The following is a 57,671-nucleotide window of genomic DNA, read 5'->3' as shown; positions in this document are numbered from 1 at the left end:
TCAATAACTAAATGCTCGTTTGATCCATTATTGTTTTGAAACGCTTCCCATGCCATTTTCCACGACGTATCAGTATATCCATATACAATACTTGCACCTATTAAATAGAGAAATAATAAAACGACAAAAATAAGTCCGACAATTCTTTGAGAATTATTTTTTAACAGCATCCTTCTTATCCTTTACTATATATTGTTTCTGCTTACAAGATTCAGTCTATTGGATGCCATACACACTGTCAATGATTTTGAGAATCATTTTCAGTAAGTAATACCCTGAATTTTATTATCTAAATGAAAATAAATCTCAATTATCTATTGACACCCTTTTCAATTCATTTTATGATAATACCCGTAAGTGAAAATGATTATCATTAACAATTACATACATTCATTGTAGGAGGAACTTATGAAACTTATTAAATTTTCTTTCACTATGTTAACCATTTTAATTCTTAGTCTTCTAGCAGCATGCGGAAGCAACGAAGAATCGTCCACAGGTAGCGATAATGAAGATGCAAAGACGGAAAATACAAGCTATACCGTTGAGCACGCAATGGGGACAACCACTATTCCTGATACACCTAAAAAGGTTGTTATTTTAACAAATGAAGGAACAGAAGCATTATTGGCATTAGGAGTCACACCTGCTGGAGCGGTTCAATCTTGGACAGCAAATGGAGATCCTTGGTATGAGCATATTGCTGATGACATGAAGGATGTTCAAGTGGTTGGATTTGAAACAGATACACAAGTAAATCTTGAAGCGATTGCTGCTTTACAACCGGATTTAATTATTGGAAACAAAATGCGTCAAGAATCGATTTACGATCAATTAAGTGCAATTGCTCCTACTGTATTCTCTGAAACATTACGCGGAGACTGGAAGGAAAACTTTGAGCTTTACGCAAAGGCGTTAAATAAAGTTGAAGAAGGAAACAAAGTGATTTCTGATTACGATACTCGTGTTGCTGACTTGAAAACAGAGCTCGGTGACCAACTTCAGAAAAAAGTATCCATCGTCCGTTTCCTAGCAGCTGATGTGCGTATTTATCAAAAGGACTCTTTCTCTGGTGTGGTACTAGATCAATTAGGTTTTGCTCGTCCTGAAAGTCAAGATGTGAATGAATTCGCGATCAAAGGTGCAACAAAAGAACAGATTCCATTGATGGATGGCGACACTCTATTCTATTTCACTTATGAAACAGGTGACGGAGCAGCAACTCAAGTAGAGAAGGAATGGATTGAAGATCCACTATTTAAAAACCTTGAGGTTGCCAAGCAAGGAAATGTTTATAAAATCGATGATGCCATCTGGAATACAGCTGGCGGAGTTATCGCAGCAAACCTGATGCTTGATGACATCGAAAAGTATTTCTTACAATAAGTTAACTTCTTAAATTTGATATAAATGACTAGCTCTGATTTCTTACCCCCCTCAACGGAAATCGAGCACTCCCCTAACTAAAAAGCGTAAGCAGCTTGATCAGTCCCGACAGGCATAAGACGAGCTCTGAAGGAAAGGCCCCCCTTTCCGTAGGGGCTTGGCTTATGACCCCGAGGGACTAGCTGCTGAAGCTAGATTAAAACCCTCGCCACTATGGCGAGGGTTTTAATCATCACTTGAAAACATATACTTTTTATGGTGATATCGAATCGAAAAGATCAAGCTGATTGCTAGGAAATTCCCCATTATTGAGCTTCCCCCATAACTAATGAATGGAAGCGGAATTCCCGTGATTGGTAAAAGACCAATCGTCATTCCGATGTTTTGAAACACGTGGAAGGTAATCATACTAATAATTCCGACACAAATATACGTATAAAACTCATTTTTCGTTTCCATACCAACCTTTGTAATATGGTAGATCAGTAAGAAAAACAAACTAATAATGACGCTAGCACCGACAAAACCAAATTCTTCTCCCACAATACTAAAGATAAAATCGGTATGACTTTCTGGCAAGTATACTTCTCTCGTACCGTAGCCCTTCCCTGTCGTTTCTCCTGAACCAATGGCTAGCAAGGAACGAGTCAGCTGGAAGCCGGTAGAACTTTGATAATTGTAAGGGTCGATCCAGGAATAAATTCTCCCAAATTGATACTCCTTAACTCCGAGATACTTTTCTAGTATTTCAGGTTTCCATAGTACTAAGTAGAAAATGACTCCGATCAAAGAGATTCCTGACGAAAAGATCGGCAGAAGAATCTTCCATGATACCCCAGAAATAAAGATCATCCCTATCATAATCGCTATCATTACAAGAGATGTTCCTAAATCCGGTTGTTGCATGACGAGCAGTAACGGTACCATCGTAATAAGAACAATTTTTCCTAATAAAATAAAATCCGTTTGAATGGTTTTGATTCGGTATTTCTCATGATGATCTCCTATTGCTCTTGCAAGTGCGAGGATGATAAATACCTTCATAAGCTCAGCTGGCTGAAGCGATCCGATAAACGGCGCCTTATACCAACTCTTCGCCCCATTAATCACAGGTGCAATACTAGATGGAGCAATGATGAGGAAGGCCAATAGAAATACTCCAAATCCATAGGCATACCATGAGAGCTTTTTAAGCTGGTCCGAATCAAGTGTGATGACTGCAACAATAATCCCCATTCCAATTCCATACCAAATGATCTGTTTTAATAAAAAGTTTGAATCATACTGTCCTGTCGATTGCGCGCTATAAATAGCAATACAGCTCGATAGAAACAGAAGCATTAAGATAAATATTAAATGAAAGTCTATTTTAGACGAAGGCTGTTGATTTGAAGACATAAAAATACTCCCATCTGAAAACATGGTATTCAATTCTCCATTATATTTTTAATTCTTATAAAGCACAACTCTTCTTTCTATTTTGGGAATGATTACATATCAGTCCTATAACTAATGTACCGTACAAATGTGAAAAAACTGAGAAATTGATATTTCCAATAGTGAAAATCTTGGTTTTCCTCCTTTTCGAACGATGCTTGTTTCCTTTTTCTCTTCTGAAAAAGTGGATTGGCTCATATAGTAGCTAAGGAGGTGTTGACATGAAGTCTTCAAAGCTATCATTATGGACCTTTTTACAAGGCTGGTTGGCTATCATGCTAGCTACGTTCTTACTTGCAGGAATTGCAACAACCTACACAAATGCCTTTACTTCTGAAACCGTCAAAAAATGGATTTCGAATATTGACACACATGAATGGCTTGTTTATTTTGTAAAATCGGAGAACCACCATATATATAACGTAAAAGCGAGCTTAACGGTTTCTTCCTTATCAAAGCTCGCTCTAAAACTGGCAACAAATATTCAACCAGAGGATACACGAACGTTTTTGGGAAGAGAACTGCCTGGATTTTCCGTATTTGATACAAATATCGTAGTTGCCGGTACTGGTACGAATTTCACTAACCTTCCGATCGAATCCGCTCCACCGGTAGAAATTTTATTACAAGAAAGAGAAATCGCAAAGGAAATGCTTAAAGAGTCTGAAGGTGACAACACCCCAGTCGTGGCAGGGAAAAAAAGTGTATTTATCTACCATACACATAGCTGGGAATCATTTCTACCATTATTAAAAAACGCTAAGGAACCTGAAGAGGCGACTAGTAACAATAAATCAGCAAACATAATTGCTGTTGGGAAAAAGCTTACTGAAGAACTAAATACGAATGGCATTAGTGTTCTTCAAGATACAACAAGCATGCCTAACCTATTAAAGGAGAATAATCTTACAGCCGATCATTCCTACGATCTTTCCCGTAAACTTGTCCAAGAGGCACTTGGAGGAAATGATGCTATTGATTACGTCATCGATATTCACCGTGACTCGCTTCGAAAAGAAAAAACAACACAGGTGATTAATGGAAAATCTTACGCCAGACTATTCTTTGTTGTCGGAAAAGCAAATAAAAATTACGAACAGAATCTAAAAGTGGCAACTGAACTAAATGAAATGATTGATGAAAAATATCCGAACCTGAGCCGCGGTGTTCTAGCAAAAGGACTAACGGAAGGAAACGGAGTCTACAATCAAGATTTATCGACAGGGTCGATTCTCGTAGAGTTTGGCGGAGTGGATAATGACTTAACCGAGCTGTACAACACAATTGAGGCCTTTGCGGAGATCTTTAGTGAATACTATTGGAAGGCAGAGAAGGTAAATGGATAAATTACATGTTCTCCCTCACCACTATTTATTTTTCACTTTTATTTCATCCTTTTTATTGTATCTATTTAGGCTACCACCTAATCACGATCGCTTGGCTTGCAGCAGGCATTATTACCTCGATTTACATTCTGATTGAGGATCAGCTCCTCAAATTTCAGCAATCGGAAAAAGACTTATGATTCGTTGATATTTTATCTCGCATGGTAAAATATCTCATATGATGAGAGGACGTGTTGTGATGAATTATGCAGTTGTAACTGGGGCTTCCAAAGGACTTGGTGCCTCGATTGCCGAAAGAGTTCTACAGGAACAATTCGGGCTCATTTCTATTTCTAGAAATGAAAATCCTGCACTAAAACAGCTTGCTGGGGAAAATGGATTATTTTATAAGCATGTAATGTGTGATTTGACGAATAGAATGGAGACCGAACAAGCCTTTTCTGCAGTTGCCGAGATCATTTTTTCTAGTACAGAAAATGAAGTTTTACTCGTTAATAACGCAGGTGTGGTTGAACCGATTGACCGAGTTGGAAGTTTAGATCATGAGGCAATTGAAATGTCCCTTCAACTCAATGTTGCTGCCCCGATGTTCGCGACGAACCTTTTCTTACAAAAGGCAAACGGAACGAAGCTAACCGTTGTTAATGTTACATCTGGTGCTGCCGAAAGACCGGTTCAAGGATGGAGTGTGTATTGTAGCACAAAGGCAGCCTTAAATATGTTTACCAAAACCGTGGCAGTAGAACAAAACCATTCAGGCAATGCGACGATTATTGGTTATAGTCCAGGAATTATGGATACTGATATGCAAAGTGTCATTCGCTCTTCAACGGAACATGCCTTCCAAGAGGTGAATAAATTTATTGCTTATAAAGAAAATGGGATGCTAAGAAGCACAAATGTCGTTGCCGATGCACTCATTGACTTGCTTCTTTCTAAAGAGGTTGAAAACGGAAAAATTTATAGCGTAAATAATCTACTAAAGTAGCTTCCATTTCCTGAAGCTACTTTTTTTATAAAAAAAAATTTTCCTATACATGTATAAAATGGTAACACATTGGCGATTATAATAGTACAAGTGTAATTCCCCCTTTTTCTTTGACCTCCCAGTAGTGGAGGTCTTTTTCTTTTTCATGGTTGAAGGAACCCGTTGTGAGCCAAACTATCATCGAAGGTATTTTGAAAGGAGCTCATAACATGACTAAAAAGTATAATAAAGGCAGTAAAAACCAAAATTCTCCTAAAACCCATGGCGTCTTACACGGAAGTGGAGACAATAGCAAAGGAAATAAACGTACTAAAGATCAGAACGATAAGACAGATCTTGATTAATGGAATTAAAAAAGGTGCTGAATATTGCTTCAGCACCTATCTTTTTGGATTGATCTTTATTGCCGGTGTTTCATACATAACATAAGTGGGAAGAGGATCGTCCGTTTGATCATGGGAGAAGGCCTTCTCAATTTCTAAATTTGCTTTCGTCGCTTCCGTATCACCAGGACTTGAAGAGTGAACATCACTATCCTCAAGTCTTTCTGTTAGCTCAATATTTGCATCATTAATGGCTGCAACTTCGTTTTCTTTATTTTGCAATTCACTCACCTCTTTTATAGTATCTTTCCACTCTCCCTTCTTATCCGTTGTTTATTTCCTACTAAAAACCCCGCCAACCATGGCGGGGTTCCCACAATCTAATTTATTTTTCCCGTAAGAACGGCCACCAGTTGGCTTTTCCGAATGTTCTTACCATGACCGGGATAAATAATGGAAGAATCACAAGGGCATATAGGAATAATCCTACTAACACGATGGATGCGATTTGTAGTAAGGATAGCATTCCTGAAGGCATCATCGCAGCAAAGGTACCACCTAGGATGACAGCTGCTGAAATGATAACTGTTCCCATTTTTTTCATTGATTCAAGCATTGCTTCACGAATGGATAGGTCCTTATATTCATTAAAACGGTCCATTAAGAAGATACTATAGTCAACTCCGAGTGCGATTAAGATAACAAAGCCGAAGAATGGTACCGCCCAGCTAATTCCTGTATAGCCTAGGAGGTTAACAAATATCGCTTCATTAATTCCCATAGATGTATAGAACGTTAAAATCAACGATGCAATGATATACGCTGGCATGATCATTGAGCGGAACAGAATGACTAATATGATGGTTATCCCCACTAACATCAGCACAACAGTACGAGAGTAATCTTCTCCTGAAATTGCATCAAGGTCAGCATTTGTTCTTGTCACTCCACCAACGGCAACCACGGCATTTTCAAGCTTCGTATTCGCTGTTGCACTCTTTACCGCTTCATTTAGTTTATCCACTTGATTGATTGCCTCATTGGAGTAAGGATTTGCTTCAAGAATAACGTCAATCGTCATTACTTTACGATCATTAGACATATATGTGTCTAACACCTGTACAAAATCTTCACTTTCAAGGACCTCAGGTGGTAGATAGAACGCACCATTCTCATTTTCAGAAAGACCTTTAATATAGTCTTGAGCCGAGCCTAAACCATCTGAGATTTGATTTAACCCATCCACACTTTGGTTCAAGCCATCTGTTAGTTGACCTAATTGACCACCTAATTCACCAAAACCATCTGCAAGCTGCTGTTGACCGTCACGAATTCCGGCTAAGCCAGAAGTTAGCTTTGGCATATTGTCAACAATTTGTCCTTGACCGTTTGCAAGCTGATTGAGGCCGGCAAGCTGTTTGTCAATTCCAACGATAAACTGCTCTAAACCAGAAACAATCTTCTGTTGGTTCTCATTAATTACTGCAAATCCAGCATTTGCCTCAGCCATGCCACTAGCTACTCCAGCTAATTGTGGCTGAACCGTTTGAACCGTTCCCTTTAATCTTTGATATGATTCATCCATTTGTAACGCAGGATAACTCGTTTCTAAAGCGGCAAAATACTGTTCAGTAGAAGCAAGAGCGGCAGAAAGCTCGTTTAAGCCAGCTCCCATTTGTCCATAGGCACCAGCAAGCTTTTTGTACTCCGCTAACAGCTGCTCAGCACCAGACTTCACGTTTCCGAGCTCTGTTTTGATTTGTGCGGAACCTGCTGCTCCTTGACGAATACCATCTTCAATTTTTGCTAAGTTTGTTTGAATTTCGGTTAATCCTGACTGAACCTGCGATGTTCCCGTTACGAGCTCCCCGATCCCAGCAGTTGCCTGTTCAATTTGTGGAGCCGAACTCTCAAGACCAACACTTGCCTCCTTTAGACCTGAGCTAATTTGATCGAGACCTTCTTTTCCTTCTCCAAGTCCTTCTTGTAAAGTGTCGGCTTGCTTTGCGATTAAAAAGTCTTCGATCGGTTCACCCGTTGGTCGTGTAACCGAACGAACGGTGTCTACTAGTGGTACGCGCGCTAACTGCTTACTGATTTCTTCCACTAAATTAATATATTCCATTGAGTCCATTGCTTCGTCATTTTTTAAAACGATTTGAGTCGGCATGGATTCACCTGGCCCAAAGCTATCAGCAATGGCATTAAAGGCACGAATAGAATGTACATCTCCACTTATTTCTTCAAGAGAATTATAAGAAAGCTTACCATCGTATGTGACCAAGAACGGTACACATACTGCTGCGACAATAAGAAGGGCAACTACTGGACGTTTGAGTGAAAACGTTCCAACTACACCCCAGAATTTGCTTTCACCGTGTTCTGCCGTACTTTTTGACGGCCAGAAGATTTTTCCGCCAAGTGTTGCCATAAAAAATGGAACAATCGTAAATAATGCAACCAATAATAAAGCTACTCCAACTGCAACAGCTGCGGCTGATTGATAAAGTACAAACTTTGAAAATCCGATTGCTGCAAATCCAATCATTACAGCTAAACCACTGAAGAATACGGTACGGCCTGCATTCTTATAAGTAGCAACAATGGCATCCGCACGATTTTCATTATGTGTTAATTCTTCCTTGTACCGGCTTAGAAGAAGGATACAATAGTCCGTTCCGATTCCGAATAGAATGGCTACAAGGAAAATTTGTGTGTAGCTTGAAATCGGGAAGTCTACTCTATCTACTAAGATGGAAACAATTGATTGTGCGGCCAAATAAGAAAATCCGACTGTTAGTAGTGGAATGATCGGAGCTACTACTGAGCGGAAAACGAGTAACAACACAACTAGAATGAAAACAACTGTTATTCCTTCTGTCTTTTTCAATCCTTCTTGAGAGCTAGTCATCAAGTCTTCATTAATTAACCAGTTGCTCGTGTAATCGTGGTCGACCTTCACGTCCTCGATCGTTTCATAGAGGGCTGCACTTACTTCCTTTGGTTCACGATCGTTCCACTCAATGGTTAGCGAGGTAAGAATCGCTTTTCCATCCTTTGAAACAAGCTGTTCTTCTAGGACCTCCTCGTTAAAATGAGTAAGAATTTCTGTAATCCCAAGCTCTTCTTTTTTATTTTCAAGTGCCCGAATCGCTTTTTCAGCCTCTTGTATTTCTTTATCCGTTAATTTTTCCTCACTATGAAAAACGAGGGCGACCTGCGTATCATCTCCTCCGCCTTCCTGTTCTTGGACGTTTTCCATAATGTCAGAGGCTAGTGAAGAGGAATATCCTTCCGGAACATCAATTTGTCCCTTCTCACGAACAAGGTCGGCCATGTTGGGAGCTAGCATGAATAACCCCACGATTAGTGCAATCCATGCCACTAACACTAACCATTTATTTTTAATAATCGCATACATTGGCTAATCCCCCAGTTGATTTTTCTTTGTTTCTAAAAGTACATCATGCAATTTTTCGTATGACTTTATAAACATTTCTATTTCGTGTTGGTCGAATTTCGTGATAATCGACTCCACCAGTTTATGGATTCTAGCTTCCGTTTCTAAATAAAGCTCATTGCCATTATCCGTTAACGTTAAGTACACCACTCGACGATCATTTTCATCTCTCGTTCTTTTAATAAATCCTTTAGTCCATAATCTAGTAATAATGGCTGTGATGGCACTCTTTTTTACAGAGAAAACGTCGGCAAGCTCTGACGATGTACAAGATTGATTTTGATAGATGTAGCGCAACATATAATGCTGCTCACTTGTTAGATCACAATCAAGCTGCTCCTTTACAAGTGCTTCCCCTATCTTGTTAACAGAAAAAGAAAGAGCTATATATTGATTCACAACTTCTTTAATACGCTGGTCTGGCATCTGTAGCATGTCACCTCCAGAAAATAGTTTCATTATTTAATTGTTCAACTGTTTAACTATCTACTCGATTATCATAATGGAGACCTAATCTTCTGTCAATCAATAAAAAAAACGAACCAATAAAATTGGCTCGTTACTTTTGTAAGCTATGATGAATGACTTCTAATGTTCGTTTAAGATCGGTTACTTCTACTTGTCCTGGTGCTGATGCTTTCTTTAACGCTCCGAATGTAACGCTTGATCCAAACACTTCACCAGATAGGCGACTAATGGCTCCTTGCCCTGCCATAGACATTGTGATAATCGGAGTATCTGGATGCTTTTCTTGCATCTCAACAGTAGCTTCCAACAGTGCTAGCACATCTCTAGCAGAGGTCGGCATCACTGCTATTTTTGGAATATCGCCTCCTAGCTTCTTACCACGCTCAAGAATTTCCACCATTTTATCCTTAGAAGGTGTAATGGCAAAATTATGGCTAGAAAGGATCCCTAATCGACCATTCTCATGAATGATAGAGAGAATTTGATAAATATCCTCATCCCGATGTAGCAGCTCAATGTCTACTAAATCTACCATACCTGACTTCGATGCCGCTTCATTCAAGTTGAAATAATAAGAAGGATGAATTTCCTTCTCCCCACCCTCTTGTAGGCTTCGAAATGTAAAAACAAGAGGAAGCTCTTTCAAACGCTGATGGATAGTTGAAAGTGCAGCCATCACCTTACTGAGGTCTTCACTATCATTGAAAAAGTCTACCCGCCATTCAACCATATCGACAAAATTCTTATTTAATTGAATAAGCTCTGCCTCCGCTAAAAGGTCTGCCACTGTTCTCCCTGTCATAGGTACACAAATCTTCGGTGTCCCTACTCCAATACGAATATTTTTTACCGTAATAAAATTCGCCAAGCAACGATCCCTCCATTCTTACCCTCTACTTTATCCTACAACTGCTCTTCATGACCACAAAAAAATAGGATACTCTATAAAAAAGAGTACCCTTTTTTCCATCATGCAGTTCCCTTGTATACTAACTTAAACAGCTGTTTTAAATCTTCTTCCGTAACATCCTTTGGATTAGCAGTGGTACAAATATCGTGAAGTGCTGAACTTGCCATTTCAGATAAAGACTTTTCATATTCTCCTTCATCAATCTTACATTCCTGTAGACTTAAAGGAATGCCCATCTTTTTGTTTAATTCCACAATATGGGCGATTAAGCTCTTGACCCCTTCTTCCGTACTGCTACAAGGGAAACCTAACATAAAGGAAATAGAGGCGTACTTTTTTGCTGCTTTGGACGTTTCTACTGTTCCATCAAATAATCCCGCATTATAGGCGATTACATAAGGAAGTAAAATGGCATTGCTTCTCCCATGCGGCACATGAAATCTACCTCCAAGTGTATGAGCAAGGCTATGATTGATTCCTAACCCAGCGTTCGTAAAAGCAATTCCTGCGATACAAGAAGCAACATGCAATTTCCCTCTTGCCTCTAAATCCTCACCAAATCGGTACACCTTTAATAGATTCTTAAACACATCTTTAATGGCTTTTTCAGCATACATATCCGTGATATCACTCGCTTGTTTGGAAACATAAGCTTCAATTGCATGTGTTAGGACATCCATTCCGGTATCAGCGCTCACGGAAGGAGGAACCGTCTTGGTTAACCCTTCGTCGAGAATGGCAATATCCGGATACATAACTGAGTCACTTAAAGGTATTTTTACACATTTGACTTTATCTGTGACGACCGCATAAGAAGTTACCTCAGATCCCGTACCGCTTGTTGTTGGAATAGCGACAAACTGAGGCTTCACGCCATAAGCTTCACCTGATAGGCGCTCTTGAACGCGAATTGCAAGTAAAAGCATAGCCTTTGCTGCATCAATCGGAGATCCTCCACCAACAGCTATCACACAGCCTGGTTTTTCCTTTACTAGCAGAGTTAATCCTTTTTCAACCGTTTCAAGTGAAGGATCCGGTTCAACATCGGAGAAAATCACATACGACTTTCCTTCTTCACTTAATAAGTTTGTTAGCTTCTCTACAATACCAATTTTGACCATCATCTCATCGGTAACAATAAAGACTTTTTCTGCCTCAATTTTACGTACATATTCTAACGAATCGGTTCCGTAATAAAGCTTTGGGCCAAGAAGAAACTGTTTCATTAAAAGATCCTCCAAATCGTCTCTTGTCGCTTGAGTTACATAAAGCTGAAGATAAATAAGCTACAGAGAAATATTGTTGTAGCAGGTGGATCAATATGAGTGTCACAGTTATTGTTAAAAGTTCGACCCATAATTTCTCCAATGACTCCGGCAATGACAGCGAACAGTGTACCGATGAGTATACTTCCTGATGCAATAGTTGCATAACCAGCAACTAGTGTGACGTGGTGTGTCGCAGGAATATTAAATCCAAATTGGACAAACATTAGTAAAGCTGCACTAATCACAAAGCCCAATACATTTATTTGTGTTAAATCTACTAAATATGAGATAACTGCACCAAAACCAAATGAGTAAATAACAATAAATAATAGATTAGATTTATCTGGGAAAAAGGCTCTTTTCGTTCCATCAGAATTTTGAATGGTTCCGAATATCCCTGTATGACCGAACGCGTAACGAGAAATGATTCCCGAGAGGAATACCGTCATTGCTACTGTATCAGTTGGGATTTCTAAGTAGCCAAACAAGTAATTTAATAGGTAGCCTCCAATACCAAATACTCCTCCGACTAAAAGCGACATCGGATCACTGTTGATCGTACTAGGTGAAGTCAAAATATCCATTCCGTTCGACAAGCCTTTCTTTCTGTTCGCCTCGTAAGCTGCTGCTGCAACACCACCAGCAAACGCAATATGAGGACCAAGCAGAGTACCGAAAACGACGCTTCCTAGTATCATATCCGATCCACCACCAGCGATAATCGCCACACCAATAAGCCCAACTAATCCTGTAAAAATAAAGGCTGGTAACGCACCAATTAACGCTCCAAAGACACCGCCACCAAATGCTGCAAGTACGATTGAATAACTCATTGTCATTATCCTCCCTTAATCTTGCTTATACCTATCTGATTGATAAACCATCCACGAGTACACATCTTCTCTTTCTAGCAAAATGCTTAGCAGAAGTCAGCCCTTCCCCTGTCGGACCTGCAATCGTAAAAGTGGTATACCCAACTCCTCCGACTCCGATACCCGCGTAAGAAGGTCCATTTTTAACGAAAATCGTTGTCTGAATTTCCTTTGCAAATTTGGTTAAGTTATCAATATTTTTTGAGTGCATAATTGCTGTGTGTCGGAAGCCATGCTCCACTTCAACGGCAAGGGCAATTCCTTCATCAACATTATTTACCCGTACAATTGGTAGAAGTGGCATCATCAATTCCGCAAGTACGAGTGGATGACGTCCCTCATTTTTGACATCAACGATTACGACACGAACCTCTGGGCCAACCTCTATTCCAATTTGTCTTAAAATAAAGTCCGCATTCTTTCCTACAAACTCTTTGTTGGCATGACCGTTAGAAACAACTAAATCTACTAATTTCTGAATTTGCATTGGATCCGTTAACTGATAAGCACCATTCTTTTTCATATTTGCTATGAGGCAATCGGCTACACAGTCTACAACAATGACCTCTTTTTCAGCTACACAAGGTAGATTATTGTCAAAAGAACAGCCATCAATAATATCCTTCGCTGCTTTTTCTATATCTGCGGATTCATCTACAAGTGCTGGCGGGTTTCCTGCTCCGGCACCAATTGCCTTTTTTCCTGTTGATAAAACAGCCTTTACAACAGCTGGTCCACCTGTTGCAACTAGCATTCGCACCTTTTTATGGTTCATCATAATGTTTGCTTGTTCAATGGAAGGCTGAAGCGTACTTACGACTAGGTTTTTAGGTCCACCAGCGTTTGATATGGCTTGATTAATGATTTCAATGGTTTTTATAGATGTTCGTTTCGCTGTCGGATGGGGGCTAAAGACGATTGCATTTCCGGCAGCTAACATTCCAATCGTATTGCAAATGATTGTTTCGGACGGGTTAGTGGTTGGCGTTATGGACCCAATCACCCCGTATGGTGAGAGCTCCTCGACCGTTAGTCCGTTGTCTCCTGAACAAGCTGCTGTTGTTAAATCCTCCAATCCCGGTGTATTATTAACAGCTACTAAATTTTTATTAATTTTGTCCGTTACACGCCCCATGCCTGTTTCTTCAACAGCCATTTCAGATAGAAGTTCAATATGCTTTCTAAATTCGCAGCGAATCGACTCGATGATTTTTCCTCTTTCCACGAGAGATAGCTTTACAAATTCCTTTTGTGCCACAAATGCTGCTTCAATCGCTTCATTCATTTCCGAAAAAAGGCCATTCTCACCATCTGTTAGTGAGTCCTCCTGACTGCTTAATCCTGCGAGGACCTGCATCACAATATCTTCAATTTGTTTTACTTCAATCATTTGAATTCACCTCTATTAAACTTTCAAAAACCTTTACTGCACAAGTAGCTAGTAAAATATCCTCTTCCACCGTTCCACCACTAACACCGATCCCACCAATAATTTTTCCATTTACCGTTAATGGGAATCCTCCTCCAAATGGAACAATTCTATTTTGATTGGATTGGTAGAGGCCAAATAATTCAGCACCTGGTTGAACAAGTGGTGCAAGGTTATGAGTTGGTACCTTCAATGCTACAGAGGTATACGCTTTATTAGGAGCAAGTTCCACACTTACTAGCAATGCATCGTCCATACGATTCAAAAGAATAGCATGGCCTCCCTCATCTACAACTGAGAATACAATGGGGACTCCTATTTCTTCTGCTTTTCTTTCCACTGCTTTTGCTAGCTTTTTAGCTAGATTAAGATCTACCTTTAGGAGAGAAGGCTGTGCTTCCACTCGATCAAGCACTTTAGTAATCACTTGATCAACCAGCGAGTAATACACTTCTGCTCTTGCTAGCATAAAAAGCACATCTGATAAGCGATTAATATACTTAATGAGCTCTTCTCTTATTTCTAATGTTTTACTTAGCTCAACCACAAGACGTTCCGCTCTTCGAATGATGGAACGAGCTTGATGTAAATGGGCAGAGGCAACCGTTTCCCCAGGTATAATGAATTCCGTAATGGGACCTAATAGCTCATCATACTCATCAATCACTTGTTCAAAATATGCAATATCCTCAGTGGAAACAAGCTTCTTGATATAGCTCTTTCCCTTTTCGTCACTTGCAAGTTCAGCACCGACAACAAATAGTTGGTGCTGTATGTGATGAATGATTGTTTTCAGTTCTTCTCTTCTTATCATTGAATAGGCGACACCGAGCACTGCATTCGCTTCATCGAGCGTCCCATAGCTAGAGACCTTTAAATGATCCTTGCCAATTCGACTCCCACCAAGAAGCCCTGTCTCACCTTTGTCACCCTTTTTTGTATAGATGCTCATCTCTTACACATCCTTATTTGTTCACTTCTAAGCTATCAATAATACCAACAATGGCTGCATCAATGGCAGAATCAGGTTTTCCAAATACCGATCTAGCTGCACTCCCTTTTGTGACGAGCACTACCTCACCAGTACCAGCACCGACTGCATCGACTGCCACCTCTGGAAGCCCTAGTATTTCTTCCTTTTCATTGATTCCCTGAACGATAAGTAGCTTCTTGCCAACGAAGTCTTCTTCCTTTCGTGTTGCCACAACCATTCCGACTACCTTTGCAATATACATTTGTCTCACCTTTATCTTTCCAGATGGATGCTAACACCAAATTCACTTGCGGCTTCTCTCGCCAATGCCGTAATAATGGTCTGTTTAGACACTACTAAATCAGCTTTTTCTTGCTTTGCTTTAAGTACAGCTATTCGACTCAACACGCGATCGGTATAATAAATAGTGGATTTCTCGACTAGAATTTCTTCCACTTCTGTTTCTCTGAACTGGAAAATTACTTTCCTTGAGGTTTCAGCAATATCTTTTGCTCGGACTAGGTGAATTCCATAGGCACGCAGTTGGTCTAAATGATGACTGTTCATGTCTAAATAAGCCTTTGGAGAATGATGCATGTGATATTTCTCCCGAATCGGATTCTTTAAGTCACAAGCATCAGCAGCAGCAACGATTGGTGTTCCAGTCGTTATATAATGGGAAACGAGGTTTGTAACAGCTGAATCCACAATCCCTAATGAGATTTTTGTAGCAGAATTCAAAGTAAGTGTAGGAATGAGTAAAAGGCTAGTATCTTTATAAAATTCTCCTAAGCCCTGTAACTCTTTTTCATAGAACACCTCGTTTGTACCAAGGTCCTTTTCAATCGTTCCAGGTAAAAACACATGCTCTGCGCTTCGGGTTAATAGAATTTTAAAGGACCAGCCTTCATCCTTCATCGTCTTCAACTGTTCTAGGGCATCCTCAAAGCCAAGCGCTCCACCAGTAAAGACAACGATTGCTGTCTTTAACCGTTTATTTAATCGATGAATGACTTCATTTACAATCTCATGAATAGCATTCTCTAGATTCAATCATTCCACCTCATTTCACACAATTCATAGCGATTCCAATCGGTGTGATAAAGAGAGGATTCTCCGGCTTAATCGTATCAATTCCAATTTCTTTCAAAAAAACACTCTCAAAGTCTTCAAAAAGACAAGCACCACCTACAACGTAAATTTTGTCCGTTGCAGAGTATCGCAGATGACGGTTAACGATTGCTGCCATCTTTTCAATAACTGGTTTGACGACGGTGAAGATTTCGTCTTGTCTTCGATTGTCCTTTTTAAGCTTTTCCGCTTCTTCAAAAGAAATCTTATAATTTCCGGCAACAACTAAGCTCATATGTGTCCCACCAGTAGGTTCATCAGCCGTATAAATGACCTCCCCATTTTTCAGGATACTGATACCAGTTGTTCCGCCCCCAACATCTACCACGACACCATCTTTTACGCCTAAAAAGGTGGCAGCTGCCGTAGGTTCATCAACCACATTGACTACTTCAAGTCCGGCTGACTCAATCACATTGGCGATCGCTTTAGCATTACCACCTATCGTTCCAGGTGGCACGGCGGTGGCTGCATACAATAATGGAACACCGAGTAAATCCTCCACTTGTTTTTTTAGATCCTTCACTATTTTGACTGCCCCTACATAATCCACCACAAGGCCATCCTTTACCACTGATGCTGGATAAAGAGCACCTGCAACCGGTTGATTAGACTCATCTAATACGGAAAGAACAATATTGGCTGTTCCAAGATCAACTCCAACCTTTAGCTCGCCTTCAAACTGGTTCACTTTCTTTTCTTCAATTAATCTGGCAAAATCCCGAATGTACTGGTTTATATACTCTAAATTCACAGTCATTGTTTTTAACCTTTCATGATTTTTCCAATGGCTCCGGTACCAATCCCCGCCGCATTGGCTTCATCGGTATCCAAATGCATTTCTTCAACAAAACGATCGGACACCCTAATTAATACATTGTTAAAGGTTACTTGACGGATTCCATCAAATTGAACACTAACCATCTCTTTATCTTTCAATTGAAATCTCTCTGCAAAGGGTGGAGAAACATGAACATGTCTTAATGCTGCAATAACTCCTTCTTTGATTTCTAACTTCCCCTTTGGTCCAACAAGAGTAAGACCTGGGGTACCCGTGATCTTTCCTGATTCTTTAACTGGTGCCTTTACACCTAACTTAAAGCTATCAGTTAAACTGATTTCTAATTGTGTTAAGTTTCTAACTGGACCCAATATCCGAACGTTTTCAATTGCTCCTTTTGGACCGACGATTGTAACGGTTTCGTTCGCAGCAAATTGTCCAGGTTGCTTAAGGTCCTTCATTTTTGTAAGCTCAAACCCCGTTCCAAATAAAGCTTCTAAATCTTCCTTTTTTAGGTGCAGATGGCGGTTTGAAACACCTACAGGTATATATGGTTGTTCTTCTAATTCTTTTATTCGTTTTACAACCTCTTGGACAATAACCCCATAGTCCCTCATTCCATCATCTCCTAAAAATTTAAACTTCTACTTTCTCTATCTTTGGTATTAATCTCTCTATATCTGAATGTGGTCTTGCGATCACATGAACCGATACCACTTCTCCAACCCGTTCTGCTGCCGAAGCACCTGCATCTGTTGCTGCCTTCACTGCTCCAACATCACCGCGAACCATTACAGTAATAAGACCGGAACCAATTTTTTCATAACCGACCAATGTCACATTCGCTGCCTTCGTCATCGCATCTGCCGCTTCAATCGCACCAACCATGCCTTTTGTTTCAATCATTCCTAATGAATCTCTCATTCTATTTTCCTCCTACTGTTGCATGATAGTGGATACACATCGTCCTTGCTTCCCCTTTTCTTCTTGTACACTTAGGGTCCTTACAAATATTACAAATCTCTTGGTCATTCGCTTCTATCAATGAATCATCATCTTCATTTGTAATAATATTTTCCTGATCATCCTCGTCAACAGACTTTTTTTCTGGTTGTTCCTCCATCACTAGTTCGACAGGAGACTCTTCTTCTTGTACTTCTTTTTCTTTTGTAACCTTGCTTTTTGGGTTGGTCATTTTCTCAATTTCATCGCTTGGTCTAGGAATCAAGTGCTTGCTTACAATTCGATTGACCCTAGAAGCTGCTGAACTTGCAGCCTCAAGCGCTGCCTTTACAGCACCAACATCTCCTTCAAATTTCACGGTGATCATTCCGCCGCCTTTTGAATTCTCATATCCTAATAAGCGCACATTCGCTGACTTAACAGCTGTATCAGCCGCAACAATAGCTGCAGTCATCCCCACCACTTCAATGAGGCCTAACGCATTTCTTGCCAAAATGCTCTCCCCCCTTTACTTCATATTAGTTAGACGCTGAACGACCGCTTGAACAATAAATGTAATCTCCTCTTTTGAAAGCACACGCACTTCCTCATCAGATGGCTCCTCCGAATGGCATACTTCCTTAAACGGAATATTTTTCACAATTCGAGCAGCATTTGCTCCTAGCGTTCGTAACAATCCTTCACTCGACTGTAGTTCAAATTCAAAAAGCGGCTTATCGTAGGGCAATTTATTATAGTGAACAACTCCATGACCATCTTCACTAATCCCAATACCTACTCCAAGGTTGGAGCTTCCAGCCGCTCTGTATCCTAACGCTAAAGCGGGTTCAGCATCATGCAGCTTTACAACATATGGAACCCCTTCCTCTTCCATTCCATGTAAGAGATGGTTCACCAAGGTAGGCTCTTGTACCATGCTGCAATAATACACATGGATCGTTGGGGAGTGTTCGTTATCAAACTTCAATGAACTCATCTCCCTTCCTTCAATGCCATAATCAATCCAGTTGCCACCGCATTTCGAGGGCCTTCCGTTCCTCTTATATTTCCTCTTCCTGCCACCACACCATAGTGTGATAAGGAGTCGGTCACAAGCTGCGGCACTTCGAAATCTAATGCAGAGCCTCCTACTAAAACAACAAACTCAATATCTCGAATATTTCCTGTTGGACAAACCATACTTAGTGCACGAATGGCATTTGTCACAAATACCTTTTCTTTTGCCGAGCGCCGAATCAGTTTGATTTTTTCCACGGAATAATTACCAGGAATCGGAATAAGATCTCCTTCCTTCAAGATAACCACCCTGGCGAACACCTGTGGATCCAGTGGATGTTCAAAAAACTCAACCGTTCCATTTTCATGTCTGATATGGAAGAGACTCTCCACTTTTGCAAGCGGGTATTTCTTTATATCTTCTGCCAAATCTAAATCCTCAAGACCCAGCTCTGAATTAATAAGCAAAGTGACCATGTTACCTGCTCCAGCTAGATGTACCGAGGTGGTTTTCCCTTCGGTAATCATGATGGATGCATCGGTTGAACCCGCACCCATATCGAGAATGGCAATCGGTATATTGGTTCCGGGTGTTGACAGGGCTCCTCTTATCGCCATATCTGCTTCTACCCCACCAACCTCAACTTCTACATTGATCTCTTCCCTTAGTTTTTCAGCAATCATTTGCATTTGTAGTTTATCTGCCTTCACCATCGCTGCGATTCCCACGGCATTCTCCATTGAAAATTCTTCAGCAAGTCCACCCTTCACCATTTGTGGAATAAAGGTATCCACTGCCAATAAGTCCTGAATCATAATGTCATTTGGATTTTGCTTAGTCAGCTCAGCCATAACCTGTCTAACACGTTCAAGCATTCCTCCTGCATTCGTTCCTGGTTCTCCCTTAATGTCTTGAATTGGTGCAACGGATGTGAGTACTTCCATAATCCGGTTGGCCCCTTCATCCACATCAACAGAGCCTTTTTTTCGAGTTCCAATGATTTGAATCTTACCTGCTGGAATACTTCTTGCCTGTACGTCACCTGCTGGCGTTTTTATAACAACGGCTGATCGGTTTCCGATAATTGCTCGAGCAATTGGTACAATCATTTTTGTTTCTTCCGCACTTAGTTCAAAAACGGTAGCGATTCCGTAGGGGTTTGATAATACCTCTACTACGCCTCCAGGAGGAGCTACTTCAATGGCCGCTTTCATTCCGACAGGTACCTTTTCTAATAGACTGACCTCATCAACAATCGGAATTTTCTTGTGTAGACGATTATTAATTAAGACTCCATCATCCTTTTGAACAACAGCCCCAGTCACATGAACTCCTTTGGAAACCGCTTCGTTTATGAGCTCCGCTGCAATGTTGAAATCGACATGCTTCCCAATTAATGCAATGATATTACTCTTTAAATCTTCCTGTTGGAGCTGTTCAACTGGCACTGTTTTACCCATGCCAATTCCTAGTCCCCCAGGTGTAGCTGGGTTATGTCCGATCATGGTCGATTCAGTAATAATCGTTTCCGTGATTGTTTCCATTGCGACGTCGCCTATTACTGGAGCCGCTTCATTAATACGAATCAAGTCCAAGTCCTCTACTGTTTTCCCCACCTTATGTAAAGCCTGCTTAAGGGAATCCAAGACACCGTGAATATTTTGTCTTGTTCCCTTAATTCCAGTGGTACTGACAATACCCGTTGCTATAAATTTTATTTCATTAGAAGAGCTGACTTGAGCTAAAGCTGTTTCTGTCGTGGCATTCCCTATATCCACACCTGCAACTAGTTTCATATTTTCAAACCTCCTGGTGTCGACTGAGGAATGATTACTCCTGTCTTAACCGATTTCTACCTTTGTACACGTCCGCTGCCTCTCTTACAAGACCAGCGTTGATCGGCGCATTGTACTTAACCTCAAGCTCTTCAGCGATAGCGTACAACTCTTCCCTCGTAGAACGGTATGGACGAAGAGCGTTATAGATTTCTAGCATTCTCTCATCAGGTACTTTAATTAGTTCCGCTGCTCTCCGTAAATTACGAGCAAATGGCTTACGACCAACTGAATCAGCAATTTGAGCTTGGTATTCTAGCGTTTCTGGTGAGATACGAACGTCCTCTGGCTTGACCGTGCCATCTAGGACACCTTGTAGCGTAATTTCATTGATCCCTTTTCCAGTTGCTGATTTTAATAACTCAGGGCGTTTTTCAGCAATGGGATAATCGTGTGTAGCGGTAAGTTTTTCAGCAGCCTTCACTACTGTCATAACGGATGCTGCTGTAGGCTTCTCTCCTCCCATAGAAGCCATAACCTCTTTAACTAACTGTTCAATTAATGCTTGATTCATATCTTTCACCTCCGGTTAAATGAAATTGACTTCTAATTCGATTGGTTTTGAGTTTGGCACTACATGCTCGGTTTCTTTGATATGAAGGAGCGCTGCCTTTGCTTGGTACTTAGGTCTAGCCATTTGATCATTTCTTGTAGGAACTGGATCAGGAGACTCCCCCTTTGCGTACTTAGCAGCATTTTTACCGATTTTTCTATATGTTTCTAAATCTAGTAATGGAGCCTGTGGGAACAGTTCAAGATTACTTAAAATTAGTAAATCTTTTTGATGGATAACCGTTGTTCCTTTTGATTGAAGACCAATTCCAATGCCAGAACCACTTAGTCTTGCCCCTTCATGAGCGACAAAGGCTACGTCAGAGCTTCTTTGAACTCTCACAACACGAGCAACTAAGCCTTCTTCCTCAATTCCTGCAATGATTTCTTTTAAAACATCAGAGTGAGGGATGTTTTCAATCGTTTTGGTTTGATACTTTCCAAAGGCAGGAGCAACTGAAATGACTACTTCATCCTTTCGAGTTCCAACCTTTGCGTTCCCTAGCTCTGTAAGCTTTAACCCTTTTGCCGTTGCTGCTACAGAGACTTGCTTAGGTGCTTCAGCTGCTGCTTGTTCATTGGATAAATAACCCTGTAGTACTTCTTCTATTACACTACGAATTAATTTTTCATTAATCTCCATGCTTTCCATCGCTCCTTTCTATTAGTTGATATCCTCAGCACGAATGGCATTAGGAATATTTTTAATTTCTTCCCATCTTGCTTCGCTTAATTGATAGCCTGTTCCAGGACCCATGTAATCATTGCGATTATTTACCGCACTAATAATGTTGAAATCCTTGTCAATAATGGCTGATGTATGAAGATAGTCACCAGAAATACGTTGCTTCAGCATGTTTAATACGTTCTGTGCTACGTCATCAAAGCCGTGTTTGCTTAATGCTTTTACGACATCGATTCCGGTTATACCCTTTTTCATCATTTCTTCTGCGGCACGTAAATCTTCCACGACATGTCGATCTGGCATGTCTTTGCTTCCGTTAGCATAAGTTGCCGCTTCCACTTCTTCATCTGTAATCTCTGGTAATCCAAGTTCTTCAAATACTGCTTGAAGGGCACGAGCTGCTTTGTTTCTAACCGCAATCACATCTGCTTCTAGAACTGGACGTAAGCCTCCATCTACCTTTAAGTCACGTTGAAGAATGTTATAGTCATCAAAATCCTCAGCGTCAAAGTTAGAACCAGCGAACATATTGTCATAGTTTGGTGTCGCACTATATCCAGAGAAGATAAAGTCTGTACCTGGAAGCATTTGCATAAGCAAACGAGCTGTTCTACGAATATCCGAATGTGAGAAGGTTTGGTCGTTACCTGAAGCGACCTCCATATCTAACATCGTCGTAATTAAGTTTTCAGCAAGAACGGCTCTGATACCTGAAGGCACTGCACCCGGAACACCGATGCAGCTGATGGAACCGTTTTGGAGACCTTGTGAACCTGCGCCCTTTGTGATGAAGATACAACGTGCTTCAAGATACAACATGGATTTTCCTTCGGCATAACCCATTTGCACCTCTGAACCTGTTCCAGATGTAAAGCGCATTTTTAGTCCACGCGATGCGTAAGCAGATGCGAGAAATGCCTTTGAGTAAGGAGTATCGTCACCATCTACAAATACTGGTTCTGTACCGTACACCGAAACTGTTTCCGCGTAACAGGTTAACCCTCTCATACCGAGTTGAAGTTCTGCTGCTTCTTCAACCGCACACTGTGTTAAGATTCCGCCACGACCGACTTGTGCACCGACTAATAACGAAAGCGCATTAAAAGGTGCGTAACGCACAATCCCTACCGTTGTTTCTTGCTCATCAAATCCACGAATGGCCGCTTCAGCTGCATCTGCTGCAATCTGAACTGGATGATCCTTTACGTTTGTAACGTGACACTGATTTGATGGTGTTTTTCTTGCTCTCATCTTTTGCATCGCCATCATCATTTCAACGACGTTCATATTACTTACTACTTCAACAATTTTTGCTGGAGTCATCGAGGTGGTAAGTGGAATAATTTCATCTCTTGAAACATGAATATCAACGAGCATTCTTGCAAGTTCAAGTGAGTCAATTTTCATTACTTCCTCAGCCTGGTCCAAATTAATTCCGTAATCTGCAATAAATGTATCGATAAAATCAAATTCATCTCTAGTTTTCCCATCAAGTTCGACAATTTTTCCCTCAACAATTTTTATGCTTGGCTTCGGATCGTTCGGACTGCTCATTGCAATGAGACCAACACTTGGCCATTCAGCAACAAATCCGTCTTTATTAACTGGACGTTCAGCCAATGCCTGAAAACGTTTTGATTTCATAAGTTTACCTCCCTCTCTCTATTTATTAGATGTAAGGCACTGTGTCCGTTACAGGTGCACTTCCTAAGGTTCCTAACAATTCTTTCCCAACTTCTCTAGCCGCAATAATCGCTTGGCGAACAGCTCCAGAGTCTCCTGTTACCGTTAAGATCACTTCGTTTGAGAAGCTCGTTCCTTTTGCTGGAGAGCTGTAGCCTAATACTTCCACATTGGCAGCTTTTACTGCTGTATCTGCTAATACCACACCAATGGCTGCAGGTGCTCCAACAATCAAACCGAATGATTTCCCAAGTGGTGCTCCAAATGCCTTTTCACAAGCTAAGCTTGCACGAGCTGTGTATTGGAACTCTAAATGTCCTGCTTCATTGGCATATACATCACCGAATGTACGATCAAGCTCCTTAAGAGCTACCTCCACAGCACGTCTAGCATCCGCTACATCTTCTGCTCCAAAAATAATTAAGCTTCCATGACCTGCACCGCCTTTTGTATCGCGCGCAAGTTCAATCGCTAGTACTTCTGTATTTGTTGCTTTAACCGCTTCGTCCGCTGCCATAATATGTGGACCTGCTCCCACACGAGCTCCAAGAATACCAATCGACCGGTATTTTTTATCCAAATTCATCGCTTCATGAACGCTGGAATCTACGTTTGCGATTACTAAACCGATTGTGTCTCCTCTACCAACACCTACGAATTCAGTTAAACCGCTGTATTTTCTCTCAAGAGTTTGAACTGCCTTTGGCTGATCTACTTTCTTCATAACTTCTTCCATTACTTTTTCAATAAGAGTCTCATTCATTGATTTTCACCTCCGGATTTTTATGCGTGGACAAGTTTCGGTAATACCTCTTCTACTTCAGCATGCGGTCTTGGGATGACGTGAATAGAAACCACTTCGCCAACCTTTGAAGCTGCTGCAGCTCCTGCATCCGTTGCTGCCTTCACTGCTCCTACATCGCCTCTTACCATGACGGTAACAAGACCAGAGCCGATCTTTTCATAACCTACTAATGTTACGTTTGCTGCTTTTAGCATCGCATCTGCTGCTTCAATGGACCCGATCAAGCCTTTTGTTTCCACCATTCCTAAAGCTTCTTTAATCATGATTAAGCCTCCTCGATAATTTTTGTAAGCGTAACCAATAAGAGTTTAATGACTGCGCCTACTTCCGCTTCTCATTTGAAGCTATCTTAAATGTAATAAAATTAACTGCCTTTCTCTCGGTATGAAATTGTCATCATAGGATAAATAGTTGTTATAAAGTTAGGACCAGATGAGGTAATTTTCTGTCCTTCGCATGTCAATTTTTTACCCTATGGATACTTTTTTGTCCCTTTGTTTTGAACAAAAAAACATCCACCTGGGCTTGACCAGATGAATGCTTTTTTAGATATACCATTTACCGTTCGGAATATAGTAATTTCTTTTTAATAAATTCTTTCCTTTGTCTTCTATTTGTCTTCTGTATTCAGAAGGTGTCATTCCTGTGCTTTTTTTAAATACTTTGCTAAAATAGTTCGGTTCGTGAAAAGAGAGCTCTAATGCAATATTGATTACGGGCATATCTGTTTTCTCTAGCATTTCTTTCGCAAGATTGATTCTTCTCTCTGATACATAATTGACAAAATTGATATTTAATTCTTTTTTAAATAATCGACTGAGATAATGTGGTGATAAATGAACATGCTCTGCCACTTCTTCGAGAGTGACTCCACGGTGATAGTTTTTCTCTATGTAGTTTAGAGCACATTGTATTTGTTTTCGGTCTTCCGGTTTATTCTGGTTAATAATTTTTGTAAACAAATCCTCTATCCATTCGTATAGGAAGGCTGCTGCTTTGTCAAAAGAGGTAACATCTAAGTTATTTTGGGAGAATGGGGGGAGGACTATGTTTTTTTCTTTATAAATAGCCCGCATATTGTGTAAGAAGGTGATAAAAGACGTTTGGATGTCTTTATTCCAGTTTGCTTTTTGGTTGGAATCCATAAACGCACCAACCAATTCCTTTGACTCTTTATAGTCTTCCTCGCGTATCCTCTGGAGAAGCTTTTCTAATAACTCTGTAACATCATATGGACTTTCTCTATCCTGAGCTAATTTTTCTAGCATTGCTAGTAAGTGGGCAGGTCTAATTGGTTTACGTAATGACATGGTTCCATGCTTGCTTGTTTCATTATCAGGATATTCTCTCATAAGTACGATGCTCAGATCACGGAATTCATTCATGATCAACTCTGTAGCCCTCTCGCTACTCATACCTGGCATTTTCTCATCCAAAATAATCACATCAGGATTCATATTTCTAATAAGTAACAAGGCATCATTCGCTGAGGATGCTTCACCCATAATGACAAACTGATTGGAATGATCTAGTAGTACCTTCCGCAACGCTTCACGTTCGAGCCTTTCATCATCGACAATCAACACTTTAAGCATACATCAATCTCCCCATTTGTTTCGGAACTTTAATTGTTACAGTTGTACCAACCTCTCGTATGCTTTTTATCACCATTGAATGTTCTGGTCCGTAATGAGTAACAAGTATTTGATTTACCATGCTAAGACCTATGCCTTTACTTTGTCTCTCTGAATGAGTTCCTTCTTTCCAGCTTAGCAGATTATTTAACAGATGTTCTGGAATTCCAATTCCATTATCTGATACTTCAATGATCCATTGATCTCCCTGTGAAGAACCAGAAATGGTCACTCTTCCTCCCCGCTCTTTCGGCTCCAAACCGTGGATAACCGCATTATCAACGAGCGATTGAATAATAACAGCAGGTATTTTGCTTGCCTTCATTTGATCGGGAACGTTGATTTCGTATGTGATTCGGTCCTCAAAACGAATGGCCTGCATGGCTAAATAATTTTCAACATGATTTAATTCTTCTTCCAGTGTTACAAGGGAATTAATATTATCCAACAAATATCGAGTAAACTCCGTCAAAGAAAAAATGAGTTCACCAGTCTTCGGTGCATCCTCTAAGATTGATAGATTCGATGCTGTGTTTAAAATACCAAATAAAAAGTAAGGGTTCATCTGTAGCTGTTGCGATTGAATATCTTTCCGTTGAAGCTCTATTTCTAATTGCTCTCTTAGCTGCATTTCTTGTATAAGCTTCGTATTTTTTTCGTTCAGTTCGTTTTGAATAAGGCGGGTAATATTTTGCTCAACTAAATTATTTACGACAAGAAACATCATTTCTGCTGCTGCTGAAACTTTTTCAAACGGAATCAAAGGAATATCTTCAAAAGCTTCCTTTGCTTTTTCATGCTTTTCCCATTCGGATTTTCTTCCAATCGAATCAAGCTCATTTACGCTCATCTCATCTAGCCTTGTTTGACCAGCAAGAATAGAGCCTAAGTATTGCTCATTAGCAATAATCGGGATAGCAAAATCAATTAATCCACTATGACATTGATAAATATATGGCTTCTTCCTCCTTGCCGCTTCTAATCCACCAAAGGCATCGCATTGATAACATTTTTCACGATATTCTGGGAACTCACGAAGATAGGCACAAAAAGAAGAAAACTTGCTGTATTTAGTGATAGGCTTTCCACTGTAGTCTACTGTAATCGCTGCCAATCCAGTTGCTTCTGCAAAACGATCTTGAATTTCTTGGAGCATATCCAAGTCATTCAATTGTTTCAAACTGAACGCTTCCACCCGACCACACCCAATTCAAAATAATTGAAAGAAGCAAAATTCTTCCTGTTCTAACTATACAGCAGGCTTCTTCTCTTTAGGTATTAGCCCTACTAATATTCACAATATTGTTATATTTACCTCTATAACAACGATGTAACCGCTTTATTCCCCTTGACTAATCGAAGGGTATCTCTCGCAATCATGAGCTCTTCATTTGTCGGAATGATGTACACATCCACAAGAGAAGAGACTTCTTGAATGCTCCTTTCTTTCGGTTCTCTTGTCTCATTTAATTGGTCGTCAATTTCAAGTCCAAGGAAAGTAAGTCCGGCACAAACATCAATACGAACCATATGGGAGTTTTCTCCGACTCCACCTGTAAAAACAATGGCATCCACCCCGTTCATTACGGCACAATACGAGCCGATATACTTTTTGATTCGGTGAATGTACATGTTATAAGCAAGTGTTGCCCCTTCATGTCCTGAGTTTACTCCTTCCGTAATTTCACGCATATCTGCCGAAATTCCAGACACTCCAACAAGCCCGCTATGCTTGTTCAGCATCGAGTTCACTTCATGAACATTGAGATCCTCCTTTACCATCACAAACGGAACAATAGCTGGGTCGATATCGCCGCTTCTTGTACCCATGATTAATCCTTCAAGTGGAGTCATTCCCATACTTGTATCAACGGATTTCCCACATTCGATTGCTGAAATACTTGCTCCATTTCCAATATGACACGAGATGATTTTCGTAGATTGAAGATCCTTTCCTGTAATTTCACTATACCGTTGACTTACGTATTTATGCGAAGTGCCGTGAAATCCATATCTTCTTATTTTATGTTTGTTGTAAAGAGCCCGAGGGATCGCATACATAAAGTGCTCTGGTGGCATCGTTTGATGAAAGGCTGTATCAAATACACACACCATTGGAATATCTTCAGCAAGCTCTTGAAATGCATAAATTCCTTTTAAATTTGCCGGGTTATGCAGAGGGGCAAGTTCGATATTTTTCCGAATTGCCTCAATTACATCATTTGTCACTACGACTGAATCGGAAAACTCTTCCCCTCCATGAGCAATTCGGTGACCAACAGCAGCAATATCTTGAACGGAAGTAATCACTCCCCTGTTTTCATCGGTAATCATCTTTAACACTTTACGCAATGCATCTTTATGCTCCAATATGGAAGCCACTTCTTTTACCGTATCATGCTCTGGCCGCTCATATTGAAAAATAGCTGTATCCATTCCAATTCTTTCAACAACCCCTTTGGCAAGGACACTCTCCTTTTCCATATCAAAAAGCTGATACTTTAAAGAAGAGCTTCCACAATTAATGACTAGTATTTTCATTTGATTACCTCCAGACGTGCTTCCTGCTTGATCCGCTGGCCATTTTCATCATATTCAAAAAAGCCTTTGCCATTCTTTTTCCCGTAGCACCCGGCGTCAATATATGTCTGAAGCAACGGGCTAGGAGTAAATTTTTGTTCTCCTAGCTCGAGTGAAAGCTGTTCCATTAGGCGAAGGATATATTTGAGGCCAAATCCATCCACCATTTCTAATGGACCTTCCTTCATGCCAAGGCCAATCTTCATTGATTCATCAATATCTTCGGCAGAGGCAATGCCCTCTGATAATATATTGATGGCTTCGTTCATTAATTGAAGGCGTAATCGCGTTGTCACAAAACCAGGAGATTCTTGAACGTAAATATCCTTTTTATCTAGGCTTTTTACGAGTTGACATAACGTTTCAAACGTTTCAGTTGACGTATCTTTCCCAGGCACAATTTCAACAACATTATAAAAGAAGTGGACACCAATCATTCGTTCAGGATATTTTGCCCCTTCGGAAAAATTAGATAAAGACAGGATCGAGCTATTGCTTGCAATAATGATTTCTTTTGGGACCATTTGATCGAGTTTTAATAATATTTCTCTTTTTAGTTCTGGTTGACTTTTAATAGATTCCAAGATAAAGTCAGCTTCTTGTAGCTTATGAAAATCAGTTTCTAGTTTAATATGAGATAAAATCACCTTTTTTTCCGACTCTGTAAGAGCCCACTTAGCGATTCTTTTATCGAGATCTACTTCCACCTGACGCTTTTCCTGCTCGAGTATTTCTATTGAAGGATCATATAGAATAATGTCGTAATCTCTTTCAGCTAGTGCTTCCACAATCCAACAATCAGTCAGTCGATCAATAATGAGCCCAACTTTTCTTATCATTGTGTTCGTCTCCCTTTACGCCATTGCCATAGCTAGCGCTTCAGCGTGATTTTCTTCAAACCAACGGATTTTTTCTCTCATTTGAACAACCTCTCCCACTAGAATGATAGAAGGGTGAGATATTTGGTGCTTACTTACAATCTCTTCAATTGTTTCCAACGTTCCTGTCACGGTTCTTTGAACAGAGGTCGTCCCCCAATGAATGACTGCTACCGGTGTTGTTGCCTTTTTCCCATGAGTCATTAGGTTCTTACAAATATTTGAAAGGTTGTTTACGCCCATATAAAAAGCAATCGTATCAATCCCTTTAGCAAGAGCCTCCCAATTTAGAAATTCACTTCCCTTTTCCACACGTCCATGTGCCGTTACCATCGCAAAAGAGGTGGCATAATCTCGGTGTGTGACAGGAATACCTGCATAAGCTGAAGCTGCGATTCCTGCTGTTACTCCAGGAACCACTTCAAAAGGAATCCCGTGTCTTGCTAAAAACTCTGCTTCCTCCCCTCCTCGACCAAATACAAACGGATCGCCCCCCTTCAACCTTGTTACAATCTTTCCTTTCATCGCCTGATCCACAAGAAGTTGATTGATTTCATCTTGAATCAAATGGTGCTTGCCTGGTCTTTTCCCACAATAAATCAGTTCACAGTCGTCTTTCGCATGCTTCAGTAATTCTTTATTCACTAACCGATCATAGGAAATAACATCTGCCTTTTGAATGCACTCCAGCCCATACAAAGTTAGTAATTTCGGGTCTCCAGGACCTGCTCCAACAAGATATACCTTTCCTTTTTTCATCGAGTTCCCTCCATCGCTGTTTCAATTTCTACACGTATCTTCTTTTCGTAATACTCACGCATCTTCTCTTCTATAAATGGAAGATTGATATGTTCTTTTACATGATTAGCTAGCTGGTCATACGCTTCCTCACGTTGGGAGCGAAACGCAACACGGTCATGTTTTTCTTCTAAGCCCTTAGCTTTCCGAATCTGATTAATAATCTCTGCACGATACGAGTCATTATCAAAAATTCCATGAAAGTACGTTCCTATAATTTGTTGATTTTCACTAATGACTCCATCCGTGGTGGTACCATGAGTAATTAATGGTGTACATGGCTTTAGAAACGTCGTAACTCCCATATGAATTTCATATCCTTCCACATAATGAGTTTGCTCATTTATTTGAATGGTCCCTTCTGATAGGGTGGTCGTTTTCTCAGATGTGATGGTTGTATAGATTGGCAATAGTTTTAAGCCGTCTTCAATCGCAACCTGGGATTCAATACCTTCTGGATCCTCGACGGTTGCTCCTAGCATTTGGTAGCCTCCACATATTCCAAACACCCTCGTTTTCCCATTTTTCGTGAGCTTTTGAATTTCTTCATACAATCCGGATTGCTTAAGAAAAATCAAATCCTCAATGGTGTTTTTACTACCAGGCAAAATAAGCAGGTCAGGATCTTGAAGCTGTTCCTTGCTGCTGACAAAGCGTACATGGCAGTCTTCTTCCGATAAGAATGGGTCAATATCTGTGAAATTTGATATTTTAGGAAATTGAATCACTGCGATATCTATTTCTTTCTCTGAATTTCTTTCTGTGCTGTATAGCTTTAAGGCAACCGAGTCCTCTGCATCCACCTTCACGTTCGTATAAGGAACGACTCCTAGAACAGGCACCCCAGTATACTCGGTAAACCAATCAAGACCTGGTTCGAGTAAGCTTACATCTCCCCGGAACTTATTGATAATTACCCCTATCACTCGGTCTCGATCACTCTCTTCGATTAACTGAAGCGTTCCTACTAAGCTCGCAAACACTCCACCACGCTCAATATCACCTACAAGGATGACAGGTGATTCCGTCATGTTCGCGACTCTCATATTTACCAATTCACGATCATTTAGATTTATTTCGGCTGGACTTCCCGCTCCCTCAATCACAATTCGCTCAAACTGTTGATCGAGTCGCTCGTACGCCTCTTTAATTAAGGTTAGCCCTTGTTGAAAAAAATCTTGCCGATAAGCTCCAGCTTGCATATTTTTATACGGCTTCCCATGAACAACGATTTGTGCCTCGTAGTCCCTCGAAGGTTTGATTAAAATCGGATTCATATCCGTTGTCGCTATTGTTCGTGCGGCTTCGGCCTGAACTCCTTGTGCTCTCCCAATCTCCTTACCATCCAACGTAATATAAGAATTTAACGCCATATTTTGAGATTTAAATGGTGCTGTTTTATAGCCCATATCTGAAAAAATTCGGCAAAGAGCTGTTGATATCACGCTTTTTCCTGCATCTGAATGTGTTCCCTGAATCATAATGGATTGTGCTCTACGCATAGATGTACCCCCTACACCGTGAAATAAAATTTTCTACTACTTGTGGGCTGCTTCCAAAATGGAGATGTGTGTATCCCGCCATTAGCTCGCCCTTCGTGTATCCTTCAAGAGTTTCTCCTCTTAACCCTTTTGCTTTATACGCATAAGGAAGGTCTTCTGGTCCTTCATATGTGGAATAGTGAAATTCATGTCCCTTTGCCATATTCCCTTCTTTTACATACGGATTGGAAGGCATCCCCTTAACCTCCCGATACCCTAAAGCCACTAATTTCTTCTGCATCGTTACTTTTCCTGGAATCACACCCACCATTGGAAAAGGTTGACCGTTGGAAGTGATTAGCTGCTCTGTCAAAAACATAAACCCTCCGCATTCAGCAATCGTTGGAAGTCCTCCTGTGATAGCATCGTAAATCGACTGTTTCATATTGATATTACCTGCCAGTTCACCGGCAAACTCCTCAGGAAATCCTCCGCCAATATACAATCCACTGACATCTCTAGGTAGAATCTCGCCATTCACTGGAGAGAAATAGACGAGTTCGGCTCCATGGGCTTCTAGGAGCTCAAGATTTTCAGGATAGTAAAAATTAAACGCTTCATCCTTTGCTACCGCAATTCGGACAGGCTGAAGATCTTTTTTCATTGTAAAAAGACTTTCTTTCGGAAGAGGGATTTCCTCAGTCTTTGCCAGCTCGTATATTTGATTAATATCGACCGTTTCACTTACAAGCTCTCCTAATTTTGCAAAAAAGTCATGTAACTCCCCACGTTCAACAGAGGGAACTAACCCTAAGTGACGCTCAGGTATGGACAACTCCTCGTTCTTCTCTAGGTATCCAACGACAGGAATGCCACATTCTTGTTCAATTGCTTGTTTCACTAACATATAATGGCCCTTGCTTCCGACCCGATTTGCTATTACACCAACAATGTTTGCCCGATGCGGGAAGGACTGGAAACCTTTTACGATCGCTGCCGCACTTCTTGCCATACTTGAGCAATTAACAATTAACAGTACGGGTGACTTAGTCAACTCACTAATATGTGCAGTGCTACCTTCATTGGAAAGGGAATCCCTTCCGTCAAAAAAGCCCATCACTCCCTCAATGATGCTAATATCAGCACCTTCAGAGCCTCGCAAAAGAACTTCCTTAACCACCTTTTCTGATAGCATCCAGCTATCTAAATTGCGCGATTTCCTCCCCGTAACGGCTGTATGGTAGGATGGATCAATATAATCTGGTCCACACTTGAACCCTTGAACAACGTACCCTTTATGTTGAAGCGCCGCTATTAACCCAATGGTGATCGTTGTTTTGCCAACGCCGCTCCCTGTCCCTGCGATTACCATTCTACGGTTCAGCATTCTTGTTACTCCTTTCCGAGGCGATGCTCTATCAATGCTACTGATATCGTTACATTTCCTGATTTTTTCTTTGTTAACAAACATTCGTCATTCATGCTATATCGCTTTGCAGCAGGCTCGCTTACCCCGTAAGCACCTGTGTATTGATACACGGTTTCTGATCGTTTGGATACAGGAACCTGATTAAGTTCTTTAGCTGAATACGTATGGAATATCCATCGATTTTTATTCGTAACCTTAATGAGACCTTCTTCATCCTTTTTTAAATCGATAGAAGCAATGGCTTTCACACTCTTTTTAGAAAGTAAGAGTTGTTCGAGCGTTTCATCAATAACCTGCTCAATTTCGTCAGCAGATGTTCCACGGTTACACCCTATACCTAGTACAATAACCTTTGGACGATACACAACGACCTTCTTGAAGTAGGATATTTCAGGCAGGATTCGATGTGAAATTATGATCGCTGTAGATGCCTCTCCCTTTGTCGCTCCCTCTAAGAAAGAAAAACAAGTGAGGTTGCAAGGAAGATCACTATCATACTTCCACCAATTTCTCTCTCCAGATTCCTGTACAATTGCAACCGGATCTTCATTTACAACAGCCGCACTGACTGCAGTCATATGCTGGGAGTCTTCCAACTCCCATCCAAACTCTCGCCCTAGTAAATCAACAGCGAGGGTTTCTTGAACATCAGAGGCGGTCGTGATCACAGGAATCGCACCAATCGCATTGGCCACCTTAATTGTTAACTCATTTCCACCACCCAAATGACCAGAAAGAACACTGATTGCAAACCTCCCGCCATTATCAACAACTACCACACACGGATCCTTCTTTTTATCTTCTAAAAGTGAGGCGAGCATTCTAACGCCCGCTCCAAGCGAGAAAAGAAGAATCACTCCTCGATACCTTTTAAATATTTGTTGAAGCAGCTCCCGTGTAGATTGGGCATATAAAATCATTCCATGCTCCTGTTCATCCCCTTTTGCCAATTTACTAGAAATATAAACGTCCACTTCCTTCAGTTTCATTTGAAGGGCATGGGCAAGATTTCGTCCATTTTTCGTAATGGCAACAACAGCAAGTGGATTTTTAGGAGCCTGCGGAATCATATCTTTTCTCCGACGCGATACTCGTGAGAAAACTGTTTATCGTATAGCTTTGATTGGTAGCGTTTTGCGTAAATATCCTCTTCTAATGCCCATCCTGCTAAAATTAGTGCATGTTTTTGGATTCCATTTTCCTTTAAATCTCTTTCTAAATTTTCCAGTTTCGTTCGAATGATTTTCTGATCAGGCCAAGTAGCTTTATATACAACAACCATTGGTGTATCCTTACTCCATCCAGCTTCCGTCAGCTCATTCACTACCTTTTTCGTTAACGCGGCGCTTAAAAATAAAGCAATCGTTGATTGGTGCTTAGCAAGCTCACGTAAACTTTCAAGCTCTGGTACTTGTGTTCGTCCTTCTGCTCTTGTCAAAATGACGGTTTGGGTTAGGTCCGGAACCGTTAACTCAGCATTAACCATAGCTGCCGAAGCAAACACCGAGCTTACACCAGGAACAATTTCAATCGTCACACCAGCTTCCTTCAATAACGCCATCTGCTCTCCAATTGCTCCATACATGGCTGGATCTCCTGTATGAACACGAACGACCTTTTTCCCTTCTTTAAGACTTGTAACCATGTAATCAACCATTTCTTCTAAGTGCATCGAAGACGTTTTAACAATGGTCACTCCTTGTTTGGATTCTCTAATAAGTTCTTCATTAACAAGAGAATCTGCGTATAAAACAACATCTGCTTCCTTTAGCAGTTTTAAGCCTCTAACTGTAATTAAGTCTGGGGCACCTGGTCCTGCTCCTACTATATATAGCTTCATTTCCTCACCACCATTAACGTTAAATAGCCGATTTTTTCGTTTTCTAGCTTTTCTACATTCCAAACAATTTCCTCATTTGACGTCACCTTTGTTACGACGGAGGCTTTATCGAGTAAATTGAGGTCTCTTAATACATGTATTAATAAATTCATCACTTTTGCTGCCTTAAGGAAAATCACACATTCATGCTCCTCAACCGCTTTTCGCATAAGTTCATAGTCATCCTGGGCTGGAATAATCCCAATACGATCATTTCCATCTGCTAGTGGTACTCCGAGTGTTGCTGCCGCACCGTTAATAGAAGAAATACCTGGAACGACTGTGATCGGAACCTCTGGGTGATGCTCTTCCATCAGCCTCATTAAATAGATAAATGTGCTATACAAAAAGGGATCTCCTTCAGTAACGAATATACAGTCTTTCCCTTCAGCTAGCTTTTCATATAACCCTTGCACCGCCATCATCCAGTCGTTACGTAACACGTCTGGGTCACTCGTCATAGAAAAAATAAAGCCTAGCATTTCCTTTTCCTCAACATTTACATAGCCTTCTATTATTTGATAAGCATAGCTGTTGTCACCTTTGCCTTTTTTCGGGTAAGAAATAACGGGGCATGTTTCCATTAAACGTAGTGCCTTTACTGTAATTAGCTCTGGATCTCCAGGTCCAACACCCATTCCGTATAGTGTTCCGATCATGTTACCTCACCTTTCATTCTTGACCCAGTAATAATATAAATGGGATTTAGCGGGTCAAATCTAGTTAAATGCAAAACTGGCTTACTTCTAGAAATTTGTGCCAGTGTAATGGTGGTTTCAAAGCCCTTTGAACGAAAGATGGCAACTGCATCGGATAACGATTCAATTGTTGCTGCATTTACAACGATTCTTCCATCTTCCTTTAGTCTCGTACAGCAAACTGTTAGAATTTCTTCCATATTCCCTGATGTTCCACCTATGAAAACGGCATCAGGATCAGGAAACTGATCAAGTCCTTCTGGTGCCCGGGCCTTAAGAACCGTGATATCAGTACGGAACTTTGCTAGATTTTTATAGCAGTTTTCTAGGTCAGCTGCATTTTTTTCAATGGCAAAGATCGCTCCCTCTCTAGCAATCTTTGCTGCTTCAATCGCCATTGCACCTGTGCAAGTGCCAATATCCCAAACAATGCTTTTTTCGGTTATTTTCATCGCACTAAGACTGAGCACACGTATTTCTTTTTTTGTAATCAGCCCAGCCTCAGGCTTCCGCTGCGAAAATTCTTCGTCTTCGATTCCTACCGTCCAATAAGGGCTAGGAGCTGTTTGAATTAAGAAAAGGACATTTAACGAGTGACATTCTGTTATAGCCAACTCATTGAGAGAATACCATTGAAAATGCTCATGCTCCCCACCAATATCTTCTGCCACAAATGCTTGATACTCAGACATCCCGAAAGACAATAGATAACTTGCAATTCGGCTAGGAGAATGATTGTGATCGGTTAATATCACAATCTTCTTTTTCCCATTAATTCTCTGTGCAAGACCAACCATGCTCCTTCCATGAACGCTTGTAAAATACGCATCGTGCCAAGCAGTATTCATTTTTGCAAACGCAAGCTGGATGGAGCTTACATTGGGATATACTTCAAGCGGAAGCTCACCTGCTAACCTTGTACCAATTCCATAAAAATAAGGGTCGCCCGAAGCTAAAATGACGGTCGGTCGTTTCTCATTTTTTAGACTCTCTATAAGATCATTGAGACGTCCCTTAATTTCAATTTTCTCCCCGTTATAGTCAGGAAAATAACCTAATTGTCGCTTCCCCCCTACAAGGACTTCACTTTCATTGATCCAAGCTTCGTAGATTGGGAGAATACTTGCCCTTCCTTCCGCAGCAATACCTATTAGCTTTATTTTGTTAGTCATCGATACTCGCCCTTCCTAACAACTGTCCATTTAATGTGTATACACTTGTCTCAATATGAAGTCCGCCATCTATCTCTTCCATACACTTTTTACAGCAGTAAAAGCAAAGTAAGTCAAAAAAACGCTGTCCCACTTCTCTTTCCATCCATTCTCCAACCTGTGAAGCAGTGTTGGCATGAGAAATAGCTTTCGTGAGTGTTTCAGATGCTCCAGACTCCTTCGCAATTTGAGCCAAAAAGGAAAAATCTATGCTTTCTGTGTGGGCATGAACCATCATTTTCCCTTGTGCCACTTTTGACAATTTCCCCATCATTCCAACTAGCTTCACATGTTTTACACCAAGCTTTTTGCACTCATGCAGCGTATATCCAACAAAATCTCCCATTTCTACAAATGCAACTTCGGGCAAATGATCATACTGCTTCATCGCGTACTTCTCGCTCCTGCCACCAGTGGTAATGGCAACTGTTTCGCATCCTCCTGTGCGTGCCACTTGCAGAGCTAATGTGATGCTTGCCGTGTAAGCCTCGTTTGAAAAAGGGACCACGATTCCCCTTGTTCCAAGAATCGAGATGCCACCAATAATGCCCAGTCTTCCATTAAGCGTCCGTTTGGCAATTTCTTCTCCATCCGGAACAGAAATAACGATATGAACACCTTTCGTAACTTTGTACGTTTCTAATAAATGTTGAGCTACTTCACGAATCATTTGTCTAGGGACAGGATTGATGGCAGCCTCCCCAACAGGGATTGGCAGGCCTGACTTGGTGACGCGTCCCACTCCCCTTCCACCGTCAATCGAGATGGAACATGAATCAGTAAAGTGAACAGTTGCTTGTATGAACGCACCATGTGTCGCATCCGGATCGTCGCCACCATCTTTGATTGTTTCTGTTGTTACTTGATTTTTTGAGACATCAACATACTGAATGGCAAAGGGAACAAACTCCCCAGCAGGGATATAAATCGTTGTTTCTTCGACTCTTTCTCCTGTAAGCAATGTGATCATAGCTGCCTGTACTGCTGCTGTCGCACAAGCCCCTGTTGTATATCCTGAACGTAGGTTTTTCTTCTTTGTTGCTTCCATTTCCTACAATCCTTTTTGAGCTAAAATGGCTATCGCATTAATGGCTGCCACCGCAATCGTGCTTCCGCCCTTTCGTCCTACATTGGTAATAAACGGAACATCAATCTTTGCTAATTCTTCCTTCGATTCTTCTGCGGAGATAAATCCTACTGGTACCCCAATGATGAGACCAGGTTTTGCTTCCCCCTCTTTTACAAGACGAATAAGCTCAAGTAATGCAGTTGGGGCATTGCCAATTGCAAAAATACCTCCTTCCGCCTCTTTAACTGCTTTTCTCATCGCAAGGATGCTACGAGTTGCCTGTATTTTTCTTGCTTCTTCCACAACTTCAGGATCTTTAATATACACCTTTGTTTCACAGCCATATGCTTCAATTCGGGGCTTACTTATTCCAACCTGAACCATTTGAACATCACAAACAATTTTCTTTCCAGCTTTTATCGCAGAAATTCCCGCTTCAATCGCTTTCGGATGAAAAAGCATGCTTTTTCCTAGTTCAAAGTCAGCTGATGCGTGGATGATTCGCTGAACAATTTTGTATTCTTCTTCAGAAAAAGAGTGCACACCTATTTCTTCATCAATTGTCTCAAAGCTCTTTTTTTCAATTTCCTGTGGCTGAATCGTTACTGGTTGAAACTCGGTGAGAAAATTCATATTCTCTATCCCCTTTTATGAATTGAATAACACTTTCAATAGAATGATAGGTTGTTCCATAATCAATACATGGCCTTTTAATGACGATCGATTCTATTCCTAAGTCCTCTGCTGCTTCCACTTTTTCACGGAAAGATCCTTCATCTCCACTTTCTTTTGTTACGAGTAATTTGATTTGATAATTTGTAAGTAGTGCTTTATTCAGCTCCTTCGAAAAAGGACCTTGAATCGCAATGATATCTCTTGAGGGGATACCAAGACTTTCACATTTTTCTAAGTTCTCCTTTAGAGGAAGGAGTCGGAAAAGAGTTCTTCCTCCCTTGCGATTTCCTAGTTTTTCTGAAAAGATTGCCAATGTTTTGGCGCCAGTCGTCAGCAGGATATTTCCTTCATACTTAGAAGCTCGGTCAGCAGCCTCTTCATAGCTCTCCACATAAGTCACTTGCTTCCCTTTTAAAACTAGCGATTTTCGCTCGTATCGAATGTAAGGAATATGTTTGGAAGATGCTGCTTGAATCATATTTCTGGATGCTTCCTCTGCAAAAGGATGACTACCATCAATTACCAATTGCACAGAAAAATCGGTCAAGCATTTTTCCATTTCAATGGCTGATAGTCTATTAACCAGGACAGGAATCCCTTCTTTTTCAAGTAATATGGCTGCGTTTTTCGTGACCACACTCACTACAAGTGGAAATCCCTTTTCATGGATCATTTTTGCAAGCTCCCTAGCATCACTTGTACCAGCCAGCAGGAAAATCATTGACTTACTTTCTCTTCAAGATGATGGCCCTTGTGATGATGGTGATGGTCATGGTCATGGTGATGTGCCATATGCTCCGCTGCCTCCATTCGGAAGCGACACGTATCACAATTCATCATGACAGAGTCACTTATTGCTTCATCCATTCGTTCCATAAACACCTTTTCAAGCTTCGGATGAAACCCTAAATTAGAAGCGAGTGTTAGTTGTATTTGTGGTAGCTGTGTTTGTAGTTTAACCATCTGCTCTTCAAGTCGTTTCATGAGCACACCTGTAAACAATAGGTAAGGTAGAACGATGACCTTTTTGGCGCCTAGTATGAGGAGTGTAGTTACACTTTCCTCTAATGAGGGTTCTGTTACAGCAATAAAGGCCGGTTCCATTTTTTTAATAGAAAGCTTTTCACGTAGCAATCGGGCTAGCTTATATAAATCACTATTTGCACCACCATCACTACATCCTCGACCAAGAAGGACAACTCCAATATCATCTTTTGCCACAGACGTAACATCCATTCCTTCCTCTATCCTCTGTTCACAAATCTCTACCATGCTCTTATGTACACCAATTGGCCTTCCATAAGTAAACGTAACAGAAGGATATTTCTTTCTCGCTTCATCAATGGCAAATGGTATATGAAGCTTAGAATGGGAAGCAGCAAATATCATCATAGGAATTATGGCTATACTCGTTGCCCCCTGAGCCAAGCATCGTGAGATACCGGTATCCATATTAGGGTCAGTAAGCTCTAAAAAGCATGTTTCAACAATCCATTCCGCACTCATTTGATTTTTAATGTTTCTTACCATCTGTACGACTTGTTCATTGCCTTCTTTCTCTCTGCTACCATGCCCAACGAATAGAACCGCCTTCATATGATTTCCTCCTTTATGCTTTTCCGCCATGCAATGCCCAAGGTTCATTCTCTTTTCTAAGTCTTTCATGTGGCTTCAGTGGCTGTAGAGTCGAATCCAGATCATATTTTCTCTGATAACCTCTTGGAGTGACCATTTTCCCATTCCAAACAAATGTTGTAGAATTACCAATAATAACGGTTGAGAGCATACCAATTTCATGCGTCAGCATCTCACCAAGTGTAGTGATTTCCACCTTCTGGTTGTCACGATACGCCCCCTTCACAAGTCCAACCGGTGTCTGCTCCGAGCGGTATTGAAGAAGAATTTGCTGTGCCTCTTCAATTTGAGCCGTTCTCTTCATGCTTTTTGGATTATAAAGGGCAATAATAAAATCTGCCTCTCCTGCTGCATGTAGACGTCTCGCAATAGTCTCCCATGGAGTTAAGTGGTCGCTTAACGAAATCGTACAAGCATCATGCATGACCGGGGCTCCTAAAAGAGACGCGCACGAATTAATAGCAGAAATACCTGGTATAATTTCGACACGAACATCTTTTATGTTTTTTTCCGCTAACACCTCATAAACAAGTCCTGCCATCCCATATACTCCAGCGTCTCCGCTAGAAATGACAGCTACATCCTTACCACCTATGGCTAAATCAATTGCTTCTTGAGCTCTCGTTACCTCCTCCGACATAGGGGAACTGATAACCTCTTTTTCTTTTACTAGCTCACGTATTAAGTCCACATATGTCTTAAATCCAACAATTATATCGCTCTCAAATATCGCTTCTTTTGCTCTTTCTGTTATATGTTTTTCATGGCCTGGCCCTAAGCCAACGATAAAAATAGATCCTGTCATTGAAACCTTCCTCCTACAATTCTTTTTGAATGGATGAATGGATTTTCGTTTTTCAGTAAGGTCCGTAACAAGGAAAAGAGTTGATCTTGATTCATTGGGACGAACACACTGTTAATAGGTTTAATTAATTCGTCATATACTTCTAGCATCCATGGTTTTCGTAGCTGACTTCTTTGTAGCCTTTCCTCATTCTGAAAAGCATCATATGGACACCCCTGAAACAACAAGCACCCATTGCTAATGATCATAATTTCATCAGCCCATTCATACGCAAAATCAACATCATGTGTTGATAAGACAATCGTTTTTCCTTGTTCATGAAACTCATTTAATAGTTCGATCATGGATTGTGTGGAAATGGGATCCAGCTGAGCAGTTGGTTCATCTAGCAAGAGGACCTCAGGGTTCATCACGAGAACTCCAGCTAGAGCCACCTTCTTTTTCTGCCCTTGACTTAGAAAATGAGTCGGCTTTCCCTTTAAGTAGGTAATTCCTGTTTTCTCCATAATGTCGTCTGTTCTTGTTTGAATCTCAAGTTTGGAACATCCTAAGTTTCTTAAACCAAACATAATATCTTCCTCAACGATGGAGGAGAAAAGCTGAGAGTCAGGGTTTTGCAATACAAGTCCAACGAGTTTTCTCAACTCCTGTAAAGTAGAACGAGTGTATGAAAGCTCCTTCTCCTTAAAAAAAACGGAGCCCTTCGTTGGCTTTAAGATTCCATTCAAATGAAGAAGCAATGTTGATTTCCCCGCACCATTATTCCCGAGCAATGCAATCTTTTTCCCCTTTTTAATAGAAAAAGAGATATCCTGAAGTGCTGCTTCTTGCTCGTTGAATACTTGATAAACATTTTTGAATTCAAAAAGAGTTGAACTCATACGAAAACTCCTTAACTAGTAAAATTCAGTAATAGAACAGCTAGAAAAAATACAGTAATAAAGCCAATATGGATTACAGAATAGTTTTTTCTTTCGTAGGACGGGTCATACAACGTTCCTCCACCACGAGAATCGATACTGATTTGAAGTTCTTTTGCTTGATGGTACGTTTTTATAAATAAAGATGTTACTAGTCGGCCAGCTGAAAATAGCCCCGATGATATAGATTGATACCCAAGTCTACTCTTTTGTGAGACGTAAATATCAGTAGCGGTTTCAAGCAATAAAAACAAGTATCGATACGTTAACATCATGATTTCTAGCAGTAGTGTAGGCACCTTCCATCGATGCAAGAGACATACGATCTCATTAATCGGAGTGGTAAGGATGAGAAAGTACAAGCAGCATATACTGCTAAAAGAACGGATAATAAGCGGGACCACCACTTCCACCTGATCCGGAAGAAAGTATAAATAAACGTTTGCTAGCTTTATTAAAAGAATGGCTTGGTGAACACCCGTTGATGGGGCAGCTGCTATGGAAAGGACGATAGATACACTTCCTATGCTTAAAAAGGAAAGTGGGAGCAAAAGAAGTTTTCCATAATAGCTGATAGGGATTTTTGCCACGAATAAAATAAATACACTCATCACAATAAGTACTAGAAAGGAAATCCAACTGTTTTTTAAAAGCAAGACTAGTAGAAGACTTCCCATGCTAAAGACCATCTTTTCAAAACTATTCACGTGATTCAGTTTGTTTATATGAGCGAAATAATCGATCTGTAGCATTAGGAACGATCATTTCTAGAAAGATATTTCAGCTTGGCACGTGAAAAGCCGATAAAGTAACCAATGACAACCGATCCAATCGAGGCTTGAACGGCAAACAACAAGCTCTCTACCTCACTGCTGCTTGGTTTCCAAAGGTTTTCTATCCATGGTGTGTAAGATGGAGCAAGCTCCGCAATAACGGCAATCGCTTCCGTATCTGTCCCTGAAAAACTGGCACTACTCTTGAAGATAAGCGGAATGGCAACAAGAAAAATAATCAGCATGAAAAGCAAACGATTCTTTTTCATGAGCTAGTCTCCTTACGTAGAAAGTTGAGCATTTGTAATTCATTGGCATTGTATTTTAGTAGAAAATTCATCACAATCACAGTAATGATTCCTTCTGAGAGTGCTAAAGGTATTTGTGTCACCCCAAATACGGAAATAAATTTTATGAATGAACCTACGAACCCGCTAGCTGGGTCAGGGAACGCAATCGCTAGTTGAAGAGAAGTCATGGCATATGTAGCTAAATTGCCTAACGCAGCAGCAAGGAAGATCGCAAATTTCATGTTGATCTTTACGCTTTTGAGCAGGATATAAACACCGTACGTAACGAAAGGACCGACCACAGCCATAGAAAAGGCATTTGCACCAAGCGTACTTATTCCACCGTGAGCTAGTAATAATGCTTGAAACAGCAAAACGATAAATCCGACTACACACATAATGATTGGGCCAAAAAGGAGGGTTCCTAATCCGACCCCCGTAGCGTGTGAGCTACTTCCCGTTACCGATGGGAGCTTTAATGCGGAAAGAACGAAAGCAAAGGCCGTACTTAAACCGAGCATCGTTTTTATCTCTGGCTGAATCACCACTTTCTTTCGGGCCGTATGAATGCCTGCTGCTAAAAAAGGAAGGAGGAGTATCCACCAAATCATCGCCCACTTCATTGGTAGAAATCCTTCCATAATATGCATCGCGTACGCATCAGAGTTGGATCCAACCCAGAAATAGAGGATTCCTGCACCAATTAGCACCAATTTCTTGAGATTACTCATTCACTGTACCTTCCTTCTAATAATCTAGCCCGACGATGGCTGGAACGTTTTGCTCATAGTAATGTTTAACCTCTCTCATTTCTGTGACTAAATCTGCTGCCTGAACGATATCCTTCTTGGCCTCTCTTCCAGTTAGTACAACATGGAGACCGTCTCTTCTTTTTTGAAGCGCTTCCAACACCTCTTCCGTCGGGAGGATATCTTCAATGGAGAAACGAGAAATCGCTAACGCATTATTAATCTCATCCAGAATAAGCACATCAACTTCATTGCTTTGTAAAAGATCCTTGGCTAATCCCCAGGCATTTTTTAAAGCCTCGCGATGTTCGTCTGGCGTTTTCGTCCAGGTAAAACCTATCCCCATTGGATAAATATCGATTCCTAGTTTCTGTAAAACGGTACGTTCACCCACACTACGATCAGGTGATTTAATAAATTGAATGATTTTTACTCTTTTCCCCTGACCAATCGCTCTTACGGCGAGCCCAAGGGCGGCCGTTGTCTTTCCTTTTCCTTCCCCGGTGTATACGAGTAGTTGACCTTTGTTCGCCATTCTTTTTCACTCCTATTACGGCATGTTTGTTACATACTGAGCAAAAGAAAAACACTTCCCCTTGGAAGTGTTAACAATGTCCGTGAACATTTAGTGAGCAAAAAAGGCCGTCACCTAACACCTCCCCTATCCTCGTAGGTTGGTACCATTCTTGGCTTAGGCAGGTCTCCTGGCTTGTGCTCATCACTCACTACCCCTTCCCGTGTTTTTGTACACAGTGGGTGTTGTAGCTTGCTCACACATACAGTGGCGGGACCGCATTGGCATTGAACCAATTTCCCTTTAATCTTTTCTGTTTGAAAAGAAACCTAAGTCTTTTTGTATTTGTTTTTTTGTATTTATTTGGATTATACTCCTCAGAAAGGGATAGTGAGAAGTGCTCGAAGCTGACTTTTTGGAAGTTTCATAATATACCCATAATTCCGATGAATAATTGTCACATTTTTACTAAACAGACGCTTCCAATAAATGTTCTATACTCGCCTCAACCAGGAGCTTCCTTTGCCCTTTTTCCAGTCGTATCAACGTTAAACTCGTTCCCTCACTGATGGGAGCAGACCAGAAATTTTTTAATGAAAGCTTTTTCACTATCGATAAAAATGCCATGATGGTTACCCCATGAGTGACAATTAGCACTTTCCCTTCCACATACGTTCTTTCGATTTCCTGTAGAAAGTCTTCGACTCTAGTAATTACGTCTGTAAAGGTTTCCCCTCCATCGTTGCCATATCGCTCTGGAGCATTCCAATAATGATCATACTCCGATGGAAACTCACGATAAATTTCGTCCTCCGTTTTCCCCTGCCATTTTCCTAGATGAATTTCCATTAAACGTGGATCTGTCTTTATGTTTGTTTCATTTGGTCGGATAAGCTTCGCGGTGGTATAAGCCCTTCCACTGGGAGAAGAGATCACCTCATCAAAAGGGGTATCAGCTAAGTAGTCTCTTAACCGCTTAGCATCCTCCACTCCTTTTTTTGTAAGGGAGGAATCCAGTCTACCCTGCATTCGCTTTTGTACATTCCACGTGGTTTGTCCATGCCTAGCAATATATAAATCAACCATAATGGTCACTCCCTGTTGAATTTCAAAAAGTTAGTTCATGATAATAATGTCCTGAAAGTTCCTTTACCATATGCCCTTTATTAGCTGGAAATGCGATCAGGAAGCAGGTAGATGGTCCAGATGTTTTTTCTAAATTGATCACACTCGTCACTTCACTTTTTATAAAATCTCGGTTTGAAAATAGACGATTCAATTCATAAAGTATCCCTTTTGATCCAACAGGCATTAAGACAGCACCATCTAGGTTTGAAAGCTCCTTCACTAATCGTAAGGGAGCTACTTCTGTTTCCTGCTCTATTACTTCATTTCCAACAAGAGGAAGACCAATAACCGCCACTTTCGTATCCTCTAGAAAGGGAGTTGCGCTCAAGGGAGCATGGCTTATTCTTTTTCCTAATACCGTTAATCCGACGGCAGATTGGACAAGTGAAAAGTTACTTTCGGTGCTTCCATTGATCTGAATGTCTGGTACATCAAGCTCAAGTAGACCTTTCGTAATTCCTTTTATGAGTCCTTCCCACGCTTCCTCTCCACAGAAATTTTGAAGAATCACTGCTTCGGGAATAGCTCCTGCACAATAGCATTCCATGGCTGCTACACGAAAGGTGTAATAACCAACGATATCGTAAGGAACCTGTACCTCATCAAGCTCTTTTAATCCGATCGCTCCGCTATTATCAGAAGCTACCACAAGGGTTTCTTTTCCCATTTTAAGTAATTGGACATCTCTCATTTTTGAAACTTCCCCGCTACTGCTGGTTTCATTATGCTAGCTAAACGAGGAGCAACGATCACAGCTAAAACGGTATTAAGGACAGATGCAATCAGTAAAGATGGAACCATACTAATATAAAATGCTTTTGATATTAAAAAGATAAATGGCAGTGGAGCTGCAAAGGTATTACCTAGCACGAATAAAATAGATGCCGTCCACTTGCTGCCTTTTTGATAAAAATAAGCAAATATCCATGTAAGCATTGCCATTTCGATAGCGATTAAGAAATGCATAGGTCCAAGAGGCATTCCTCCAATTAACGCAGATACCATATGTCCTAATCCACCGACGATCGCCCCAGGGATTCCTCCTAAAAGCGCGGCAGCAACGATTGCTGGAAACGAATCGAGCGCGACACTTCCAATGATTGCTGGAATTTTTATCCCACCACCTATAACTGTTAAAGCTATAAATAGGGCCATCCAAGTTACTTTTGCCACCTTCATTTTTCCTTCCTCCTTCTGAATTGTAATTACTTAATCAGTTGACCAATTCCGTACCAAATATGATCCACTCGATCACATAATTGGACCGTATCCTGAAACGTCCATCCCGCATCATCGCGCCATTTTCGATCTATTTTTTCAACAGGGACAATTCCTCTTGTAATATCTGAACCAATGATCACGACCTTTCTCTTCCAATCCTCCTTTTCCCAACGTGCCCAATGCAATAGTGTCTCTTTCCATATGCTTCTAACTGTATCGGATTCATGTTGGAGCGATAACTCCCTGATCCAATACTCGATTCCTTCTACCACCACTAAGGAGACATCAGAATCTTCGCTAAGCCAATCATAATACGAGCATTCATAAGCCTTTATCCAACTTTCTCGTGGATACTGGCACATATCGTAATGGCTACGTACCCACTCGGCTTTTCCATTACATGCTCCTCCCATCACGAAATGCAAATTCATCCCCCTCCTTTTTCATACAAATCGGAACTCCTGCTTCAACGAGATACGCTTCCTTTGCCATTGCGACGACCTGTTGGTTTAGCCTGCCAAGGAGCTTTGCATACACAAGAACAAGGTCGCTTGATAGGATCAATTCATTCAAGATTTCATTACTAACGACGATAAGGGTATGACAATTTTTCTGTATCGAAAGTATCCCCTCTATGATCGATTTCTTGATTTCCTCATGAAAAGACGGGTCCATCAGCCTCTCCTCGGTTTGAAACAAACGGTTGTTTAATAGATTGGTTAGGCAATCAAAGAGCACAATATCATTTGGATGAAAAACTGTTGAAAGGTTATGTAAAAAATAGGGCTCCTCCCACGTTTCCCACTGTTGCTCGCCATCATTTCTTTGCTGTTGATGCCTCTTAATTCGTTCCTTCATTTCCACATCAAAAGCAACCCCTGAGGCAATGTAATGGAGATTTCCGTGAGTTTTCTTTGTTAGTTCCATGGCTGTTTTCTCAGCAAAACTGCTTTTTCCACTTCTAACACCACCACTGATAAAAATCAGCTGTCCACCTTCCGCCATTCACTCATCACCTCTAATAATCTTTCGTGCTCGGTTGGCCCCTTAACCGCCAGTCGTAGCCACTTTCCGTCAAGTCCCGGAAAATTCATCGTATGTCGAGGAATCATCCCCTTTTCCATTAAAAAACGAAAAAACGGAAATTGATCGGAGACTTTCGTATCTTTTAGCAAATAAAAGTTTACGTTTGATGGAGAATAAGAGAACTTCTGTTCACGATAAAAAGACTGTAGCCTCTCCCGCTCCTTTTTAATCAATTGAATGGTTTGTTCTACATAGTCACTTTCTGACAAACACCATTCACCCACCTTCATTGCTAGCGCATTCACACTCCAATGCGGTTTGCTCTCCCTAATTTTTGCTAGCAGGGCTTCATTTGCAATTAAGTATCCCAGGCGGATTCCTGGAATGCTGAACATTTTTGTCATGGAACGAAGAATGATCATATTTCCGCCATGTTGGAGACAGGAGACGGTTGATTCGTACCCTTCTATAAAGTCGTAAAAGGCTTCGTCGACGATGAGCAAGGTTCCGAACTTGGCACATTCACGGGCAAGAAGCTCAATTATTTGTTTCGAATAAAACATTCCCGTTGGATTGTTTGGATTGCAAAAAAATACAGCGTCAACTTCACGTAAGTTCAATAGTAATTCATCTAAACGTAATTCCCAGCTGTCTACATCCATCAAGTGATAGCGTACCTCACATTGATTCACTCGGCATGCTTCTTCGTATTCAGAAAAGGCTGGTTGTACGATGAGCGCTTTCTTACCAGTGAGCAGTCGTCCGACCAAAGAAATAAGCTCCGCCCCACCATTACCAACTAAGATTTGCTCTTTTCTCACTCCTTCTTTCTTTGCAAGCAAACCTGTGAGTCTTTCTGCCGTTGGATCCGGATAATCAGATACAAGCGAAAACAGCTCATTCCACTTGTCTTTTACTATGTCTGGTGGACCGAGCGGGTTGATATTAGCACTAAAATCAATCAAGGATTCAGGCATTTCGAGATGAAGTGCTTCATATAAAAATTGAGGATTAGATCCGTGCGTAGGCCACTTCAACGATCATCCCTCCAATCCATAATAAAAGTAAAAATGTGAGTACCGTTCGAGTTAAAATGCCGTTGGTTTGTAAAATATGCTCTCCAGTAACAGGAAAATGGGGCTCTCCCATTTTGGCTCGATCGGAGCGAATGCCCTTGTAATAATTGATTCCTCCGAGTTGAATCCCAAGTAAGGCAGCCACAGCTGCTTCTCCCCATCCACTGTTTGGGCTCGGATGTTTTTTTGCATCCCGAAGAACGATTTTTGCTGACTCTTTTACCGAGGATCGGACAGGCTTATTGCTAAAAAGCATACAGATGGAGGTTAGGCGACTTGGTATCAAATTTAACCAATCATCAAGCTTCGCCGATGCCCAGCCAAACTCCATATATTTATCATTTTTATAGCCCACCATCGAATCGCAAGTATTGACCGCACGGTACAGCATCGCGAGAGGTGCACCACCGAGTAACGCCCAAAATAAGGGTGCAGTTACTCCGTCACTTGTGTTTTCTGCGACGGTTTCTATTGTCGCGCGAACCACACCCTGTTCATCAAGTTGATCCGTGTCACGGCCAACGATATACGATAGCTTGTGACGAGCTTCCACGATATCTCCCTTTTTTAACGGACCATACACCGTCAGCGCTGCTTCCTTTAAGCTTTTTTGAGCAATCGTCGTCCAAATGATCACCGCTTCAACCACAATTCCGACCATGAGATGAACGTGATAAGCTAACATCGTAATTAGTATCGTGATCCCCACGACGAGCACCAGAAGCGTAACCACCATAGCGAGTCCCTTCCATTTTTTCCGCGTCCCTTTATTCCACTTTTTTTCAAGCTTATAGATCAATGTTCCGATCCACTTCACCGGATGAGGCCAATCGATAGGATCACCGAGAAGTAAATCGATAAAATAGGCAATTGTCATTGCCAATAAATGTTGAAGAAACATGGTAAACCCTCCTTCTTAGATATTTAACAAGTTGGACAGTTTCCACCCGAAGAAAGCCTTTGTTGCGTAGCAACACCAGCTTGCGGAGGGTGAAACTGGCCCACTTTTGCATAAAAAAACATCTCCACATAGAAATGGAGATGTTGGAATAAGCTTCTTCCTTATGTAAGAAACCGACCACACCACCTATCCTCGTAGGTACACGGTGTCAAGAGATAGTCAGGTTTCCTGGCTCATGGTCATTGCTTTCTGTACCTTCCCATACAATCAATATTGCACAGTGGTTCTTTACAGTATGCTCCCATTTACAGTGGCGGGACCGCGTTGGACTTTCACCAACTTCCCTAGACTTCTAAAAAAGAAGTACGCCTATTCTTGCTCATATATACTTTTCATATCTTAATACTAATCTTGTAAAAAGGGAATGACAAGGCAATCACTAACATTAATTTTTTCATTGTGACAAATTGGAAACGCCTTACTACTATCACTATAAGAATACTAAAAAGCAACAAAATAGTACGAATGAAGGTAACTTTTAAAATCTACCAAATGATTGTTTTGTCATCTTTCTTTACAAGTCTCCTTCAATTTGTTAAAATTTTTTAATAATTTAAAACATTAACACCATTGGTTTTGATAGATTGGGAGGGAATTATTTTGGCAGAATTAAGAAGTAATATGATAAAAAAGGGATTTGATCGCGCACCACACCGAAGCCTTTTACGTGCGGCTGGGGTAAAAGAAGAGGATTTTGGCAAGCCGTTTATCGCGGTAGTTAATTCCTACATCGATATTGTGCCAGGACATGTGCACTTACAAGAGTTTGGGAAAATTGTAAAAGATGCCATCCGTGAAGCGGGCGGAGTTCCATTTGAAATGAACACGATCGGTGTTGATGACGGTATTGCGATGGGACATATCGGCATGCGCTACTCACTTCCAAGTCGTGAGATCATCGCGGATTCAGTTGAAACAGTTGTGGCAGCACACTGGTTTGACGGGATGGTTTGTATTCCAAACTGTGACAAAATCACACCAGGTATGTTAATGGCATCACTTCGTTTAAATATCCCTACTGTTTTCGTAAGTGGTGGACCGATGAAGGCTGGAGTAACTAGCGATGGCAAAAAGATCTCACTTTCTTCTGTATTTGAAGGTGTAGGTGCATATCAAGCTGGAAAAATTGATGACAAGGGACTTTTAGAATTAGAACAGTTTGGCTGTCCAACATGTGGATCTTGTTCTGGTATGTTTACAGCAAACTCGATGAACTGTTTAGCAGAAGCCCTTGGATTGGCTCTTCCTGGTAATGGAACGATTTTAGCTGTAGCGCCTGAGCGTAGAGAATTCGTTAGGAAATCAGCAACTCAGTTAATGGAACTAATTGAAAAGGATATTAAGCCTCGTGATATCGTAACAGAAAAAGCAATTGACAATGCGTTTGCCCTTGATATGGCATTAGGTGGATCATCTAATACTGTACTTCACACATTAGCATTAGCTCATGAAGCAGAAATCGATTATCCAATCGGAAGAATCAATGAAGTAGCGGCTCGTGTTCCTCACTTGTCTAAGCTTGCTCCTGCTTCTGATGTGTTCATTGAAGATTTGCATGAAGCAGGTGGAGTTTCTGCGGTTCTAAATGAATTATCCAAGAAAGAAGGCGCCCTTCACTTGGATACATTAACAGTTACAGGAAAAACACTTGGTGAAAATATTGCTGGCTGTGATGTAAAGAACTATGATGTAATTCATTCCATTGATAATCCATTTAGTGAAAAGGGTGGACTTGCTGTATTATTTGGAAACCTCGCTCCAGATGGTGCCATCATTAAAACAGGTGGAATCACTGGTGGAAATCGTCATGAAGGACCTGCTGTTGTGTTTGATTCACAAGACGAAGCTCTTCACGGCATTGCGAACGGAAAAGTTAAAGAAGGCGACGTTGTAGTGATCCGTTACGAAGGACCAAAAGGTGGACCTGGTATGCCTGAAATGCTAGCCCCTACTTCTCAAATCATGGGAATGGGACTTGGCGCGAAGGTTGCTCTTGTAACAGATGGACGCTTCTCTGGTGCTTCACGTGGATTGTCTATCGGCCACGCATCACCGGAAGCTGCAGAAGGTGGACCATTAGCGTTTATCCAAAATGGAGATCAAATTGTAATCGATGTTGACGCTCGTTCCATGGACGTTGTTCTATCTGACGAAGAATGGGCAGAGCGTAAAGCAAACTGGAAAGGCTTTGAACCAAAGGTGAAAAAGGGTTATCTAGCTCGTTATTCGAAGCTTGTAACATCTGCTAGCACCGGTGGAGTTATGAAAATTTAATTTTTTTCACCCATTCACTTTTTGGTGGATGGGTGTTTTTATCTTTTTTTCAAAAAATTTCTCACTTACAGCCCCAGGTGTGTAAGCGTTCCCTCCTCTTCCCTCTATCAAAAACAGCTGTTGACACTTCTCACCTGTTAGATTTATGATTCATGTAACAAATTAATAAGACCTTTTACTTATCAAGAGTGACCGAGGGATTAGGCCCTATGACGTCCGGCAACCTCCATTTCATGGAACGGTGCCACTTCCTACAGAATGATTCCATTCTGAAAGATAAGTCGTATATATATAACGATGCCTCTTTCTGATTGGAAAGAGGCATTTTTGTATTTTCATAGCTTAAGGGGTGACAGAGATGATCGAAGTAAAAGACTTGGTGAAAGTCTATCAAACGAAAAAAGGTGAAGTAACCGGTGTGGACCATGTGTCACTTACCGTGAATAAAGGCGAGATTTTTGGAATTGTTGGCTATAGTGGTGCGGGCAAAAGTTCTTTGTTACGCTGTCTGAATTTATTAGAGGCTCCGACTTCAGGCGAAATTAAGATCGATGGTGTTTCCCTTACTTCTCTTGGGAAAAAGGAGCTTCGGAGCGCTCGTCAAAAAATCGGGATGATCTTCCAACACTTCTATCTCGTAAGCTCAAAGACGGTTTTTGAAAACGTAGCATTTGCTCTAAAAGCGGCTCATAAATCAAAGGCAGAAATTGATGCACGAGTAACAGAGCTACTTGAAATGGTCGGCTTGTCCGATAAACGTGATGTGTATCCGTCACAGCTAAGCGGTGGACAAAAGCAACGTGTAGGGATTGCGAGAGCATTAGCGAATAATCCCTCCGTTCTCCTTTGTGATGAAGCTACCTCTGCCCTAGACCCGAGCACGACCAAATCAATTTTATCTTTGTTAAAAAAGATTAACCAAGAGCTAGGGTTAACGATTGTACTGATCACACATGAGATGGAAGTCGTAAAAGAGATTTGTGACCGCATGGCGGTGATGCAGGATGGTCGAATTGTTGAGGAAGGTCAAGTGTATGATTTGTTCGCAAATCCGACATATGAACTTACGAAGGAATTCATCAGTACAATTCTTCAATTTGATTTACCAAAACACTTGCTAACTTCAAGCAAAGGAAAGATTGTGAAGATCCATTTCCGTGGGGTGATTGCTGAGGAATCAGTGATTTCAGATGCGCTACAGAAGTTCCAAGTGAAGGGCAATATTTTACACGGCAAAATCGAGTACATAAAAGAGACCCCTCTAGGGATTTTCATTATGGAGCTTACTGGAGATCATGCTGAAGTGGAAAAAGCCCTTCAATACATTACATCTCGAACAGAAAGCTTGGAGGTGATCAGAGATGCCGCTTAATAGCTTGATAGAGTTACTACCCGATTTAAACAAAGCCTTTTTTGAAACGATTTATATGGTGGGAATATCGATTGTGGTAGCCATGATTATCGGCTTGCCTGTGGGGGTACTATTATTTGTTACCGACCGTGGATTGTTTTTAGAGAATTCACTATTTAATCAGATTGTTGGATTTTTAGTGAACATGATTCGCTCGGTTCCGTTTATCATCTTGCTCATTGCCCTTTTGCCATTGGCAGACTTGATCGCTGGATCAACAATCGGGCCAACTGCCGCTTCTGTTTCACTCTCAGTAGCTGCGATTCCATTCTTTGCTAGATTGGTAGAACAGTCACTTCGTGAGATCGATAAGGGAGTCATCGAAGCAGCAGTCGCGGTCGGCGCTTCCCCGTGGATGATCATCAAGGAGGTTCTTCTTCCAGAGGCGAAACCAGGGATCATCCAAGGCGTGACCATTACGATTATTAGTTTAGTCGCATACTCTGCGATGGCTGGCATCGTTGGCGGCGGCGGTGTCGGAGATCTTGCTATCCGGTTCGGTTACTACCGATACGACAATACCGTCATGATCACCACCGTTATCATCCTAATCTGCTTAGTCCAGCTCATCCAATTTTTTGGTGACCGACTAGCAAAAGCAGTAAACAAAAGATAAATCACATGTAAGCACTGTCCACTCCAGACGGACAAAAATGCACCAACTGTCCACGAAGGGTGACAGACACCATAAAACTATTGGGGGAATATTTACGATGAGAAAGTTATTTTTGAGTTTTGTAATTTTGATTGCTATTGCGGCTCTTGCAGCTTGCGGTGGAAGTTCTGAGGAAGCTTCTTCTTCTGAGGAAAGTGCGACTACGAAAAAAGAAGTGAAAATTGGAGCAACATCTGGTCCATACAGCGACATGGTATCAAACGCGATTAAGCCGTTATTAGAGGAAAAAGGCTATGAAGTAGAAGTAGTAGAATTCAGTGACTATGTTCAACCAAACCTTGCGTTATCAAAAGGTGACCTTGATGCAAACCTATTCCAGCACAAAATCTACATGGAAAACTTTGCAAAAGAAAATAAGATTGAACTTTCTGATGTGATTTCAGTACCAACCGCACCAATGGGAATCTACTCTAAGACGTTTACTTCTATCGATGAGATCGCTGATGGCGCTGCTATTGCGATTCCTAATGACCCAACAAATGCAGCACGTGCTTTCTTAATTTTAGAAGACCTCGGTTTAATTACATTAAATGCTGATGCTAACCCATTAACCGTTTCTGAAAAAGACGTAGAAAACAACGTAAAAAATCTTGTATTCCAACCAATTGAAGCAGCTCAACTTCCACGTGCAGTTGATAGTGTAGACCTTGCTGCTGTACCAGGAAATTTCGCATTAGCGGCAAAAATGGACTTACTAGACGCATTACAGCTTGAAAACATGCTCGACCAATACCGTAACCGTGTGGTAGTAGATACAAAGAATATTGATAGTCAATTTGCGAAAGATCTGAAAGAAGTCGTAGAATCGGAAGAATTTGAAGCTATTATCGATGAAGATTTCCAAGGCTTCGGAAAACCGGAATGGATGGTAAATCGCTAATTGGAGAACTCAAAAACAACGCCGTTTTTCCGGCGTTGTTTTTAATAGAAAAGATTGAGGACAGTGACAAAATTAGAAGTTCGTGGTGCTCCCTCCTATTATGCATGTTATGAGGGTTCGTTAAACGACCTAGAAAATTTACTTCTCTCCAATTCAATTAATCATTGCTTAGTGATTCATGGAGAAGAATCTTGGAAAGCAGCATCATCCTATATACCAGAAATATCCAATGTAGAGCTTACCTTTGTTCCCTATCATGGTGAGTGCTCATTACATGAAGTACAAAGAATCTCAACGATAGCCAATGGCACAAGTATCGACGCTATTATTGGAATAGGAGGAGGGAAAGTACTAGATCTTACAAAGGCAGTGGCACACGAAACAAACACTGAAGCCATTCTCATCCCGACACTTGCCTCCACCTGCTCTGCTTGGACACCATTGAGTGTGTTTTATACAGACAAAGGTGAATTCACTCATTACACCATTTTTCCGAAAAGCACACTTATTGTTTTAATTGAACCTAGTATCATTCTTCATTCACCGGTTAAGTATGTCCGAGCAGGAATTGCAGACACATTAGCCAAATGGTACGAAGCCGATGTGTTAGTACGTGAATTACAAGATCTACCGCTACCTGTAAAAATTGCCCATCAAAGTGCAAGACTATGTCAGATTGTTTTACTAGAACATAGCCAAGCTGCATTAGAGGCGATGGAAGCAAAAACATCGTCTCCTGCTTTTCTTCAAGTAATTGAAGCAATCATCGCAGCAGGTGGCATGGTCGGTGGCTTCGGAGACCGTTATGGGAGAATCGCTGCTGCCCACTCTGTACATAATGGACTAACGGTTGCACCGGAAACTCATCATCTTCTTCACGGTGAAAAGGTAGCATACGGCATTCTAGTTCAGCTTGTACTCGAGGGAAATTTAGAAGAGGTTGCCTCTCTTCTTTCTTTTTATCAATCCCTAAAGCTTCCTATTTTACTAAGGGATCTTGGATTATTTAACTCTGAAAAACTTACGCCTATCGCCGAGAGAACGGTAGCGTCTGGTGAGTCCATTCATTACTTGGAGAAAAACTATACTTCAGACGATATATTAACCGCTATTCTAACACTTGAATCATTTGTTCATCCCCTTTTCTAACAGGACAACGGGGATTTTTTTCAAGGGAAATGTATCCAAATAGAACTTTTTTATTCAATGTTCACAAAATGTTACCAACTATTATTATCAATTTTTAGTACCTAGTAATATATATCACATCATTTTCCCATACTACATGCTAGAATCTAATGGAGATTAAAAGAAATGGGTGATAATCATGAATTTTCCTCAGTTAAAAATCGGACATATGCTTCCGAAAGCTCCGATTATTCAAGGTGGCATGGGTGTAGGAATTTCCCTTAGCAAGCTTGCATCTGCTGTTGCAAATGCAGGTGGAATTGGCATAATTTCGGGTACAGGGATTTCCGTTGAAGAAATGAGAAACCATATTCGTCAAGCGAAGGCGCTTGTGAAAAAGGATGCAGGATATATTGGTGTAAATGTGTTATTTGCAATGAATGACTTTGCAGAGAAAATGAAGGCGGCACTTGAAGAAAAGGTCGATTTTATTATTTCAGGTGCAGGGATTTCAAGGGATATGTATGCATGGGGCAAGAAAGCAGGTATTCCCGTTCTTTCAATTGTGTCCTCTGCTAAGCTAGCGAAAATGTCGGAGCGCCTTGGTGCAGCGGCAGTTGTTGTTGAAGGAAATGAAGCGGGTGGACATCTTGGGACCGAACGTCCATTATTTGATATTCTTCCTGAAGTTGTGGAGGCAGTATCGATCCCGGTTATCGCAGCGGGTGGAATCATGACAGGGGCAGACATTGCCAAAGCGTTCAGCATGGGAGCTTCTGGAGTACAAATGGGAACTCGATTTGTTGCGAGTGAGGAATGTGATGCACCACTTTCCTTTAAGCAGAAATACGTCGAAGCGACAAAGGAAGATACACTGCTCGTCAAAACGACAGTTGGTCTTCATGGTCGCGCGATTGCGAACCATTTTACAGACTTAATCACTACTTCTGAAAAGCTAAAAATCACAAAGTGTAGAGACTGTTTGAAAAATTGCTCTTATCGCTTCTGCACCCTTGATTCCCTTTTAAAATCAATGGCTGGCGATGTTGAAAATGGACTTGTGTTTGCAGGAGCAAGAGTTCATGAAATCAAAGAAATTCTCCCTGTGAAAAAAATCTTTGAAAACCTAACAAATGAGTATCGTCTAGCAATCAGTAACTAGAAAATAAGGAGGGTTAGCTCAAGTGGCTAGCCCTCCTTATTTTTTGCTGTACTTATCTGACAAGGGATGGGTTTTGATGGATGGCTTTTGTTAATTAGTTTTTGATTTGGGTAGGGTTTGGTTACCATTAGGGTCGAATTTCTGGATTAGCGGGAATCTAACTGCCTCTTTGGTTACCACCGAGCTGTGATTTCTGCGTTCACGGGAATCTAACTGCCTCTTTGGTTACCGCTGGCTTGTGATTTCTGCGTTCATGGGAATCTAACTACATCTTTGATTACCGCTAGCTTGTGATTTCCGTGTTCACGGGAATCTAACTGCCTCTTTGGTTACCACCGAGCTGTGATTTCTGCGTTCACGGGAATCTAACTGCCTCTTTGGTTACCGCTGGCTTGTGATTTCTGCGTTCATGGGAATC

Annotated in this window: 60 protein-coding genes, 1 pseudogene and 3 riboswitches (1 of these 64 running past the window's edge); of the genes and pseudogenes, 10 read left to right on the top strand and 51 right to left on the bottom strand. The window is 41.0% G+C overall.

Translation table 11 applies throughout. The features are described 5' to 3' along the window. Nucleotides 1-170: the start of a FecCD family ABC transporter permease gene (locus ACRX5O_RS08810; protein WP_433905595.1), read on the bottom strand. Its footprint begins 835 nt before the window's first position; only the first 170 of its 1,005 coding nucleotides appear in the window; the start codon lies at nt 168-170; its stop codon lies beyond the left edge, outside the window. A 238-nt stretch (nt 171-408) separates the two neighbouring features. Here ACRX5O_RS08810 and ACRX5O_RS08805 point away from each other — a divergent pair, with 238 nt between their 5' ends. Then, nucleotides 409-1,386, top strand: a complete 978-nt coding sequence (locus tag ACRX5O_RS08805) for an ABC transporter substrate-binding protein (RefSeq protein ID WP_433905594.1) — start codon at nt 409-411, stop codon at nt 1,384-1,386. A gap of 225 nt (nt 1,387-1,611) precedes the next feature. On the opposite strand, the gene ACRX5O_RS08800 is transcribed toward ACRX5O_RS08805, so the two are convergent. Beyond that, nucleotides 1,612-2,784 carry an FtsW/RodA/SpoVE family cell cycle protein gene (locus tag ACRX5O_RS08800; RefSeq protein ID WP_433905593.1) on the bottom strand — a complete coding sequence of 391 codons (1,173 nt, stop codon included), beginning with the start codon at nt 2,782-2,784 and terminating at the stop codon, nt 1,612-1,614. A gap of 260 nt (nt 2,785-3,044) precedes the next feature. Between ACRX5O_RS08800 and spoIIP the strand changes: the two genes are divergently transcribed. The 3 genes from spoIIP (at nt 3,045) to ACRX5O_RS08785 (ending at nt 5,501) form a co-directional block, all read left to right on the top strand. Beyond that, nucleotides 3,045-4,169 (top strand): stage II sporulation protein P, encoded by a 1,125-nt coding sequence (gene spoIIP / locus ACRX5O_RS08795; protein ID WP_433905592.1) that lies wholly within the window; start codon nt 3,045-3,047, stop codon nt 4,167-4,169. 238 nt (nt 4,170-4,407) lie between these two features. Beyond that, entirely contained in the window at nt 4,408-5,157 is a 750-nt protein-coding gene (locus ACRX5O_RS08790; protein WP_433905591.1) for a (S)-benzoin forming benzil reductase, read from the top strand. A 209-nt stretch (nt 5,158-5,366) separates the two neighbouring features. After that, on the top strand, nt 5,367-5,501 hold the full coding sequence (locus tag ACRX5O_RS08785; protein WP_433905590.1) for a hypothetical protein: 135 nt from the start codon (nt 5,367-5,369) through the stop codon (nt 5,499-5,501). Nucleotides 5,502-5,537: 36 nt separating this feature from the next. On the opposite strand, the gene ACRX5O_RS08780 is transcribed toward ACRX5O_RS08785, so the two are convergent. The 49 genes and pseudogenes from ACRX5O_RS08780 to cbiB all read right to left on the bottom strand — a co-directional run bounded on the left by ACRX5O_RS08780 (nt 5,538) and on the right by cbiB (nt 49,662). Then, nucleotides 5,538-5,762 (bottom strand): hypothetical protein, encoded by a 225-nt coding sequence (locus ACRX5O_RS08780; RefSeq protein WP_433905589.1) that lies wholly within the window; start codon nt 5,760-5,762, stop codon nt 5,538-5,540. Between the two features lie 103 nt (nt 5,763-5,865). Next, on the bottom strand, nt 5,866-8,901 hold the full coding sequence (locus tag ACRX5O_RS08775) for an MMPL family transporter (protein ID WP_433905588.1): 3,036 nt from the start codon (nt 8,899-8,901) through the stop codon (nt 5,866-5,868). A gap of 3 nt (nt 8,902-8,904) precedes the next feature. Next, entirely contained in the window at nt 8,905-9,366 is a 462-nt protein-coding gene (locus tag ACRX5O_RS08770) for a MarR family winged helix-turn-helix transcriptional regulator (protein WP_433905863.1), read from the bottom strand. A gap of 133 nt (nt 9,367-9,499) precedes the next feature. Continuing rightward, on the bottom strand, nt 9,500-10,276 hold the full coding sequence (gene aroD, locus ACRX5O_RS08765; protein WP_433905587.1) for a type I 3-dehydroquinate dehydratase: 777 nt from the start codon (nt 10,274-10,276) through the stop codon (nt 9,500-9,502). Between the two features lie 101 nt (nt 10,277-10,377). Further along, nucleotides 10,378-11,544 carry a 1-propanol dehydrogenase PduQ gene (locus tag ACRX5O_RS08760; RefSeq protein WP_433905586.1) on the bottom strand — a complete coding sequence of 389 codons (1,167 nt, stop codon included), beginning with the start codon at nt 11,542-11,544 and terminating at the stop codon, nt 10,378-10,380. Nucleotides 11,545-11,579: 35 nt separating this feature from the next. Next, nucleotides 11,580-12,419: a DUF7973 family transport facilitator gene (locus ACRX5O_RS08755; RefSeq protein ID WP_433905585.1), complete on the bottom strand. Its 840-nt coding sequence runs from the start codon at nt 12,417-12,419 to the stop codon at nt 11,580-11,582. 31 nt (nt 12,420-12,450) lie between these two features. Continuing rightward, on the bottom strand, nt 12,451-13,845 hold the full coding sequence (locus ACRX5O_RS08750; RefSeq protein ID WP_433905862.1) for an aldehyde dehydrogenase family protein: 1,395 nt from the start codon (nt 13,843-13,845) through the stop codon (nt 12,451-12,453). Further along, entirely contained in the window at nt 13,841-14,839 is a 999-nt protein-coding gene (locus tag ACRX5O_RS08745) for a cob(I)yrinic acid a,c-diamide adenosyltransferase (RefSeq protein ID WP_433905584.1), read from the bottom strand. Before ACRX5O_RS08745 ends, ACRX5O_RS08750 begins: the two co-directional genes overlap by 5 nt. A 13-nt stretch (nt 14,840-14,852) precedes the next feature. Beyond that, entirely contained in the window at nt 14,853-15,122 is a 270-nt protein-coding gene (locus ACRX5O_RS08740; protein WP_433905583.1) for a EutN/CcmL family microcompartment protein, read from the bottom strand. 11 nt (nt 15,123-15,133) lie between these two features. Next, nucleotides 15,134-15,913, bottom strand: a complete 780-nt coding sequence (locus ACRX5O_RS08735; RefSeq protein ID WP_433905582.1) for a flavoprotein — start codon at nt 15,911-15,913, stop codon at nt 15,134-15,136. 10 nt (nt 15,914-15,923) lie between these two features. Beyond that, entirely contained in the window at nt 15,924-16,751 is an 828-nt protein-coding gene (gene eutJ / locus ACRX5O_RS08730; RefSeq protein ID WP_433905581.1) for an ethanolamine utilization protein EutJ, read from the bottom strand. Nucleotides 16,752-16,756: 5 nt separating this feature from the next. Continuing rightward, on the bottom strand, nt 16,757-17,389 hold the full coding sequence (locus ACRX5O_RS08725; RefSeq protein ID WP_433905580.1) for a phosphate propanoyltransferase: 633 nt from the start codon (nt 17,387-17,389) through the stop codon (nt 16,757-16,759). A gap of 19 nt (nt 17,390-17,408) precedes the next feature. Continuing rightward, nucleotides 17,409-17,696, bottom strand: coding sequence for a BMC domain-containing protein (locus ACRX5O_RS08720; protein WP_433905579.1), 288 nt, complete (start codon nt 17,694-17,696; stop codon nt 17,409-17,411). A gap of 1 nt (nt 17,697) precedes the next feature. Continuing rightward, the gene (locus tag ACRX5O_RS08715; RefSeq protein WP_433905578.1) at nt 17,698-18,228 is read right to left on the bottom strand and encodes a BMC domain-containing protein; all 531 of its coding nucleotides are present in this window, start codon (nt 18,226-18,228) and stop codon (nt 17,698-17,700) included. A 15-nt stretch (nt 18,229-18,243) separates the two neighbouring features. Beyond that, on the bottom strand, nt 18,244-18,702 hold the full coding sequence (locus ACRX5O_RS08710; RefSeq protein WP_433905577.1) for a glycerol dehydratase reactivase beta/small subunit family protein: 459 nt from the start codon (nt 18,700-18,702) through the stop codon (nt 18,244-18,246). Nucleotides 18,703-18,707: 5 nt separating this feature from the next. Then, nucleotides 18,708-20,528, bottom strand: a complete 1,821-nt coding sequence (locus ACRX5O_RS08705; protein WP_433905576.1) for a diol dehydratase reactivase subunit alpha — start codon at nt 20,526-20,528, stop codon at nt 18,708-18,710. Between the two features lie 34 nt (nt 20,529-20,562). Further along, nucleotides 20,563-21,081 carry a diol dehydratase small subunit gene (locus tag ACRX5O_RS08700; protein ID WP_433905575.1) on the bottom strand — a complete coding sequence of 173 codons (519 nt, stop codon included), beginning with the start codon at nt 21,079-21,081 and terminating at the stop codon, nt 20,563-20,565. A 15-nt stretch (nt 21,082-21,096) separates the two neighbouring features. Then, nucleotides 21,097-21,762 carry a propanediol/glycerol family dehydratase medium subunit gene (locus tag ACRX5O_RS08695; protein WP_430775006.1) on the bottom strand — a complete coding sequence of 222 codons (666 nt, stop codon included), beginning with the start codon at nt 21,760-21,762 and terminating at the stop codon, nt 21,097-21,099. A 21-nt stretch (nt 21,763-21,783) separates the two neighbouring features. Further along, nucleotides 21,784-23,448, bottom strand: a complete 1,665-nt coding sequence (locus tag ACRX5O_RS08690; RefSeq protein WP_433905574.1) for a propanediol/glycerol family dehydratase large subunit — start codon at nt 23,446-23,448, stop codon at nt 21,784-21,786. A gap of 25 nt (nt 23,449-23,473) precedes the next feature. After that, nucleotides 23,474-24,250: a propanediol utilization microcompartment protein PduB gene (pduB, locus tag ACRX5O_RS08685; protein ID WP_433905573.1), complete on the bottom strand. Its 777-nt coding sequence runs from the start codon at nt 24,248-24,250 to the stop codon at nt 23,474-23,476. Between the two features lie 20 nt (nt 24,251-24,270). Further along, nucleotides 24,271-24,552, bottom strand: coding sequence for a propanediol utilization microcompartment protein PduA (gene pduA, locus ACRX5O_RS08680; RefSeq protein WP_488592169.1), 282 nt, complete (start codon nt 24,550-24,552; stop codon nt 24,271-24,273). Between the two features lie 285 nt (nt 24,553-24,837). Then, complete coding sequence (locus tag ACRX5O_RS08675) at nt 24,838-25,887, bottom strand: helix-turn-helix transcriptional regulator (protein ID WP_433905572.1); 1,050 nt, start codon at nt 25,885-25,887, stop codon at nt 24,838-24,840. Beyond that, nucleotides 25,880-27,106, bottom strand: coding sequence for a sensor histidine kinase (locus ACRX5O_RS08670; RefSeq protein WP_433905571.1), 1,227 nt, complete (start codon nt 27,104-27,106; stop codon nt 25,880-25,882). Before ACRX5O_RS08670 ends, ACRX5O_RS08675 begins: the two co-directional genes overlap by 8 nt. Before the next feature lie 137 nt (nt 27,107-27,243). Continuing rightward, nucleotides 27,244-28,467, bottom strand: coding sequence for an acetate/propionate family kinase (locus ACRX5O_RS08665; RefSeq protein WP_433905570.1), 1,224 nt, complete (start codon nt 28,465-28,467; stop codon nt 27,244-27,246). Beyond that, complete coding sequence (locus ACRX5O_RS08660; RefSeq protein ID WP_433905569.1) at nt 28,464-29,345, bottom strand: 3-hydroxyacyl-CoA dehydrogenase family protein; 882 nt, start codon at nt 29,343-29,345, stop codon at nt 28,464-28,466. The genes ACRX5O_RS08665 and ACRX5O_RS08660 overlap by 4 nt, the downstream gene beginning before the upstream one ends. 15 nt (nt 29,346-29,360) lie before the next feature. Beyond that, nucleotides 29,361-30,143: a uroporphyrinogen-III C-methyltransferase gene (gene cobA, locus ACRX5O_RS08655; protein ID WP_433905568.1), complete on the bottom strand. Its 783-nt coding sequence runs from the start codon at nt 30,141-30,143 to the stop codon at nt 29,361-29,363. Next, nucleotides 30,140-31,684 carry a cobyric acid synthase gene (locus ACRX5O_RS08650; RefSeq protein ID WP_433905567.1) on the bottom strand — a complete coding sequence of 515 codons (1,545 nt, stop codon included), beginning with the start codon at nt 31,682-31,684 and terminating at the stop codon, nt 30,140-30,142. The genes cobA and ACRX5O_RS08650 overlap by 4 nt, the downstream gene beginning before the upstream one ends. Next, the gene (locus tag ACRX5O_RS08645) at nt 31,677-33,050 is read right to left on the bottom strand and encodes a cobyrinic acid a,c-diamide synthase CobB (RefSeq protein WP_433905566.1); all 1,374 of its coding nucleotides are present in this window, start codon (nt 33,048-33,050) and stop codon (nt 31,677-31,679) included. The genes ACRX5O_RS08650 and ACRX5O_RS08645 overlap by 8 nt, the downstream gene beginning before the upstream one ends. Nucleotides 33,051-33,055: 5 nt before the next feature. Next, nucleotides 33,056-34,162: a cobalt-precorrin 5A hydrolase gene (locus ACRX5O_RS08640; RefSeq protein WP_433905565.1), complete on the bottom strand. Its 1,107-nt coding sequence runs from the start codon at nt 34,160-34,162 to the stop codon at nt 33,056-33,058. Further along, nucleotides 34,159-34,932, bottom strand: a complete 774-nt coding sequence (gene cobM, locus ACRX5O_RS08635) for a precorrin-4 C(11)-methyltransferase (RefSeq protein ID WP_433905564.1) — start codon at nt 34,930-34,932, stop codon at nt 34,159-34,161. The genes ACRX5O_RS08640 and cobM overlap by 4 nt, the downstream gene beginning before the upstream one ends. Then, nucleotides 34,929-35,630: a precorrin-2 C(20)-methyltransferase gene (gene cobI / locus ACRX5O_RS08630; RefSeq protein ID WP_433905563.1), complete on the bottom strand. Its 702-nt coding sequence runs from the start codon at nt 35,628-35,630 to the stop codon at nt 34,929-34,931. The genes cobM and cobI overlap by 4 nt, the downstream gene beginning before the upstream one ends. Next, complete coding sequence (gene cbiE, locus ACRX5O_RS08625) at nt 35,627-36,841, bottom strand: precorrin-6y C5,15-methyltransferase (decarboxylating) subunit CbiE (RefSeq protein ID WP_433905562.1); 1,215 nt, start codon at nt 36,839-36,841, stop codon at nt 35,627-35,629. The genes cobI and cbiE overlap by 4 nt, the downstream gene beginning before the upstream one ends. Beyond that, nucleotides 36,834-37,928, bottom strand: a complete 1,095-nt coding sequence (locus ACRX5O_RS08620; protein ID WP_433905561.1) for a cobalt-precorrin-5B (C(1))-methyltransferase — start codon at nt 37,926-37,928, stop codon at nt 36,834-36,836. The genes cbiE and ACRX5O_RS08620 overlap by 8 nt, the downstream gene beginning before the upstream one ends. A 3-nt stretch (nt 37,929-37,931) precedes the next feature. After that, entirely contained in the window at nt 37,932-38,582 is a 651-nt protein-coding gene (locus ACRX5O_RS08615; protein ID WP_433905560.1) for a precorrin-8X methylmutase, read from the bottom strand. After that, nucleotides 38,530-39,345 carry a precorrin-6A reductase gene (gene cobK / locus ACRX5O_RS08610; RefSeq protein ID WP_433905559.1) on the bottom strand — a complete coding sequence of 272 codons (816 nt, stop codon included), beginning with the start codon at nt 39,343-39,345 and terminating at the stop codon, nt 38,530-38,532. Before cobK ends, ACRX5O_RS08615 begins: the two co-directional genes overlap by 53 nt. Beyond that, nucleotides 39,342-40,220 carry a sirohydrochlorin chelatase gene (locus ACRX5O_RS08605; protein ID WP_433905558.1) on the bottom strand — a complete coding sequence of 293 codons (879 nt, stop codon included), beginning with the start codon at nt 40,218-40,220 and terminating at the stop codon, nt 39,342-39,344. The genes cobK and ACRX5O_RS08605 overlap by 4 nt, the downstream gene beginning before the upstream one ends. A gap of 28 nt (nt 40,221-40,248) precedes the next feature. Continuing rightward, nucleotides 40,249-41,064: pseudogene (cobJ, locus tag ACRX5O_RS08600) on the bottom strand (precorrin-3B C(17)-methyltransferase); the annotation flags it as partial. Next, entirely contained in the window at nt 41,061-41,945 is an 885-nt protein-coding gene (locus tag ACRX5O_RS08595) for an energy-coupling factor ABC transporter ATP-binding protein (RefSeq protein WP_433905557.1), read from the bottom strand. The pseudogene cobJ and the gene ACRX5O_RS08595, both read right to left, overlap by 4 nt. An 11-nt stretch (nt 41,946-41,956) precedes the next feature. Further along, nucleotides 41,957-42,736: a cobalt ECF transporter T component CbiQ gene (cbiQ, locus tag ACRX5O_RS08590; RefSeq protein WP_433905556.1), complete on the bottom strand. Its 780-nt coding sequence runs from the start codon at nt 42,734-42,736 to the stop codon at nt 41,957-41,959. Further along, on the bottom strand, nt 42,736-43,026 hold the full coding sequence (locus tag ACRX5O_RS08585; protein ID WP_433905555.1) for an energy-coupling factor ABC transporter substrate-binding protein: 291 nt from the start codon (nt 43,024-43,026) through the stop codon (nt 42,736-42,738). The genes cbiQ and ACRX5O_RS08585 overlap by 1 nt, the downstream gene beginning before the upstream one ends. Further along, nucleotides 43,023-43,778 (bottom strand): energy-coupling factor ABC transporter permease, encoded by a 756-nt coding sequence (locus ACRX5O_RS08580; protein ID WP_433905554.1) that lies wholly within the window; start codon nt 43,776-43,778, stop codon nt 43,023-43,025. Before ACRX5O_RS08580 ends, ACRX5O_RS08585 begins: the two co-directional genes overlap by 4 nt. A 16-nt stretch (nt 43,779-43,794) precedes the next feature. Then, a complete protein-coding gene (cobO, locus tag ACRX5O_RS08575) occupies nt 43,795-44,331 on the bottom strand; it encodes a cob(I)yrinic acid a,c-diamide adenosyltransferase (RefSeq protein WP_433905553.1) in 537 nt (178 codons plus the stop codon). A gap of 142 nt (nt 44,332-44,473) precedes the next feature. Then, a riboswitch (cobalamin riboswitch) is annotated at nt 44,474-44,658 on the bottom strand. 120 nt (nt 44,659-44,778) lie between these two features. Next, on the bottom strand, nt 44,779-45,396 hold the full coding sequence (locus tag ACRX5O_RS08570) for a histidine phosphatase family protein (RefSeq protein ID WP_433905552.1): 618 nt from the start codon (nt 45,394-45,396) through the stop codon (nt 44,779-44,781). A gap of 22 nt (nt 45,397-45,418) precedes the next feature. Continuing rightward, nucleotides 45,419-46,129, bottom strand: coding sequence for an ATP-binding protein (locus ACRX5O_RS08565; protein WP_433905551.1), 711 nt, complete (start codon nt 46,127-46,129; stop codon nt 45,419-45,421). Beyond that, on the bottom strand, nt 46,126-46,617 hold the full coding sequence (locus ACRX5O_RS08560) for an ECF transporter S component (RefSeq protein WP_433905550.1): 492 nt from the start codon (nt 46,615-46,617) through the stop codon (nt 46,126-46,128). Before ACRX5O_RS08560 ends, ACRX5O_RS08565 begins: the two co-directional genes overlap by 4 nt. A gap of 26 nt (nt 46,618-46,643) precedes the next feature. Then, nucleotides 46,644-47,090, bottom strand: a complete 447-nt coding sequence (locus ACRX5O_RS08555) for a bifunctional adenosylcobinamide kinase/adenosylcobinamide-phosphate guanylyltransferase (RefSeq protein ID WP_433905549.1) — start codon at nt 47,088-47,090, stop codon at nt 46,644-46,646. Further along, nucleotides 47,056-47,664, bottom strand: coding sequence for a bifunctional adenosylcobinamide kinase/adenosylcobinamide-phosphate guanylyltransferase (locus ACRX5O_RS08550; protein ID WP_433905548.1), 609 nt, complete (start codon nt 47,662-47,664; stop codon nt 47,056-47,058). The genes ACRX5O_RS08555 and ACRX5O_RS08550 overlap by 35 nt, the downstream gene beginning before the upstream one ends. Then, the gene (cobD, locus tag ACRX5O_RS08545; protein ID WP_433905547.1) at nt 47,643-48,722 is read right to left on the bottom strand and encodes a threonine-phosphate decarboxylase CobD; all 1,080 of its coding nucleotides are present in this window, start codon (nt 48,720-48,722) and stop codon (nt 47,643-47,645) included. The genes ACRX5O_RS08550 and cobD overlap by 22 nt, the downstream gene beginning before the upstream one ends. Then, nucleotides 48,697-49,662 carry an adenosylcobinamide-phosphate synthase CbiB gene (gene cbiB, locus ACRX5O_RS08540; RefSeq protein WP_433905546.1) on the bottom strand — a complete coding sequence of 322 codons (966 nt, stop codon included), beginning with the start codon at nt 49,660-49,662 and terminating at the stop codon, nt 48,697-48,699. The genes cobD and cbiB overlap by 26 nt, the downstream gene beginning before the upstream one ends. Nucleotides 49,663-49,863: 201 nt before the next feature. Beyond that, nucleotides 49,864-50,050: riboswitch (cobalamin riboswitch) on the bottom strand. A gap of 272 nt (nt 50,051-50,322) precedes the next feature. Between cbiB and ilvD the strand changes: the two genes are divergently transcribed. From ilvD to ACRX5O_RS08510, 6 genes are all read left to right on the top strand, one after another. Then, nucleotides 50,323-51,996 (top strand): dihydroxy-acid dehydratase, encoded by a 1,674-nt coding sequence (gene ilvD / locus ACRX5O_RS08535; RefSeq protein ID WP_433905545.1) that lies wholly within the window; start codon nt 50,323-50,325, stop codon nt 51,994-51,996. A gap of 176 nt (nt 51,997-52,172) precedes the next feature. Beyond that, a riboswitch (SAM riboswitch) is annotated at nt 52,173-52,279 on the top strand. Between the two features lie 75 nt (nt 52,280-52,354). Further along, nucleotides 52,355-53,368 (top strand): methionine ABC transporter ATP-binding protein, encoded by a 1,014-nt coding sequence (locus ACRX5O_RS08530; RefSeq protein ID WP_433905544.1) that lies wholly within the window; start codon nt 52,355-52,357, stop codon nt 53,366-53,368. Beyond that, on the top strand, nt 53,358-54,023 hold the full coding sequence (locus tag ACRX5O_RS08525) for a methionine ABC transporter permease (RefSeq protein ID WP_433905543.1): 666 nt from the start codon (nt 53,358-53,360) through the stop codon (nt 54,021-54,023). The genes ACRX5O_RS08530 and ACRX5O_RS08525 overlap by 11 nt, the downstream gene beginning before the upstream one ends. A gap of 97 nt (nt 54,024-54,120) precedes the next feature. Beyond that, nucleotides 54,121-54,963, top strand: coding sequence for a MetQ/NlpA family ABC transporter substrate-binding protein (locus tag ACRX5O_RS08520; protein ID WP_433905542.1), 843 nt, complete (start codon nt 54,121-54,123; stop codon nt 54,961-54,963). Nucleotides 54,964-55,026: 63 nt separating this feature from the next. Then, nucleotides 55,027-56,112 carry an iron-containing alcohol dehydrogenase family protein gene (locus ACRX5O_RS08515; RefSeq protein WP_433905541.1) on the top strand — a complete coding sequence of 362 codons (1,086 nt, stop codon included), beginning with the start codon at nt 55,027-55,029 and terminating at the stop codon, nt 56,110-56,112. 178 nt (nt 56,113-56,290) lie between these two features. After that, nucleotides 56,291-57,253, top strand: coding sequence for an NAD(P)H-dependent flavin oxidoreductase (locus ACRX5O_RS08510; RefSeq protein ID WP_433905540.1), 963 nt, complete (start codon nt 56,291-56,293; stop codon nt 57,251-57,253). Nucleotides 57,254-57,671 lie beyond the last annotated feature (418 nt).

This window comes from Robertmurraya mesotrionivorans, from assembly GCF_050971805.1.
Classification (GTDB): Bacteria; Bacillota; Bacilli; order Bacillales; family Cytobacillaceae; genus Robertmurraya_A.
This window is presented reverse-complemented; position numbering and strand designations above follow the sequence as displayed.

Bases quoted from the DNA above. Each gene is read 5' to 3' on its own strand.
- ACRX5O_RS08805 (WP_433905594.1), top strand. From the start codon at position 409: ATGAAACTTATTAAATTTTCTTTCACTATGTTAACCATTTTAATTCTT.
- ACRX5O_RS08800 (WP_433905593.1), bottom strand. From the start codon at position 2,784: ATGTCTTCAAATCAACAGCCTTCGTCTAAAATAGACTTTCATTTAATA.
- spoIIP (WP_433905592.1), top strand. From the start codon at position 3,045: ATGAAGTCTTCAAAGCTATCATTATGGACCTTTTTACAAGGCTGGTTG.
- ACRX5O_RS08790 (WP_433905591.1), top strand. From the start codon at position 4,408: ATGAATTATGCAGTTGTAACTGGGGCTTCCAAAGGACTTGGTGCCTCG.
- ACRX5O_RS08785 (WP_433905590.1), top strand. From the start codon at position 5,367: ATGACTAAAAAGTATAATAAAGGCAGTAAAAACCAAAATTCTCCTAAA.
- ACRX5O_RS08775 (WP_433905588.1), bottom strand. From the start codon at position 8,901: ATGTATGCGATTATTAAAAATAAATGGTTAGTGTTAGTGGCATGGATT.
- ACRX5O_RS08770 (WP_433905863.1), bottom strand. From the start codon at position 9,366: ATGCCAGACCAGCGTATTAAAGAAGTTGTGAATCAATATATAGCTCTT.
- ACRX5O_RS08760 (WP_433905586.1), bottom strand. From the start codon at position 11,544: ATGAAACAGTTTCTTCTTGGCCCAAAGCTTTATTACGGAACCGATTCG.
- ACRX5O_RS08755 (WP_433905585.1), bottom strand. From the start codon at position 12,419: ATGAGTTATTCAATCGTACTTGCAGCATTTGGTGGCGGTGTCTTTGGA.
- ACRX5O_RS08745 (WP_433905584.1), bottom strand. From the start codon at position 14,839: ATGAGCATCTATACAAAAAAGGGTGACAAAGGTGAGACAGGGCTTCTT.
- ACRX5O_RS08740 (WP_433905583.1), bottom strand. From the start codon at position 15,122: ATGTATATTGCAAAGGTAGTCGGAATGGTTGTGGCAACACGAAAGGAA.
- eutJ (WP_433905581.1), bottom strand. From the start codon at position 16,751: ATGACTGTGAATTTAGAGTATATAAACCAGTACATTCGGGATTTTGCC.
- ACRX5O_RS08725 (WP_433905580.1), bottom strand. From the start codon at position 17,389: ATGAGGGACTATGGGGTTATTGTCCAAGAGGTTGTAAAACGAATAAAA.
- ACRX5O_RS08720 (WP_433905579.1), bottom strand. From the start codon at position 17,696: ATGAGAGATTCATTAGGAATGATTGAAACAAAAGGCATGGTTGGTGCG.
- ACRX5O_RS08705 (WP_433905576.1), bottom strand. From the start codon at position 20,528: ATGAAACTAGTTGCAGGTGTGGATATAGGGAATGCCACGACAGAAACA.
- ACRX5O_RS08700 (WP_433905575.1), bottom strand. From the start codon at position 21,081: ATGAATCAAGCATTAATTGAACAGTTAGTTAAAGAGGTTATGGCTTCT.
- ACRX5O_RS08695 (WP_430775006.1), bottom strand. From the start codon at position 21,762: ATGGAGATTAATGAAAAATTAATTCGTAGTGTAATAGAAGAAGTACTA.
- ACRX5O_RS08690 (WP_433905574.1), bottom strand. From the start codon at position 23,448: ATGAAATCAAAACGTTTTCAGGCATTGGCTGAACGTCCAGTTAATAAA.
- pduB (WP_433905573.1), bottom strand. From the start codon at position 24,250: ATGAATGAGACTCTTATTGAAAAAGTAATGGAAGAAGTTATGAAGAAA.
- ACRX5O_RS08675 (WP_433905572.1), bottom strand. From the start codon at position 25,887: ATGCTTAAAGTGTTGATTGTCGATGATGAAAGGCTCGAACGTGAAGCG.
- ACRX5O_RS08665 (WP_433905570.1), bottom strand. From the start codon at position 28,467: ATGAAAATACTAGTCATTAATTGTGGAAGCTCTTCTTTAAAGTATCAG.
- ACRX5O_RS08660 (WP_433905569.1), bottom strand. From the start codon at position 29,345: ATGATAAGAAAAGTTGGGCTCATTATTGATCGACTGACTGATTGTTGG.
- cobA (WP_433905568.1), bottom strand. From the start codon at position 30,143: ATGAAAAAAGGAAAGGTATATCTTGTTGGAGCAGGTCCTGGAGACCCG.
- ACRX5O_RS08650 (WP_433905567.1), bottom strand. From the start codon at position 31,684: ATGCGTAGAGCACAATCCATTATGATTCAGGGAACACATTCAGATGCA.
- ACRX5O_RS08645 (WP_433905566.1), bottom strand. From the start codon at position 33,050: ATGCTGAACCGTAGAATGGTAATCGCAGGGACAGGGAGCGGCGTTGGC.
- ACRX5O_RS08640 (WP_433905565.1), bottom strand. From the start codon at position 34,162: ATGATTCCGCAGGCTCCTAAAAATCCACTTGCTGTTGTTGCCATTACG.
- cobM (WP_433905564.1), bottom strand. From the start codon at position 34,932: ATGAAGCTATATATAGTAGGAGCAGGACCAGGTGCCCCAGACTTAATT.
- cobI (WP_433905563.1), bottom strand. From the start codon at position 35,630: ATGATCGGAACACTATACGGAATGGGTGTTGGACCTGGAGATCCAGAG.
- cbiE (WP_433905562.1), bottom strand. From the start codon at position 36,841: ATGACTAACAAAATAAAGCTAATAGGTATTGCTGCGGAAGGAAGGGCA.
- ACRX5O_RS08620 (WP_433905561.1), bottom strand. From the start codon at position 37,928: ATGGAAGCAACAAAGAAGAAAAACCTACGTTCAGGATATACAACAGGG.
- ACRX5O_RS08615 (WP_433905560.1), bottom strand. From the start codon at position 38,582: ATGAATTTTCTCACCGAGTTTCAACCAGTAACGATTCAGCCACAGGAA.
- cobK (WP_433905559.1), bottom strand. From the start codon at position 39,345: ATGATTTTCCTGCTGGCTGGTACAAGTGATGCTAGGGAGCTTGCAAAA.
- ACRX5O_RS08605 (WP_433905558.1), bottom strand. From the start codon at position 40,220: ATGAAGGCGGTTCTATTCGTTGGGCATGGTAGCAGAGAGAAAGAAGGC.
- ACRX5O_RS08595 (WP_433905557.1), bottom strand. From the start codon at position 41,945: ATGAGTTCAACTCTTTTTGAATTCAAAAATGTTTATCAAGTATTCAAC.
- cbiQ (WP_433905556.1), bottom strand. From the start codon at position 42,736: ATGCTACAGATCGATTATTTCGCTCATATAAACAAACTGAATCACGTG.
- ACRX5O_RS08585 (WP_433905555.1), bottom strand. From the start codon at position 43,026: ATGAAAAAGAATCGTTTGCTTTTCATGCTGATTATTTTTCTTGTTGCC.
- ACRX5O_RS08580 (WP_433905554.1), bottom strand. From the start codon at position 43,778: ATGAGTAATCTCAAGAAATTGGTGCTAATTGGTGCAGGAATCCTCTAT.
- cobO (WP_433905553.1), bottom strand. From the start codon at position 44,331: ATGGCGAACAAAGGTCAACTACTCGTATACACCGGGGAAGGAAAAGGA.
- ACRX5O_RS08570 (WP_433905552.1), bottom strand. From the start codon at position 45,396: ATGGTTGATTTATATATTGCTAGGCATGGACAAACCACGTGGAATGTA.
- ACRX5O_RS08565 (WP_433905551.1), bottom strand. From the start codon at position 46,129: ATGAGAGATGTCCAATTACTTAAAATGGGAAAAGAAACCCTTGTGGTA.
- ACRX5O_RS08560 (WP_433905550.1), bottom strand. From the start codon at position 46,617: ATGAAGGTGGCAAAAGTAACTTGGATGGCCCTATTTATAGCTTTAACA.
- ACRX5O_RS08555 (WP_433905549.1), bottom strand. From the start codon at position 47,090: ATGAATTTGCATTTCGTGATGGGAGGAGCATGTAATGGAAAAGCCGAG.
- ACRX5O_RS08550 (WP_433905548.1), bottom strand. From the start codon at position 47,664: ATGGCGGAAGGTGGACAGCTGATTTTTATCAGTGGTGGTGTTAGAAGT.
- cbiB (WP_433905546.1), bottom strand. From the start codon at position 49,662: ATGTTTCTTCAACATTTATTGGCAATGACAATTGCCTATTTTATCGAT.
- ACRX5O_RS08530 (WP_433905544.1), top strand. From the start codon at position 52,355: ATGATCGAAGTAAAAGACTTGGTGAAAGTCTATCAAACGAAAAAAGGT.
- ACRX5O_RS08525 (WP_433905543.1), top strand. From the start codon at position 53,358: ATGCCGCTTAATAGCTTGATAGAGTTACTACCCGATTTAAACAAAGCC.
- ACRX5O_RS08520 (WP_433905542.1), top strand. From the start codon at position 54,121: ATGAGAAAGTTATTTTTGAGTTTTGTAATTTTGATTGCTATTGCGGCT.
- ACRX5O_RS08510 (WP_433905540.1), top strand. From the start codon at position 56,291: ATGAATTTTCCTCAGTTAAAAATCGGACATATGCTTCCGAAAGCTCCG.